We start from the raw sequence: 50975 nt of genomic DNA on the forward strand, positions 1-50975 counted from the left end.
GAGCGGCTGGCGGCGGCCCTGGACGGCGCGCCGGTGCTGCGCCTCGACGACATCGCCAGCCACGACGCGCTGTTCGAATGGACGGGGCGGCTGCTGGGCCAGCTGATCGATCCGCTCTCGCACGGCCGGACCGCGCACTGCGCCCCCTACGACTGGCGGACCCGCCGCTTCGGCCCACCGCACCCGGTCCCGCCCGCGCCCGTGATCCTCGTGGAGGGCGTCGGCGCCGGACGCCGGGCCCTGCGCCCGCACCTGGCCCTGCTGCTGTGGATGGACCTGCCGCGCGAGGAGGCCTGGCGGCGGGGACGGTCCCGGGACGGGGAGGAACAGCGGGAGTTCTGGGACGGGTGGGTTCCGGCGGAGCGCGAGCACTTCGCGGGCGACCCCTCGCGGCCGTTCGCCGACCTCCTGGTGCGCCAGCGAGACAAGGGGTACGAGGTGCTCCCGGGGCCTGCTGCGACGGTTGGACCGGACCAGCCCCTCACGCACGGTGACGGACCGCCCGCAGTGTGCTGAACTTGTGAAGAGCCTTGCGGGACAACTTGCCGGAGTGCTTCAACTCGGCTTGACCGTCGGGCCGTACAGGTCTTACGTTCTCAATGTGCGGCATCGAAGCCGCCCGCAGACGCGAAGCCCCCGGTTGTTCCCCCGTGATCGGGGGCTTCGTTCTGCCCTCTTCCGGTTTTCCGGCCGCCGCGGGACGCCAAGCGCTCACCCTGGGTCACCGTCCCGGTCGCCTCGGCGTCCGCTCCCACCTCGCCGAACGGCCCGTGCGGCACCCTACGGAGGCGCCGCGCACGCAGGTACGATGCCCTCGTCGCGACCTACGGACGGCTGCTTCGCGCTCGGTGCAACTCCGGTCCGTGGCACAGCGGTTCGAGCAGGATGGCCGGCCGGGGGGCGGCTCGTTGGCATACCGACGGGGGCACGGTTCGTGGGGGACGTGATGGACTTCGGCACGCAAGGCCCTCAGGCCCCGGCCGACCTCGCCTGGCTGCGAGGCGTCGACGCCTACACCATGGGCGCGTATCCGCAGGCGGAGGAGGAGTTCCGGGCCGCCGTGCGGATGGACTCCGGGATGGCCGACGGCTGGCTCGGGCTGCACGCGCTGCGCGTCGACACCACGACGGCGCTGCTGCGGATGTTCCGCCACCGGGACCGTTTCGGGGAGCAGCGCACCCGTTACCGCCGCACGCTCAACTCCTGGTACTGGCTCGGCTGGTGGGTGCAGCCGGTGCTGGAGAGCCCCCGTGATCTGCTGCTCGCGCACGCCTCCCACTGGCTGGACGGCCGCCATGTCCCCGAGCTGGACCGGGCGCTCGCCGGCCTGCCGCCCGTCGACACCGATCACCAGGTCCGCTTCCTGCACGCCTGCCGCGCCTATCTGGTCAAGGACTGGGAGCAACTGGTCCGCCACACCGACCCGTTGCTCGACGATCCGATGCTCGGCATCGAGGCGGGGCTGTTCGGCGGCATGGCCCGGGTCCGCCTGGAGATGTACGGCCAGGCCGAACCCCTGCTGTCCGCCGCGCTGATGCGCTGCCGCAGCGAGCAGCCCCAGCGCAAGGAGCTGCGCTACTGGCTGGCCCGGGCGCACGAGGGCACCGGCCGCAGCGCCGCCGCGCTGCCCCTGTACCGGGCCGTGCACCGCGTCGACCCGGCGTTCATGGACACCTCCGCCCGGCTGGCCGCCATCGCCGAGGGCGATGGCTACGACGATGCCACCGGCCTCGCGGCGATCACGCTCACCGGTGCGGGCCAGGACACGGTGGACGGTCCGGACGGGTTCGATCCGCTCTTCGGCCTCGAAGGGCGCGATCTGCGGCTGCCCGATCCCGAGCCGCCGCTCGCTCCCCTGCCGCCGGTGACCGGCCCGCCGGTGCGCGAGCGGACCGGCCCCGTCCCCACGTTGCCCGCCGGGCCCACCGACCCGGCGTTACTGGACGAAGCACTCGCCGAACTGGAGCGCATGGTGGGCCTGGAGCCGGTGAAGCGCCAGGTCAAGGCGCTGTCGGCACAACTGAACATGGCCCGGCTGCGGGCCGGGCAGGGCCTGCCGGTCCAGCCGCCGAAACGCCACTTCGTCTTCTCCGGCCCCTCCGGCACCGGCAAGACGACCGTTGCCCGCATCCTCGGCCGTGTCTTCTACGCCCTCGGGCTGCTAGGCGGCGACCATCTCGTCGAGGCCCAGCGGGCCGACCTGGTCGGCGAGTACCTCGGGCAGACGGCCGTGAAGGCCAACGAACTGATCGACTCGGCCCTCGGGGGCGTCCTCTTCGTGGACGAGGCCTACTCGCTGTCCAACTCGGGCTACGGCAAGGGGGACGCCTACGGCGACGAGGCCCTCCAGGTGCTGCTGAAGCGCGCCGAGGACAACCGCGACCACCTCGTGGTGATCCTGGCCGGCTACCCGGAGGGCATGGACCGGCTGCTCGCCGCGAACCCCGGGCTGTCCTCCCGCTTCACCACCCGCGTGGACTTCCCGTCCTACCGTCCCCTCGAACTCACCGAGATCGGCAAGGTGCTCGCGGCGGAGAACGGCGACAGGTGGGACGAGGAGGCCCTCGACGAACTGCGGTCCATCGCCGGGCACGTGGTCGACCAGGGGTGGATCGACGAACTGGGCAACGGGCGGTTCCTGCGGACGCTGTACGAGAAGAGCTGCGCGTACCGGGATCTGCGGTTGTCGGTGTGCCCCGGGGTGTTGAGCAGGGACGACCTGGCGACGCTGCGGTTGCCGGATCTGATGCAGGCGTATGGAGAGGTGCTGTCGGGACGGGGGCCCGGGAATCCATCGGCGTTGTGAGAAACCGGCGTTGCCGCTGAGGTCGGGTGGGCGCGCAACCCGGCGGAGCGGGGTGTCTCCCCCAGCGGCACGCATGCCCGCAGCTGAGCCTACGTCGCCAGTACCTCCTCCGACGCCCCACTCCTCGGCTCGGTCAGCCTCACCTCGTGCACCTGTCGGTGCGCGGGATCCCGCACCTCACCCACCAGCAGCTCCAGCACGTCCTCCAGGGCGACCAGCCCGAGCACCTTGCCGGACGCGTCGGCCACCTGGGCCAGGTGGGTCGCCGCCCGCCGCATCACCGTCAGGGCGTCGTCGAGCGGCAGCTCGGGCCGCAGGGTCGTCATGGGCCGCCACAGGTGCTGCGGCACCGCCCGGTCCGAGTCCTCAGCGTCGAGGACGTCCTTGACGTGGAGGTACCCCATGAAGGCCCCGGTGTCCGCAGCGACCGGGAACCGGGAGTAGCCCGTGCGGGCGGTGAGCTGGACGATCTGCCCGGGGGTGACCGCCGGGCTGACCGTCACCAGGGACTCCCGCTTCAGCAGGACGTCCGTCACCGGGCGCGAGCCCAGCTCCAGGGCGTCCTCCAGGCTCTCGGCCTCCTCGGGGTCGAGCAGGCCCGCCTGGCCGGCGTCCTCCACCAGCCGGTTGAGCTGCTCGCTGGTGAAGACGGCCTCGACCTCGTCCTTGGGCTCGACGTGGAAGAGCCGCAGGATGCCCTGCGATACGGCGCCGAGGGCGGCGGTGATGGGCTTGCAGAAGCGTGCGAACCACACCAGGCCGGGGCTGAGCCACAGCGCGACCTTCTCGGGAGCCGCCATCGCGAGGTTCTTCGGGACCATCTCGCCGATGACGAGGTGGAAGAAGACCACGGCGGCGAGGGCGATGACGTAGGTCAGCGGATGGATCATGCCGTGCGGCAGGTGGATCCACTCGAAGACCGGCTCCAGCAGGTGCGCGACCGTCGGTTCGGCGACCGCGCCGAGGGTGAGGGAGCAGATCGTGATGCCGAACTGGGCCGCCGCCATCATCTGCGGCAGCCGCTCGAGACCGTAGAGCACCTGCCGGGCGCGGGCGGTGCCGAGCGGCTCGATCTGACTGCGGCGTACGGAGACCAGCGCGAACTCGGCGCCCACGAAGAAGCCGTTGGCGAGCACGAGCAGCGCGGCGAAGAGGAGCTGGAGCACGCTCATCGGACGGCCTCCGCCATGGAGACCACCGGGGCGGTCCGCACCAGCCGGACCCGCTCCGCGCGGTAGTGGCCGACCTGGCGCACCGAGAGCCGCCAGCCGGGCAGCTCCGCCTTGTCACCGACGGCCGGGATACGGCCCAGGAGGTCGGCGATCAGGCCGGCGACCGTCTCGTACGGGCCCTCGGGCACGTCGAGGCCTATGCGCTTCAGGATGTCGACCCGGCAGCTGCCGTCGACGTCCCAGGCGGGCCTGCCGTCCTCCGGCGGCGCGGCGGCCAGCTCGGGCAGGTCGTGGCCGTCGTGCTCGTCGCGGACCTCGCCGACGATCTCCTCGACGATGTCCTCCAGCGTGACGACACCGGCGGTGCCGCCGTACTCGTCGACGACGACCGCGATGGGCTGCTCGCTGCGCAGGCGGGTCATGAGCGGCCGGACAGGCAGCGTCTCGGGGACCAGCAGCGCTGGGCGGGCGATGTGGCCGACGGGGGTGCGCAGGCGGTCCTGCGCGGGCACGGCCAGGGCGTCCTTGAGATGGGCCATGCCGACGACTTCGTCGATCTTCTCCCGGTAGACCGGGAAGCGGGACAGACCGGTGGCGCGGGTCAGGTTGACGACGTCCTCGGCGGTGGCCGAGGACTGCAGGGCACTGACCTTCACGCGCGGGGTCATCACGTGTTGCGCGGTGAGCTCGCCCAGCGACAGGGTCCGCACGAACAGGTCGGCCGTGTCCTGCTCCAGGGCGCCGGCCCGGGCCGAGTGGCGGGCCAGGGAGACGAGTTCGCCGGGGGTGCGGGCGGAGGCCAGCTCCTCGGCGGGCTCGATGCCCAGGGCGCGCACCAGCCGGTTCGCGACGGCGTTGAGGCCGGCGATGACCGGGCGGAACAGCCGGGCGAAGGCGTGCTGCGGGCCCGCGACGAAGCGGGCGACCTGCAGCGGCCTGGACACGGCCCAGTTCTTGGGCAGCAGCTCGCCGATCACCATCTGCACGGCGGAGGCGAGCAGCATGCCGACGACGACCGTGACACCGGAGACGGCTCCCTCGGGGATGCCGATGGAGGTGAACGGTCCGTGCAGCAGCTCGGCGAGCGCCGGTTCGGCGAGCATGCCGACGACGAGCGAGGTGATGGTGATGCCGAGCTGGGTGCCGGAGAGCTGGAAGGAGAGTTCCTTGAGTGATTCGACGACCCGGTGGGCACGCCGGTCGCCCTCGGCGGCGGCCTTCTCGGCGTCGGGCCGTTCGACCGTGACGAGTCCGAATTCGGCCGCTACGAAGAATCCGTTGGCGAGAATCAGCAGGAACGCGGCTGCGAGGAGCAGCAGGGGGGTGGTCATGATGCCGCCGCCTCCACACGGTCGCGTACCTCGGATACGAGGTACGCGCTATGTCGGCAGGGGGCGGCACAGGTACTGCAGGACGATCCGTCCATCGCCGGAGAGGGTCACTCCTCGGTTAGCAGGAGCCCCTGGCGCACCGGGCGGGGCGGCAGGGGCGGAGGCGCGTCCGTTCGCGCCTCCGGAAACAGATTAATCAAGACATGGCCCGATGCGGCAGGGTGACCGCTCGGAGGATCTTGCGGAGTCAGCCCTGACGCTGCTCGGGGTCCGCCGCGGAGCGGGCCTCGACGAGCGCCCGCAGGGCCCGGGCGTCGGCGATCGCACGCTGCTTGGCCAGGCCCGGCTGGATGCCCAGAGCAGGCAGGCTGGTGCCGTCGCTGAGGTTGAGGAACACCCAGGGGTCGCCGGGCCGGAGGGTCACCTGGAGGATCTCCGCCCACTCCAGCCGGCGCTTGTTCGTGAGATTGACGACAGTGACGCCGTCCTCGTCGACGACGACCTTGGGACGCGCCAGGAGCAGCAGCACGGCGTCCAGCAGGAGCGCCGTGAAGACGAAGCTGACACGTTCGCCGGGGCTGAGCTGCTTCAGCAGCATCGCGACCGCCGTGATCACGACGAGGATAGCGACGGCCGCGGTGAGCAGCACCACACGGGTGCTGCCCGGCCGGAACGTGACGGGCAGTTCGGGCAGATCGGACATCGGGTGGCGCCCCTCAGAGACGGCAGGCGTGGATGGCCGTGGTCAGGATGGCCCGGGCGCCGATGTCGTAGAGGTCGTCCATGATCCGCTGGGCTTCCTTGGCCGGGACCATCGCGCGGACGGCGACCCAGCCCTCGTTGTGCAGCGGGGAGACGGTCGGGGACTCCAGGCCGGGCGTGAGGGCGACGGCCTTCTCCAGCTGCTCGACGCGGCAGTCGTAGTCCATCATCACGTACGTCCGGGCGACCAGGACGCCCTGGAGGCGGCGCAGGAACTGCTGCACCTTGGGGTCGTCGGCGTCCGCGCCGGTGCGGCGGATCACGACGGCCTCGGACTGCATGATCGGCTCGCCGGCGACCTCCAGGCCCGCGTTGCGCAGCGAGGTGCCGGTCTCGACGACGTCGGCGATGACCTGGGCGACGCCGAGCTGGATGGCGGTCTCCACGGCGCCGTCGAGGTGGACGACGGCGGCGTCGATGCCGTGCTCGGCGAGGTGCGCGGCGACGATGCCCTCGTAGGAGGTGGCGACCGTCTTGCCCGTCAGGTCCGCAAGGCCGGTGATCGTGCCGGGCTTGGTGGCGTAGTGGAAGGTGGAGCGGGCGAAGCCGAGGGCGAGGATCTCCTCGGCTTCGGCGCCGGAGTCGATGAGCAGGTCCCGGCCGGTGAGGCCGATGTCCAGCTGCCCGGAGGCGACGTAGATCGCGATGTCGCGGGGGCGGAGGTAGAAGAACTCGACCTCGTTCACCGGGTCGACGATCCGCAGTTCCTTGGACTCGCGGCGCTGCTGGTAGCCGGCCTCATGCAGCATCTCCGCCGCAGGGCCGGACAGGGAACCCTTGTTGGGGACGGCGATGCGCAGCATGAGGTCGGCTTCCTTTGCGTGGGGTGGGACGGGAACGGGTGCGGCTCAGAGGTGGGCGTAGACGTCGTCGAGGGAGATGCCGCGGGCGACCATCATCACCTGGACGTGGTACAGCAGCTGCGAGATCTCCTCGGCGGCGGCTTCCTTGCCCTCGTACTCGGCGGCCATCCACACCTCGGCGGCCTCTTCGACGACCTTCTTGCCGATGGCGTGGACGCCCTTGCCGACCAGTTCTGCGGTGCGGGAAGTGGCGGGGTCGCCCTGGGCGGCCTTGTGCTGGAGCTCGGTGAAGAGCTCCTCGAACGTCTTCTTGGACATGGTGACGCTCAGCCTATGCCACATCCGCCTTCCGTCAGCGCCAGGGTTCGGATACTGAGCGGAGGGTGGCCGCGGTCGCGACCGCCGCCGTCACCGCCTCGTGCCCCTTGTCCTCGTTGGACCCCTCGATTCCGGCGCGGTCCAGGGCCTGCTCCTCGGTGTCGCAGGTCAGCACGCCGAAGCCGACGGGGACGCCGGTGTCGACGGAGACCTGGGTGAGGCCCTGGGTCACGCCCTGGCACACGTACTCGAAGTGGGGCGTGCCGCCGCGGATGACGACGCCGAGGGCGACGATCGCGTCGTAGCCGCGGCCCGCGAGGACCTTGGCGACGACCGGCAGCTCCCAGCTGCCGGGGACCCTGAGGAGGGTCGGCTCGTCGATGCCGAGGTCGTGCAGGGCGCGCAGGGCGCCGTCGACCAGGCCGTTCATCACCTTCTCGTGCCACTGTGCCGCGATGACGGCGACCCGGAGGTCTCCCACATCGCGTACGGACAGCTCCGGTGCACCCTTGCCGCTCACGTTGCTCCCTCTGTGCTCTCTTACTGGTTGCCGCAGGCGGGCACGGTGGTCGTGTCCAGCCAGGGCAGGTCGTGGCCCATCCGGTCCCGCTTGGTGCGCAGGTAGCGGAGGTTGTGCTCGCCGGCGCTCACGGGCATCGGCACGCGGGCCTGGACCGCGATGCCGTGCCGGATGAGCGCGTCGGTCTTGTCGGGGTTGTTGGTCAGCAGCCGGACGCCGCGCACTCCGAGGTCGGCGAGGATCTGCGCGCCGGCGGCGTAGTCGCGGGCGTCGGCGGGCAGGCCGAGTTCCAGGTTGGCGTCGAGGGTGTCGCGGCCGCGCTCCTGGAGTTCGTAGGCGCGCAGCTTGGACATCAGGCCGATGCCGCGGCCCTCGTGTCCGCGCAGGTAGACCACCACGCCCCGGCCCTCCTCCTGGATGCGGGCGAGGGAGGCGTCGAGCTGGGGGCCGCAGTCGCAGCGGGCCGAGCCGAAGACGTCGCCGGTGAGGCATTCGGAGTGCACGCGCACGAGGACGTCCTGGCCGTCGCCGATCTCGCCGTGCACCAGGGCGACGTGCTCGACGCCGTCGACGGTGGAGCGGTAGCCGTGGGCGGTGAACGTGCCGTGGGCGGTGGGCAGCAGGGTCCTGGCCTCGCGGCGGACGGTGGGCTCGCTGCCACGGCGGTAGGCGATCAGGTCCTCGATGGAGATGATCGTCAGGCCGTGCTTGCGGGCGAAGGGGATCAGCTCGGGCAGCCGCAACATGGTGCCGTCCTCGCCGGCGATCTCGACGATCGCGCCGGCCGGGCGCAGGCCCGCGAGGCGGGCGAGGTCGACGGCGGCCTCGGTGTGGCCGTTGCGGGTGAGGACCCCGCCGGGCCGGGCGCGCAGCGGGAAGATGTGCCCGGGGCGGACGAAGTCCTCAGGCCCCGAGACGCCGTCGGCGAGCAGGCGGAGGGTGGTGGCGCGGTCGGAGGCGGAGATGCCGGTGCTCACGCCGTGCGCGGCGGAGGCGTCGACGGAGACCGTGAACGCGGTCTTCATCGACTCGGTGTTGTCCTCGACCATCTGCGGGAGGTTCAGCCGGTCCAGTTCATCGCCCTCCATGGGGGCGCAGATCAGACCGCGGCACTCGCTCATCATGAAGGCGACGATCTCGGGGGTGGCCTTCTCGGCGGCGATGACGAGGTCGCCCTCGTTCTCCCGGTCCTCGTCGTCGACGACCACGACGGGGCGGCCGGCCGCGATGTCGGCGATGGCCTGCTCCACGGGGTCGAGCGTGAAGCTCTCGACGTCGTCGGTGCCGTACAGGGTGGTTGCGGCGCTCATGCCGGCGCTCCTTCCAGGGTGGGCTGGGCTGCCGCGCGCGAGCGCAGCCACCAGTCGCGCAGGCCCCACAGGACGAGCGCGCCGTAGATGACGTAGACGAAGCCGGAGAAGGCGTAGCCGTTGGCGAAGTTGAGGGGGACGCCGACCAGGTCGACCAGGAGCCAGGCGAACCAGAACTCGACCATGCCGCGCGCCTGGGCGTACATCGCGACGACGGTGCCGACGAAGATGTAGGCGTCCGGCCAGGGGTCCCAGGACAGCTTCGGGTACGCCGTGAAGAGCATGGCCACCGCGACGGTGCCGGCGGCGGCGGCCGCGGCCATCGCGGCGCGCTCGCGCCAGGTGGCGAACCGTACGGCGATGTGGCCGTCGCCGCCCTGCCCCTTGCCGCGCTGCCACTGCCACCAGCCGTAGACGGCGACGATCACGACGACCGCCTGCTTGCCCGCGCTGCCGGTCAGATGGCCGAAGAAGGCCCCGAAGAGGATGACGCCTGCCAGGAACTGCACGGGCCAGGTCCAGATGGAGCGCCGCCAGCCGAGGGCGAGGGCGGCCAGGCCGAAGAGGTTGCCGACCATGTCCGACCAGAGGATGTGCTGGCCGAAGAGAGTGAAGGCCTCGGAGTTCAGCGAGTTCACCGGCCCGCTCCCTGCGCGCGGTCGCCCATCATCCGCTCGACGTACTTGGCGATGACGTCCACTTCGAGGTTGACCGGGTCGCCGGGCTGCTTGTGGCCGAGCGTGGTCAGGTCGAGGGTGGTGGGGATGAGGCTGACGGTGAAGTGGTCGGAGCCCGCGTCGACGACGGTGAGGCTGATGCCGTCGACGGTGATGGAGCCCTTCTCGACCACGTACCGGGTGAGATCCGCGGGGAGGGAGATCTTCACGATCTCCCAGTGCTCGGAGGGCGTGCGGTCGAGGATCTCGCCGGTGCCGTCCACGTGGCCCTGCACGATGTGCCCGCCGAGGCGTTCGCCGACGGCCATGGGGCGTTCGAGGTTGACGCGGGATCCGGCCTTCAGGGCGCCGAGGCTGGAGCGCTTCAGGGTCTCGGCCATGACGTCGGCCGTGAACTCGTCGCCTTCGTGGTCGACGACCGTGAGGCACACGCCGTTCACGGCGATCGAGTCGCCGTGCTTGGCGCCTTGGGTGACGACCGGTCCGCGCAGTCGGAAGCGACAGGCGTCGTCGAGGGTCTCGACGGCGGTGATCTCGCCCAGCTCTTCGACGATTCCGGTGAACACTTCCCGGGTCCTCCTGCCTCTTCGGGCACGGACTCCGGGGCTGTCGATGACGACAGAATGTACGAGCGGGGACACCGGGGACGACGCCGGACGGAGCCCGTCCCGAGGACGGACTTCTGGGCGGCGCGCACGGATGCTCGCTCGCCGCGCACTGCCTCCCATCCGGACTTTAACCGTCGGTCCAGGAATTTCACCTGGTCAACCGGCCGCTGGAGGCGACCGGGTCGCGGACTGTAACCGCCGGTTCGGACTTTCACCGACCCCGGAGTGCGCTGCTTCTGGTACAGGGCCAGTGTGCCATGCCCCGTGGATGTTCCTAGGGGCGAGGTGTGTGGGCTGCCTCACAGAACGTGTCGCACCCCTTCCCGAGTGCGACCGCTGCCCCAACTCGCTTGCGCCGCCGCCCTCTTGAGACCGGCGTTGGTCCATACCTATTGACGATGTGGTCTAGTCCTTTCTAGGGTCATCGTCAGGGTCGGCTCAACCCCACTGACCGGCCCGGCGGCGGTGACGACGGCCCTTGCCCGCCGTCGGGCCTTCCCATACCGGGGCCCCTGACGCCGGGCGGTGATCGAGCGGCGGCCAGGCCGGACGGAGGAGGGAATCCGCTCCCCGACCTGGCGGCCTACCAGCCCGGGGAGGGCGGGGGCGGGGGCTCTCCGGGTGTAAACAGTTCCTCCTGGGCGCGGTTGCGTGCCGTCAGCAGTGCGCCGCGCAGGACGGCGCCGCCGCCCAGGGTCGTCGCCCGTACCTCCGTGGGCAGGGGCGTCATCCGGGCGATGCGGTCCCGCACCCGGGACGCGAGTTCCTCGCCACCGGCCTGACCGATCTCACCGCCGAGCACCACGCACCCGGGATCCAGGATCGCCACGACAGAGGCGACCCCGACGGCGAGACGATCGGCGAGGGCGTCCAGAAAGCGGGCGGCGGGGGCAGGGGGTGTAGGCGGGGACGTGGGCGTGGGCGTCTCGGCTCCGGGGTTGCTAGGCCCGGCCCCGGGCAGGGGCGGATCCCCCGCGGGCAGCGGCGGCAGCGAGGGCTCGGGCGTGGGCGTGTCCCCTTCCGGCGCCGGTGTGGGGCTCCCGGTTTCGCTCGCACTCGCTGCCGCCTCCGCGCCCTGTGCGGCCCGTTCCTCCCCGGGTGCTCCGGCCGCCGCCGCGCGCACCACGGCGACGGCCGCCCGTACCACCCCCACCGCGGACGTCCCTTCACCCGTCGTCGGCATGCCGCACTCCGCCGCGAGGTCCACGACCGCCGCCGAGGAGGCCAGCGAGTGGAAGCCGCCCTCGCAGTCCGTCGAGGTCGGCAGCGCCGTCGTGCCCGGCACCGGGAGGAAGCCGATCTCGCCGGTGCCGCCGGAGGCACCGCGGCGCAGGGCTCCGTCCAGGACCACGGCCGCTCCCGTCCCGTGGCCGAGCCACAGCAGGACGAAGGTGTCCCGGTCCCGGGCGACCCCGTCGCGCTGCTCGGCCAGCGCCGCGAGGTTGGTCTCGTTCTCGATGCTGACGCGGGCCGCGGGGAGCCGCTCCTGGAGGGTGACGACGAGCCGGCGGTGCCACTCCGGGAGGCCGGTGGAGTCGCGGAGTTCGCCACTGGAGGGGTCGACCAGACCGGGTGCCCCGATCCCCACGGTGTGCAGGCGTTCGGCTCCGGCCTCCTTGGCCACGCGCTCGACCAGTGTGACCGCCTGCTCCAGGGCGGGCCCCGTTCCCGTGTCACCGGCGATGGGCACGGACGCCTCGGCCAGCACCCGCCCCACCAGGTCCGCGACGGCCACGGCGACGCCCTCGGTGCGGACGTCGAGTGCGGCCAGGTGCGCGCGGTCGGCGACGATGCCGTAGAGCTTGGCGTTGGGGCCGCGTCGCTGCTCCCCCGCCTCGCCGACGACCGTGATGAGCCCGGCGGCGCCGAGGCGTTCGACGAGATCGGCGACAGTCGGCCGGGACAGGCCGGTCAGCTGCTTCAACTGCCCTGCCGTCAACGGGCCTTCCTGCTGGAGCAGACGCAGGGCGAGCCGGTCGTTGATGGCCCGGGCGGTGCTCGGGGATGCGGGCATGCCGGGATCCTTCCAGATCGGCGGGACCGTGCACCCCGGCCCGCCGGGAAACCCTCTTATTATCAGGCAGGGTTCCTGATAGTTTACGCCCGCACCGGACACGAGCACGGCAGAGACCTGGAGGGGGACCGCAGAATGGGCAACGTGGTCGACGAACAGCGCGAGGTGAAGCGGTCCCGGTACGCCGTGGCCGCCGTCTTCGCCGTGCACGGCGCCGTGACCGGCTCGTTCGCGACCCGCGTGCCGTGGATCCAGGACCACGCGGGCGTCAGCGCGGGCCAGTTGGGCATCGCGCTCGCCTTCCCCGCGCTCGGCGCGTCCGTGGCGATGCCGCTCGCCGGCAGCATCAGCCACCGCTTCGGCGCCCGCAACGCGCTGCGCGGACTGATCGCCCTGTGGACGCTGTCGCTGGTCCTGCCGTCCCTCGCCCCCAACCTGCTGACGCTCTGCCTGGCCCTGTTCACCTACGGCGCGACGGCCGGGATGGCCGACGTGGCGATGAACGCTCTGGGCGTGGAGGTCGAGAACCGTCTCGGCCGGTCGATCATGTCGGGGCTGCACGGCATGTGGAGCGCGGGCGCCCTGGTCGGCTCGGCGGCCGGCACGCTCGCCGCGCACCTCGGCTCGGACGCCCGGCTGCACCACGTCCTGGCCGCCGCGGTCCTCACCGTCGTCGGCGTGCTCTCCTGCCAGTGGGTGCTGGACCTGCAGCCGGCCGAGGACGAGGAGCCACCGCCGCGCTTCGCCCTGCCGCCCCGCTCGGCGCTGCTCATCGGCGCGATCGGGTTCTGCGCGGTGTTCGCGGAGGGCGCGAGCCTGGACTGGTCGGCGGTGTATCTGCGCGAGCAGCTGGAGACCTCGGCCGGTCTGGCGGCGGCGTGCACGACGGGGTTCACGCTCACCATGGCCGTCGCCCGGCTCGCCGGTGACCGGGTCGTGGACCGCTTCGGTGCCGTGCGGACCGTGCGGGCGAGCGGGGTGTTCGCGGTCCTCGGCGGGCTGCTGATCGTCGTCGGGGACCATCCGGCGGTGGCCATGAGCGGCTTCGCGCTGATGGGGCTGGGTATCGCCGTCGTCGTACCGCTGTGCTTCGCCGCGGCCGGGCGCAGCGGCTCCAACCCGAGCCTGGCCATCGCGGGTGTCGCGACCATCACCTACACCTCTGGCCTGGTCGCCCCGAGCGCGATCGGCATGCTGGCCCAGGCGACCAGCCTGATGGTGTCGTTCTGCCTGGTGACAGCACTGTCGTGCGGCCTGGTGGCGTTCGCGGGGGTGCTGCGCCCCGGCGAGCGGACGAAGATCGGCCGCCCCGACCCGGTGGCCGCCGACCCGCGGCGCTGAACGGGCCCCTGCCCCGGTCATCGGCACGGTGGCCGCACCCCGACAATGGTCCGGACACGCACAGGCACGACGAAAGCGAAACCGCACCATGGATCTCGGCGTCCGCTGGAAACTGCACGGTGACGGGCGGACCCCGGCGCCCGGTGCGGTGGTTCGACCCGACGAGCGGCTCTCCTGGCCGCGCACGGCCGGGCTCGGCGCGCAGCATGTGGTGGCGATGTTCGGTGCGTCCTTCGTGGCGCCGGTCCTGATGGGTCTTGACCCGAACCTCGCGATCATGATGTCGGGCGTCGCGACCGTCGTGTTCCTGCTGGCCACCCGCGGCAGCGTGCCCAGCTATCTGGGCTGCTCGCTGTCGTTCGTCGGCGTGGCGGCGGTGATCCGGGCGCAGGGCGGCAGCAGCGCCACGGTCACCGGCGCGGTGTTCGTCGTCGGTGGCGCGCTGTTCCTGGTGGGGCTGGCCGTACGGCGCTTCGGGGCGCGGATCATCCACGCCACCATGCCGCCGATCGTGACCGGCGCGGTGGTGATGCTGATCGGCTTCAACCTGGCGCCGGTGACGGCCTCGACGTACTGGCCGCAGGACCAGTGGACGGCCCTGCTGGTGATGCTGGTCACCGGTCTGGCGGTGGTCTGTCTGCGGGGCTTCTGGTCCCGGATCGCGATCTTCCTCGGGCTCGTCTTCGGCTACGCCGTCTCCTGGGTGTTCGACCTGGTCTTCGGCAAGATCCACTCCGTGGACGCGAGCGGCAAGCTGACCGACCACTGGCGGCTCGACCTCTCCGGTGTGGGCAAGGCCGACTGGATCGGGCTGCCCACCCTGCACGCCCCGTCCTTCGAGTGGTCGGCGATCCTGGTCGCCCTGCCGGTCGTCATCGCGCTGGTCGCGGAGAACGCCGGGCACGTCAAGGCGGTCGGTGAGATGACCGGCGACTCGCTGGACGACAAGCTGGGCACGGCCATCGCGGCGGACGGCGTCGGCTCGATGCTGTCCACCGCGGTCGGCGGCCCGCCCAACACCACGTACTCCGAGAACATCGGCGTGATGGCCGCGACCCGCGTGTACTCGACGGCCGCCTACTGGGCCGCCGCCTGCTTCGCCCTGTTGTTCGGCGTCTGCCCGAAGTTCGGCGCGGTCGTGGCGGCGATCCCGGGCGGCGTGCTCGGCGGCATCACCGTCATCCTGTACGGCATGATCGGCCTGCTGGGCGCGCAGATCTGGATCAACGCCAAGGTGGATCTGCGCAATCCGCTGAACCTGGTCCCGGCCGCGGCGGGCATCATCATCGGCGTCGGCAACGTCTCCCTGAAGTTCTCGGACACGTTCTCGCTGAGCGGCATCGCGCTCGGCACGGTGGTCGTCATCACCGGCTACCACGCCCTGCGGGCCTTCGCCCCGGCCCACTTGAAGACACAGGCGCCGCTGCTGGACGAGGGCACCTCCTCCTACGACGAACCTGAGCCGGACGACGCCAAGTCGTAGGCGTACGACGGCGTGAACGTCCCCGGCCTGCCCTTGCAGCCGTCCGACTCCCCCGGCAGCTTGACCCACAGGTAGCCGTCGATCCGGTACTCGCCGGTGCTCAGGGTCGGGGTCCGGCCGAGACCGCGGCCCGCCGGGTCGCACCACTCGCCGTCGGCCGGAGCCCCGTTGCCGTTGCGGCTGGTGTCGATGACGGCGCCGAGCCCCGCCGGGCCGCCGAGCGCGTCCAGGACCCGCCGGTCGTAGGCGACCTCGTCGGCGGTGGTGTGGAAGTTGGAGACGTTGCTGAAGATCCCGTCGGAGGACTCGGGCGAGGCGGCACCGGCCTGCCGGAGCCAGGCCGCCTGCCTGGCGGGCGCGTTCCAGCCGGAGTGCCCCGCGTCGTAGTACACCCGGGCCCGGGGGTTGGCGGACTTCAGCACGCGCCCGGCCCGGGCCAGCGACGCGAAGCGGTCCGCCCGGTCACCGGCGGAGAGGCACTCGGTCTGCGCGACCGAGTCCGGCTCCAGGACGACGATGACCTCACCGGAGCCGAGACCGGCCGCGAACCGGTCGATCCAGGCGTCGTAGGCGTCCAGGCCGGGTGCCCCGCCCTGGGAGTGGCCGCCGCAGTCCCGGCCGGGTATCGCGTACGGCACGACGACGGGGACCCGGCCGAGCGCGGCCCCGCCCGAGGTGACGGCGGCGACCCGGGCGGTGACGGTGTCCGGTGCGTACTCGGCGAACCAGACGGCCGCGGGCTGCTCGGCGATACGGGACGCGATGACCGCGTGCCGGGGGTCGCCGGCGTGGGAGCGGACCCAGTCGAGCACCTGGGAGTCGGGGTGGCGGTAGAGCCGTCCGGTCACGGTGGTGGTGCGCTCCCGCTTCGTGTTCGTGCCGGTCCTCGACGGCGCGGGGCTGTACGCCCGGGGTTTTGACGGGGACGGCGAGGGAGGGACGGATTCGGCGGACGGCGACGGCACGGCCGGCAGGGGGGCCAGGCGGGGCGACGCGGACACCTCGGCGGGTGCGGCCTCGTCCGGGACCCGCCGGTCGTCGAACGCGGCGAGGACGCCCGCGGCCGCTCCGGCCGCCACGACGAGCGAGGCCGCCGCGACCATCGCGCCGCGCCGGGCGGCTCGCCGGCGCCCGGCCCTGCGGGCGGCCAGGTGCTGGGCACGCGAGCCTGACACGGTGCTGCTCCCCCCTCCCCCTGCGGCGGGCGGTGTTCCCCCGTTTCGGGGAAGCGCCGGGCCCGTCGGCACTCCCGCCACCCTAGAGCTGCGACTCTGCCCGCATGCCGCGATGCGAACAACTCCCCCCGGCCGTGGACACTCCGGTCGACGCCGTCATCTCCCGCATGCGCGCCCTCGACGTGGCGCTGCACCCGCGGGACGGGGTGGCGGTCTTCAACCGCGTCTACCTCGCGGTGACGGAGGCGGTGGACCGGTGGGTCGACACCGGCCGGTTCGCGGACGCCCACGCGGCGATCACGCTGGACGTACGGTTCGCGCGGCGGTACCTGGCGGCCGTCGAGGCGGTCGCGGACGGGCGGCGTCCGCCCGCCTGCTGGCGGCCACTGTTCCAGTTCCGACGCCATCCCGGGGTACGGCCCTTGCAGTTCGCGCTGGCGGGCATCAACGCGCACATCGGGCACGACCTCGCGCTGGCCGTGGTGGACACCTGCCGTACGCTCGGCTGCGCTCCCATCGAGCTGGAGGACGAGTTCGACATGGTGGGAGACCTCCTCCTGTCGCTGGAGGAGCGCATCCGCGAAGAGCTGATGCCGGGCCCCGACCTGTTGCGGATCGCCGACCCGCTGACCCATCTGCTCGGCTCCTGGAGCCTGGAGCGCGCCCGGGACGCCGCCTGGACGGCGGCCCGGGCACTGTGGGCCCTGCGTGAACTACCCGATGTCGCCGACGAGTTCACCGAACGCCTGGACACCGCGGTGGGCTTCGCGGGGCGCATGCTGCTCACCCCCCTGGCCGAGCCCGGCCGAAGTTGGCAACGCTCGTGATCAATACACCTAGTCCTCGGGCAGTTCGACGGGAGCGATCTCGTCGTAGACGTCGCCGGGGCCCGGGTTGGTCGGGTCGGTCGTGCCGCCGAGGTGGTGCATGACGCCCCAGACCGCGTTGAGGGCGGTCTGAATGGCGCCCTCGGCCCAGCCGGCCGTCCAGGAGATGTCGTCGCCGGCGAGGAAGATGCCGCGCTTGTCCTCGGGCAGCCGGTCCTGCATGAAGTGCGTGAACAGGCGCCGCTGGTAGCGGTAGTGGCCGGGCAGGTTGGCCTTGAACGCGCCCATGAAGTAGGGCTCGTTCTCCCAGGAGACGGTCACCGGGTTGCCGATGATGTGCTTCCTGATGTCGACCTTGGGGTAGATCTCGCCGAGCGACTTCAGCATGACCTCCATCCGCTCGTTCGCGGACAGCGGCAGCCACTTCAGGCTGTCGTCGCACCAGGTGTAGGAGAGGCAGATGACGGCGGGCTTGTCCGGGCCGTCGTCGAGCAGGTAGGTGCCGCGTGTCATGCGGTCGGTGAGCGTCATCGACATGACGTCACGGCCCGTCTCCTCGTCCTTGTCCAGCCAGAAGGGCCGGTCGACCGGGACGAAGAGTTTGGAGGACTCCATGTAGTGGGTGCGCTCGATCGCCGTCCAGTGGTCGATCGGGAAGAGCGAGTCGTCGCAGGCGATCTTCGACAGCAGCATCCAGGACTGGGCGGTGAAGATCGCCGCCTGGAAGGTGCGGATGTCGCCGTGCGCGTCGGTCACCGTGATGCGGTTTCCGGCGGTGCGGTGCAACCGGGTCACGGCCGGGCGGGGTTCGCCGCCCTCGTGCAGGGTCGCGAGCGAGGTCCCGAGCGGCCAGTGGACGATCTTCTGCGGCTCACGCTCCCACAGCCGCAGCGGCAGCTGCTGGGAGCCGCCGACGATGCCGCGGTGGTGGTCGTCGGCCTCGGTGTAGACGACGCGCAGGATCTCCAGGATGGAGTTGGGGAAGTCGGTGTCCCAGCCGCCCGTGCCGAAGCCGACCTGGCCGAAGATCTCGCGGTGCCGGAAGGACCTGAACGCCTCGGAGTCGCAGAGGAAGCCGTAGAAGGTCTGGTTGTCGAGCTTCTCGACGAGCCTCGCCCAGATCTCGCGGATGCGCGGCACGTCCCGCTCGCGCAGGGCGCGGTTCATGTCGGAGAAGTCGGCGCCCTCCTCCAGGCAGCGGTTCCACGCCTCGGCGACGTCCCGGTAGACCTGGGGCAGGTCGTCGACCGTCTCGGCGTAGTGCGACTCGCCCTTGAGGTCGACGACGGTCGACGGGGTCGTCTCGGCGAGGGGGTTGGGGAACGGCCGCGTCTGGAGGCCCACCAGGTCGATGTAGTGCTGGAGGGCCGTGGAGGACGGCGGGAAGCGCATCGCGCCCATCTCGGCGGTGAGGGACTCGTCGCAGCCGTCGAAGCCCACCGTCCGCAGCCGGCCGCCGATCTGGTCGGCCTCGTACACGACCGGCTTCAGGCCCATCTTCATCAGCTCGTACGCGGCGACGATGCCGGACAGGCCGCCGCCGATGACCGCGACCTCCGTGCCGTGCTCGGTCGCGGGTATCTGCCCGAGTCCCGCCGGGTGGGCCAGGAAGTCGTCGTAGGCGTACGGGAAGTCCGGGCCGAACATGGTGATCGACGGCTGCTGCGCGTCAGCGTGCTCGACGGCGTTGGGCACGGTGGACGTCATGGGGTACGGACTCCTTGCGAAAGCTGTATGCGAGGGGGGAGGTTCAGACGAGGGACCGGTAGAGGCCGGGGCGGCGGTCCTTCAGATACGGGTTGTTCTCGCGCGAGGCGGCGAGGAAGACCGGGTCGACGTCGGCGAGCACGAGTTCCTCACCGCGGCCGGCCCTGGTCCGGGCGACTCCGTCCGGACCGGCGAGTGTGGACAGGCCCACGAACTCGAACTCGCCCTCCCGGCCGACCCGGTTGACGTACGCGACGTACATCTGGTTCTCGAAGGCACGCACCGGGATCATCGACTCGGCGACGAACTGGAACGGGTGCATCTGCGCCGTCGGGACGACGAGCAGGTCGGTGCCGGCCAGGGCGTGGGCCCGGACGTTCTCCGGGAACTCCACGTCGTAGCAGATCAGGATGCCGACCCGGACGCCGTCGATCTCGGCCTGGACGACCGGCAGGTCGCCCGCCGTGAAGTGGTCGCGTTCGAAGCAGCCGAAGAGGTGGGTCTTGCGGTGGTTCGCGAGCCGGGTGCCCTCGGCGGAGATCAGCTGGGCGGAATTGAACACCGTGTCGCCGGCCCGCTCGGGGTAGCCGTAGGCAATCGCCAGGCCGTGGTGCGTGGCGATCTCGGCGATCGCGTCGGCGCAGTCGCCGTCGGCGGGCTCGGCGAGCCGGCCGATGTCGTCGCCGATCGCGTACCCCGTCAGGAACAGCTCGGACGTGACGAGCAGCCCCGCCTCCGCGGCGGCGGCCCGGCCCGCGGCCTCGTCGAGGACCTTGAGGTTCTCGACGGTCGAGCCGGGGCGGCCGGAGCTCTGGAGCAGGGCGGTGCGCATGCGTGATCCTCACCGGGCGGAAGGGGGGTCGGAGGGCCCACAGGGTCGTTGGAGGGGCCATGTAGAAGGTACGGGCGGCTGACCAGGGCGGACAAGAAGGAGCCGTTGCGTGCCGGTGAGCGGTTTGTTGCGTCGGTCAGGGGGGCTGCGGCGATTCGTTGCGCACCCCGGGCGCGACGTACCCGGGGCGCACCGCCGCGACAGTGGTGACTACCCAGTTGACCTGCGGAAAGGACCACCATGAACCGCCGTACGAGGACCGACCGTCGTGCTGTGCTGTCCACGACCTCGGCCGCCACGACAGGCTCGAGAAGGTCGCCAAGGGGACGGGTGACTTCAGGGTCGTGCCGTGGCAGCCCGCGCTCTGACCAGCGCCAGGGCCGTCACCAGGTAGGGGATCGCGAGCACCGCGAAGACGGTGCCGTGCGCCATGCCGGTCCCGAGCAGCGCGTACACGCCGAACGCGGCGATGGTCAGCAGCTCGGTGCCCAGGCTCGCCACCGAGGTGAGCGTGGCCCGGTGGGAGTCGTCGATGCGGTGCTGGAGACGGACGTCGGCGAGCACCTCGGCCAGCTGGAACCCGGCGAAGGCGAGGCTCACCAGGACGACACCGGCCAGGGAGCGGGCCAGGGCTCCCGCGGCCAGGGCGAGGGCGGCGCCCGCGAGCAGCACCGCGAGTCCACTGGTGCCGAGGCGTTCGGCCGGTCCGGTCAGCAGGCTGCCGAGGGTGACGCCCGCCCAGATCAGCATGACGAGGTAGGGCACCGTGGCCTCGGCGACGCCGAGGTCGCGGATCAGCAGCGGGGTGTACTCGTCGAGCGCGCCCCACACCGCGGCGACGGCCGGGACCAGCAGCAGGGCGCCGCGTACGGCACGGTTCCCGCGGGCTTCGGCGAGTCCGGTGCGCAGGGTGCTCGCCCAGCTGTGGCCGGTGCGCTCCGGCCGCACCCGGTGCTCGGGGAACCGGGTCGCGGTGACGGCGGTGAGCACACAGACCAGGAGGCTCGCACCGCCGACCGCCTCATAGCCGCCCCGGGCGAGGACGGGCCCCGCGAGGCCGGTGGCGGCCACGGTGCCCAGCAGGCGCGCGGCCCGGGCCCGGCCCATGACCCGCGCGTAGCGGTCGGCGGCACCGAGGTGGTCCAGCTCGTCGTAGACCAGGGCCTCCAGCGCGCCGGAGCCGAGTGCCCCGCCCGCGCCCCACAGCACGAAGCCGACCGCGAAGGCGCCGTACGACGGGACGGCCGTCCACAGCGCGAAGCCGGCGGCGGTCAGCAGCGGGCCGATCCACAGCAGCCTGCGCCGCGAGGTGGCGTCGGCCCAGACGCCGGAGGGCACTTCGAGCACCACCCCGGTGACGGACCACAGGGCGAACAGGGAGGAGATCTGCCAGAGCGACAGGCCGGTGTCGGCGAACAGCAGTGCGTAGACCGGGTAGAGCAGGACGAAGTCGTCGAGGAACGCGTAGCCGTACAGCGTGCGCGTCAGACGGCGGACACCGGTGGCGGGCACGCGGGCGGGTGAGAGTGTCATGGGGCCTTCCCGGAAGGACGGATCGGACGCCGGAGGTACGGCGGCCGAGGCGGTCCTCGGGAGGCACGGCTGGTGGATCAATGTCGCCAGGTCATGACACCCAGGCTAGAGGTGACACGTCGGGCGGGCCACGGAGTTACGTGGGCGAACCCGACGAGAAGCGCCGCAGCAGCGGCGAGAGCACGAGCACGGACTTGGTCCGCTCGACGAACGGCTCGCCGGCGATCCGCTCCAGGACCCGTTCGAAGTGGCGCATGTCGGAGGCGAAGACCTGGGCGATCGCGTCCGCGTCCCCGGTGACGGTGGACGCGGCCACGACCTCCTGGTAGCGCTCCAGGCCCCGCTGGATGGTCTCCGGGGACGTGTTGCCCCGGCAGTAGATCTCGACGAACCCCTCGGTCTCCCAGCCGAGCGCCCCCGGGTCCACCCGTACGGTGAACCCGGTGATGGCTCCGGTGGCCCGCAGCCGGTCCACGCGCCGTTTCACGGCGGGCGCGGACAGGCCGACGAGTTGGCCGATGTCGGCGTAGGAGCGGCGGGCGTCCTCGGCGAGGGCGTGCACGATGCGTTCGTCGAGATCGTTCAGCACAGTGGGTCGATCACTTCTCGGATGGTGCCAGTCGGGAACGGCGGTAGCCGTACCCGAAGTAGAACACGAGACCGGCGGCCATCCAGACACCGAAGACCACCCAGGTCACGGTGGACAGGCTGCCCATCATCCACACGCAGAAGGCGAAGCCCAGCGCGGGCAGGACCGGCGAGAGCGGCACCCGGAAGGTGCGGGGCATGTCCGGCTTGGTGCGGCGCAGCACCACGACGGCCACGTTGACGAGGGCGAAGGCGAACAGGGTGCCGATGCTGGTGGCGTCGGCGAGCTGCCCGAGCGGGATCGCGGCGGCCAGGACTCCGCAGAACAGGGAGACGATCAGGGTGTTGGCGCGGGGGGCGCCGGTCTTCGGGTGGACCTTGGCGAACACCTTCGGCACCAGCCCGTCGCGGGACATGGCGAACAGGATGCGGGTCTGGCCGTACAGCACGGTGAGCACCACGCTGGCGATGGCGATGACGGCGCAGAACGCCAGCAGCGTGCCCCAGAACGTCTGCCCGGTGACCTCGCGCATGATCTGGGCGAGGGCGGCCTCGGAGTCGGTGAAGCCCTTCCAGGGCTTGGCGCCGACGGCGACGGCGGCGACGAGGACGTACAGCGCGGTGACGATGACCAACGACAGCATGATCGCGCGGGGCAGGTCGCGCTGGGCGTTCTTGGCCTCCTCGCCGGCGGTGGAGGCGGCGTCGAAGCCGATGTAGGAGAAGAACAGCGTGGCGCCGGCCGCGCTGACCCCGGCCATGCCGAGCGGCATGAAGTTCTCGTAGTTGCCGGAGCGGAAGCCCTGGACGCCGATGGCGCAGAACATCACGAGCGCGGCGATCTTCACGACGACCATGACGGTGTTGGCGCGGGCGGACTCGCGGGCGCCGCCCAGCAGGAACGCCATCGCGAGCAGGACGACGATCAGCGCCGGCAGGTTGAACACGCCGCCGTCACCGGGCGGGGCGGACAGCGCCGCCGGGATGGTGACGCCGATGGTCCCGTCGAGCAGTTCGTTGAGGTACTCGCCCCAGCCGACCGCGACGGCGGCGACCGACACGCCGTACTCCAGGACCAGGCACCAGCCGCATATCCAGGCGATCAGCTCGCCCATCGTTGCGTACGCATACGAGTAGGAGGAGCCGGCGACGGGGATGGTGCCGGCCAGTTCGGCGTAGGACAGGGCCGAGAACAGGGCGGTGAGGCCGGCGATGACGAAGGAGAGCGTGACGGCCGGGCCCGCCTTGGGGACGGCCTCGCCGAGGACGACGAAGATGCCGGTGCCGAGGGTGGCACCGATGCTGATCATGGTGAGCTGCCACAGCCCGAGGGTGCGGCGCAGCGACCCTCCTTCGCCCTGGCCACCCTCCGCGACCAGGCGTTCCACGGGCTTGCGGCGCATGAGGCGCGCGCCGATGCCGGGGGACGCGGGGGCGGCTGTCTGGCCTGGGTTCTGCGGGGGTGCGCCTTGGTCGAGCACGCGCTGGCTCCTTCTCGCTGCCGGTCAGGGCGGCAGGGACCGCGGGCACCCCGGACAGCCGGGGACCCACCGAGCGGAGTCCCCGCCACGCCACGTACGAGGCGACAGCCTATGAGCTAGGGCGTTGCTGTCGAAATGCAGCAACCTTGCGCGTACCTGCAAGATCATTGCGTTCCCCGGGGTTGGGCGGGTGTTCGTTGCGGGACGGCTGTCGACTGTTGCACCGGTGCGGTGACCGGGCCTTCACGTGGGCCACGCGAAACGGCCCCCGCCTTTCCCGCGGGGCGGGGCGACGGGGGCCGTTCGACGGGGCGTTGGGGCCGTCAGCTCCAGCTGGCGTGCAGGGGCTTGCCCTCCGCGTAGCCGGCGGCGCTCTGAACGCCGACGACGGCCTTCGCGGCGAACTCCTCCAGGGAGCCCGCACCGGCGTAGGTGCAGGAGGAGCGGACGCCCGCGATGATCGAGTCGATCAGGTCCTCGACGCCCGGGCGGGCCGGGTCGAGGAACATGCGGGAGGTGGAGATGCCCTCCTCGAACAGCGCCTTGCGGGCGCGGTCGTACGCCGACTCCTCCGAGGTGCGGTTGCGCACGGCCCGGGCGGACGCCATACCGAAGGACTCCTTGTAGGCGCGGCCCTTGGCGTCGTGCTGGAGGTCGCCCGGGGACTCGTGGGTGCCCGCGAACCAGGAGCCGACCATGACGTTGGACGCGCCGGCGGCGAGAGCCATGGCGACGTCGCGCGGGTGGCGGACTCCTCCGTCGGCCCAGACGTGCTTGCCGTACTTCTTCGCCTCGGCGGCGCATTCCAGGACGGCGGAGAACTGCGGGCGGCCGACGCCGGTCATCATGCGCGTGGTGCACATGGCGCCGGGCCCGACACCGACCTTGACGATGTCCGCGCCGGCCTCGATGAGGTCGCGCACGCCCGCGGCGGCGACCACGTTGCCCGCGACGATGGGCACCTGCGGGTCGAGGTCGCGCACCAGCTTCAGGGCGCTGATCATCGACTCCTGGTGGCCGTGGGCCGTGTCGATCACGAGCGCGTCGACCCCCGCGTCCAGCAGCTCCCGCGCCTTGCCCGCGACGTCGCCGTTGATGCCGACGGCGGCGGCGATACGCAGCCGCCCCCGCGCGTCGGTGGCCGGCTGGTAGAGCGTGGCGCGCAGGGCGCCCTTGCGGGTCAGGATGCCGGCGAGCGTGCCGTCCTGGTGCACGGCGGGGGCGTAGCGGCGGTTGGCGTGGTCGAGGGTGTTGAAGGCCTCGCCCGGGTCCATGTCCGCGTCGATGAGCAGCAGGTCCCGGGACATGACCTCGGCGAGCTGTGTGAAGCGGTCCACGCCGGACAGGTCGGCGTCGGTGACCACGCCGACCGGCTTGTGGTGCTCGTCGACGACGACACCGGCGTCGTGCGCGCGCTTGGGCAGCAGGGCCAGCGCGTCGGCGACCGTCTGGTGCGGGGACAGGATGATCGGGGTGTCCAGCACCAGGTGCCGGCTCTTCACCCAGGAGACGACGTCGGTGACGACGTCGTTCGGGATGTCCTGCGGGATCACCACGAGGCCGCCGCGGCGGGCCACGGTCTCGGCCATGCGGCGGCCTGCGATGGCGGTCATGTTGGCGACGACGAGCGGGATGGTGGTGCCCGTGCCGTCCGGGGAGCTGAGGTCGACGGCCTGCCGGGAGCCCACCGAGGAGCGGCTCGGCACCATGAAGACGTCGTCGTACGTCAGGTCGTACCCGGGCTGGATGTCATTGAGGAAACGCACGTGCTGCACATCCCAGTCGATCAGAGGTGACCCCCGGACCGGCCGGCCAGGGGGAAAGAGCACGTACTTCATTCTCCCATGCCACCCGGGCGATCCGCCCCCAGCAGATCATCCAGGCTGGTCAGGGGGGCTCTCAGAGGTTTCTCCAAGGCCGAGGGTCACGAACAGCCCTGGACCCCGGTCGGTCGCCTCGGCGAAGATCTCCTCGGCGACCTGCCATTCGTCGGGACGCGTCTCGGCGTACCCGCGCCACCCCTGGACGACGACCAGCAGACCTCGCTCCCCGGCCCCCTCGGGCCAGAGGGCGGGGTCGGCCATGGAGTCGGCCAGGGCGTCCCAGTTGCGGCCGAACCAGTCCGGCAGGGCCAGGTCACGGGCGCAGCGGCCCATGAGGCCCGCCTTGTCCGTGACCCCGTCCAGGTCCAGGACGACCACGACCCGGCCCGCCGGATCGCCGGCCGCCCCGCTCGACTCCCCGGCCATCCGTCAGACCCCGTCCGGGTCGGACCGGTTGAGCGCGGACTTCGGCGCCGGGCCGGCCGTCATCAGGTAGTCCGCGGCCGACGTGTCCGTCACCAGGCTGGTGACGAGCCCGGAGCGCAGCACCGCGTCGATCGCCGGTCCCTTGCGCTGCCCGCCCGCGATCGCCACGACCTCGGGGATCCGGCGCAGCTGGTCGGCCTTCACCGTGATGCACCGCTCGCCCAGGTCCCGGCCGACCCGGCGGCCCTCGGCGTCGAAGAGGTGTGCGGACATCTCGGCGGCGACACCGAGCGAGGCGTAGTGCGCGCGCTCCTCGTCGCTGAGCATGTCGTGCACCGTGGAGATGCCCGGCTCCCAGGAGCCGATGGAGACACAGGCGACCGTGACCTTGTCGAAGTGCTCGAAGGCCCGGGCGATGCCCGTCTGGTTGCGCAGCGCCGCGGCCGTGGCCGCGTCGGGCAGCAGCATGGGCGCGTAGATGGGGTGGGCGTCCCCGCCGGCCACCTGGGCGGCGCGGCGCACGGCCTCGACCGAGCCGCGTTCGGCGGTCCCGGCGTCGTACACGCCCGTCAGCTGCACCACCGTGCACGGCGGCAGCCGGTCGAGCGCCGCCGCCATGTGGATGGTGGAGCGGCCCCAGGCCAGGCCCAGCACGTCCCCTTCGTCGACCAGTTCGCCGAGCAGGTCGGCGGCCACCTCTCCCAGGTTCTCGGGGTCGGGCGTCTCCTCGGCCTCGGCCGGAGACTCGACCACGACGGCGTGCCTGAGGCCGTAGCGGGCGCGGAGCGCGTCCGAGCGCTCGGCGTCCAGCTCCGCAGGCACACGGATCTCGATTCGTACGAGGTCCCGTTCGAGGGCGGTCTCCAGGACCCGGGCCACCTTGAAGCGGCTGACGCCGAACTCCTCCGCGATCTGGATCTTGGACTTGCCCTCGAGGTAGAAGCGGCGGGCCATGGCCGCCGCCTGCACCAGCTCAGCGGGTCCCATCCGCATGGCTGACCGGCCCGCCGACATACCCGACACGGCGATCTCCTCACTGCTGTTCACACTCTGGATTCGCCGTTCATCCTTGCAGATGTGGCGCGGATGATCAGCCCTGATGAGAGCCGTTCACTTTGCTGTGGCTCAGTGGCCACAGGCCCAGGAGGCCTTCGCCGTGGCCGCCTCGGCCTGTGTGCGTAGTGCACGTACCGCCTGGGCCGGGTCGTTTGCCCCGTAGACCGCCGATCCGGCCACGAAGACATCGGCTCCGGCCTCCGCGCACCGCTCGATCGTGGAAGCGGAAACTCCGCCGTCGACCTGGAGCCAGAGCTCCAGTCCGTGCTTGCTGATCAACTCGCGGGTGCGGCGAATCTTCGGAAGCATGATGTCGAGGAAGGCCTGTCCCCCGAAGCCCGGTTCGACCGTCATGATCAGCAGCATGTCGAGCTCGGGGAGCAGGTCCTCGTACGGCTCGATGGGAGTCGCGGGCTTCAGCGCCATGGACGCGCGGGCGCCCTTGGCGCGGATCTCCCGGGCGAGCCGGACCGGGGCCGCGGCGGCCTCGACGTGGAAGGTGACGGAACCGGCCCCCGCCTCCACGTACTGGGGCGCCCACCGATCGGGAGCCTCGATCATCAGATGGCAGTCCAGCGGGGTGTCCGTCGCACGGGCCAGCGACTCTACGACCGGCACGCCGAGCGTGAGGTTCGGGACGAAATGGTTGTCCATGACGTCGACGTGGAGCCAGTCGGCTCCGTCCACGGCCTTCGCCTCGTCCGCGAGGCGGGCGAAGTCTGCGGACAGGATGCTGGGGTTGATCTGCGCGGCCATGTCCTAAGACTGCCATGCCCTGTGGGGGTTGTGAGCATCGGTCCCCGGTGGAATCGGCGGTACGTCGACCTCGGGCCGTCGTGGGTCGCTCGCGCAGTTCCCCGCGCCCCTCGTGGGGCGCTTCCGCTGAGGGGGATGACATGAAGCGGGGCGTCGCGCACCTCGTCTGCGGGCGGCGGGCCAAGTGGCTCGTGCTGGTCTTCTGGGTGGTCGTGGTGGTCGTCGCCGCGCCGCTCGCCATGAAGCTCACCGACGCGCAGGACAACGACGCCGCGTCGTGGCTGCCGGGGTCCGCCGAGTCGACGCAGGTGCTGCAGATCTCCGAGGACTTCCGGCCGGAGCAGATCCCGGCGGTGGTGATCTACGCGCGCGAGAGCGGCCTGACGGCGCAGGACCGGGCCGTGATCGCCGAGGACGTGCGGCAACTGAAGCAGCTGAGCGAACACGGCATCATCGGGGAGCAGACGCGGGGGCCGGTGTTCGACCGGCAGGCCGATCCGCGGGCGGCGCAGGTCTTCGTGCCGATCCTGATGGACGAGGAGGGCTGGGAGCGGATCTCTCCCGCCGTGGATTCCATCCGGGACGACGTCGGCACGGGTGGCGACGGGATGACCGTGCACATCACGGGCCCGGGCGGCACCTCCGCGGACTTCGCCGAGTCCTTCGAGGGCATCGACTCGACCCTGCTGCTCGCCGCCATGGCGGTCGTGATCGTCATGCTGCTCATCACCTACCGCAGTCTGACCCTGCTGCTGGTCCCCCTGGTCGCGGTGGTCTGCGCGCTGTTCACCTCCCAGGCGCTGATCTACCTGCTGGCCGAGCACGCGGGCCTGACCGTCAACGGCCAGAGCGCGGGCATCCTCACGGTGCTGGTCTTCGGAGCGGGGACGGACTACGCCCTGCTGCTGGTGGCCCGCTACCGGGAGGAACTGCGCCGGCACGAGGACCGGCACGAGGCGATGGCCCTGGCCCTGCACCGCGCCGGCCCGGCCGTGCTCGCCTCCGGGGCGACGGTCGTGCTGAGCATGCTGGTGCTGCTGGCCGCCGAGATGAACTCCACGAGCGGCCTGGGCCCGGTGGCCGCGATCGGCGTCGCCGTCGCCCTGGTGGCGATGATGAGCCTGTTCCCGGCCCTGCTGGTGATCTTCGGCCGCTGGATCTTCTGGCCGGTCGTCCCGCACTACGGCAGTCCCGACCCGACCGAGCGCGGCGTCTGGGCCCGCACCGGCCACCGGATCGCCCACCGCCCGCGGATGATCTGGGCCGTGACGGCGCTCGCCCTGGCGGTCTGCTCACTGGGCCTGATCCAGCTGCGCGCGGAGGGCATCGGCAACGCGGACGCGTTCACCGGGAAGCCGGACTCGATCACCGGACAGGAGATCTCGGCGCGCTACTTCCCGGCGGGCAGCGGCGACCCCCTGGTCATCGTCAGCAACCAGGCGCAGGCCGTGCAGGTGGGGCGCGCGGTCGCCGGGACACCGGGCGTGGTCCCCCAGTCCCTCGGGCTGCCACCCGGCAGCAGAGAGGCCTTCGAGGGCAAGGTCCTCTTCGAGGCCACCATGACCGCCCCGGCGGACAGCGAGGCCGCCAAACAGACGGTGGAGCGGGTGCGGGACGCCGTGCACGCGGTGCCGGACGCCGACGCCAAGGTCGGCGGCGGCACGGCCGCCCTGCTGGACATGGACGAGGCGACCACGCACGACAACGTACTGATCATCCCGCTGGTGCTGGTCGTCGTCCTGCTGATCCTGTGCGGCCTGCTGCGCGCCCTGATCGCCCCACTGCTGCTGATCGGGACGGTGATCCTGTCGTTCGCGGCGGCGCTCGGCATCAGCGCGCTCGCGTTCCGGTACGTCTTCGACTACGCGGGCGAGGCGACCGACTTCCCGCTGTTCGTCTTCGTGTTCCTGGTCGCCCTGGGCATCGACTACAACATCTTCCTGACCACACGCATCCGCGAGGAGGCGGCCCGCCAGGGCACCAGACCGGGCGTGGTCACGGGCCTGGCGGCCACCGGGGCGGTCATCACCTCCGCCGGCCTGGTCCTGGCCGGCACCTTCGCCGCCCTCGGCACCCTGCCGATGGTCGCCTTCGCCGAGATCGGCTTCACGGTCGCCCTCGGTGTCCTCATCGACACCTTCATCGTCCGCTCGGTCCTGGTGACGTCGCTGTTCCTGGACGTCGGGCCGAAGGTGTGGTGGCCGCACCGGCTGGCCCGCCACGACGGCGGGGAGCCCGGCCGGACGTCCGTGGGAGCGGGGGTCAGCCGGTCCGGCGAATGAGCGCCAGGTACATCGCGTCGGTCCCGTGCAGGTGCGGCCACAGCTGCACGTCGGGCCCGTCGCCCAGATCCGGTACGCCGGTCAGCAGCGGCCGGGCGTCCACGAGTTCCGTGTCCGGGTGCTGCTTGAGCACGTCGGCGACGACGGCCCGGGTCTCGGCCAGGTGCGGCGAGCAGGTCGCGTAGCCCACGATCCCGCCGACCCGCACGGACTCCAGGGCGGTGCGCAGCAGGCCGCGCTGGAGCGGCGCGAAGCCCTCCAGGTCCTGCGGGCGGCGGCGCCAGCGTGCCTCGGGGCGGCGGCGCAGCGCGCCGAGGCCGGTGCACGGCACATCGACCAGCACCCGGTCGAAGCTGCCCGGCCGCCATGCCGGACGCGTCCCGTCCGCGGCGATCACCTGGTACGGCCCCGGGTTGCCGTCCAGCGCCTTCGCGACGAGGCCCGCGCGATGGGTCTGCTTCTCGGAGGCGACGAGCAGGGCCCCGCGCTCCGCGGCGAGCGCACCGAGCAGCGCGGCCTTGCCGCCGGGTCCCGCGCACCCATCCAGCCAGCGCCGGTCGGGGCCGTCCAGAGGCGCGTTGGCGAGGGCGATCGCCACGAGCTGGCTGCCCTCGTCCTGCACGCCCCCGCGTCCGTCCCGTACGGCCGCGATGGCGCCCGGCTCGCCGCCCTCGGTCAGCCGTACGGCATAGGGCGACCAGCGCCCCGGTACGGCGGCGTCCTCGTCGAGCAGCTCCTCCGGGGTGGCCCGCCCGGGCCGTGCCACCAGGGTGACCTCGGGCCGTTCGTTGTCGGCGCGCAGCAACTCCTCGACGCCGTCCCGCCCACCGCCCAGGGAGTCCCACAGCGCGGACACGACCCAGCGCGGGTGCGAGTGCACGACGGCGAGATGGTCCTCGGGGTCCTCGTCGTACGGGGGCGCGACCCGCTCCAGCCAGCCGTCGAGATCGTCCTGCGCGACCTTGCGCAGCACGGCGTTGACGAACTTCGCCCGCCCGTCGCCGAGTACGACCCGCGCGAGCTCGACGGTGGCGGACACGGCCGCGTGGGTAGGGATCCGCGTGCCGAGCAGCTGGTGCGCGCCGAGGCTGAGCACGTCCAGGACCGGCGGGTCGACCTCGCCGAGGGGCCGGTCCACGCACGCGTCCAGAATCGCGTCGTACGTCCCCTGCCGCCGCAGCGTCCCGTACACCAGCTCGGTAGCGAGCGCCGCGTCCCGGGCGTCGAAGTCGTCCTTCTCGCGCGCCTTGCGCAACAGGGGCGGCAGAACGAGGTTGGCGTAGGCGTCCCGCTCGTCCACGGCCCTCAGCGCCTCGAAGGCGAGGATGCGGACGGGGTCCTTCTTGGGCCGGCGGTAGGGCTTGCCTGACGTGCGGGCTCGACGGGGCTGTTCGCTCACGAAAAAGGTGCTCCGGGGGTGAGAAGAGGTGCGCACCCAGCCTACGCCGCCGGGAGCGGGGCACGGGCCGCAGGCCCGCAGGTCCGCAGGCCTCCGAGAGCGGGCCGTGGGCCGCGGGCCGTGGGCGGCGGGCCGTGGGCGGCGGGCCGCACGCACCGTCGCCCCGCCCGGCGTCAGCCGCCGAGTCGCTCGCCCTCGGTGATCCGTACCCCGCGTGCCCAGTCCGCCGCCCGCATCGGCTTCTTGCCCTGGGCCTGGACCCACAGCAGCTCGACGCCGTACGAGCCGGTGCCGACGTGGACGTTGTTCTTCCCGGCGGCGATCTGCCCCGGGGCGAGGTCCGTCCGGTCGGGCACCGGGGCGACCTGGATGAGCTTCAGCCGCTCACCGCGGAACGTGGTCCACGCGCCGGGGGCAGGGGTGCAGCCCCGCACCATCCGGTCGACGCGCAGCGCGGGCGCGCCGAAATCGACGTGCGCGTCCTCGACGTTGACCTTCGGGGCGAGGCTGATCCCGTCGGCCGGCTGCGGTACGGCCTTCAGCGTGCCGTCCTCGATCCCGTCCATGGTCGCCACGAGCAGCCCCGCACCGGCGAACGCCAGCCGCGTCAGCAGGTCCCCACTGGTGTCGGTGGCCCGGATCTCCTCGGTCACCGTCCCGTACACCGGCCCGGAGTCGAGCCCCTCCTCGATCAGGAACGTCGACGCGCCGGTGATCTCGTCACCGGCCATGATGGCGTGCTGCACGGGCGCGGCACCGCGCCAGGCCGGCAGCAGGGAGAAGTGCAGATTGACCCAGCCCTGCGCGGGGACGTCGAGGGCGACGCGGGGCAGCAGCGCGCCGTAGGCGACGACGGGGCAGCAGTCCGGCCCGATCTCCCGCAGCCGCTCCAGGAACTCGGGGTCCTTCGGCTTCGCGGGCCGCAGCACCTCGATCCCGGCCTCCTCCGCACGCTGGGCGACGGGCGACGCGACCAGCCTGCGTCCGCGTCCGGCCGGCGCGTCGGGCCGTGTGACGACGGCGGCCACCTCGTGCCGTCCGGAGGCGAGCAGAGCGTCCAGAGCGGGAACGGCGACCTCGGGTGTACCGGCGAAGACGAGCTTCATGGGGTGGTGGGGGCCTCTCGGGGCGGGGTTCGACGACGGGCAACGCCCAAGTCTATGAGCCGGAGGCACAAAGCCCCCGACGGCGCCGAGTCCCCACCAAAGAGCCGGGCCTCTTGATCGGCCGCTGCAGCCGGTGCGCGGGTGGGAGACACAACCCGAAGGCCGAAGGCCGAGGCGCACACCCGGCGCAAACGGGCGCACGCATATGCCCCCACGCCCCCACACCGTGACCCGCGGAGCGAATCCGCGTTGGTCAAGACAGAGTTGACCACAGCGGGCCGCGATCGCGGCCCATTCCTTTCAACGCCGGTTCGAGAGGCTTGTTCATGGCCGACCACGCAACCCACGACGCCCAGGCTCGGGCCAGCCTGCACTTGCTGGTGCGGGACATCGAGCGGGTCCGCCGGCAGGTGGACGCACTGCGCACCCTCACCGCCCAGCTGGGGAACGTCTACCGCCCGCGCCGCTCCGGCCCCTCCACGGGCTTCGTCGTCTACGGACGCGCCCCCGCCCCGACGGTACGTCTCGCCCAGGAGCTGCGGGACAGCGTCGAGACCCTGGTGACGGCGGCTGTGGACTTCGACCGCTCACTCGGCTTCTCGTGGGACGCGGTGGGATCCGCCCTCGGAGTCACCAAGCAGGCGGTGCACCGCCGTTACGGCGCCCGCCGTGCAACGGCCCAGTCGGCCGTGGCGGAGCCGGAGCGCACGCCGGAGCCGACGCCGGCGGGTGGCCGCGCGGTCAACGTGACCACCGGCCTGCCCACCGTCCCGACGGTCCCCGCGGCCCGCTCCATGCCCACCCAGCCCACGGCCGGCAGCCCCGCACTCCGCGACGAGGTGAGGCCCACTGCCTTCCCGGGCCCGCGCAACGGCTGACACCGCCCACCCCACTCCCCTGCCCTCCCGGAACCCCTCCGGGAGGGCAGCCGCGCATCCGGACGCCCCAACGCCCGACCACCCCGACGAACGCCCGCCACCCCAACGGACACCGGCAACCCCAACGAACACCCGCCACCCAGCGGACACCATCACGCCAACGGACACCGCCACCGCAAGGGACCGCCCGGCCCGGGGCCGGGCGGCCGCCACCCGACGGGCACCCCCAGCTCACCGATCAGCCGATGTCGGCCGGATCGACCCGCACCCACACCCCGGCACCACTCCCGCTCCCCCTGGCCATCCGCGCCGCCTGCGCCGCCTTCAGCGCGGCGGCCAACACGGCCCCCTTGCCCGGCGGCACCCGCAGCAACGCCCGCTCCCACTGCTCCCCGGGCGGCGGCGCCCCCGCCCGCCGGGGTCGCCCGGGGGCGGTGACGGGCAACGGCACCGGCCCCAGCACCTCGGCCTCGGGCGGCAGTTCGGCCGCCCTGAGGAAGTCGGCCACCGCATCCGGCGGGCCCGACACGGCCGCCATCCGCGACACCGGCGGAAACCCCAGCTCGGCCCGCTCCGCCAGTTCCCGCACCGCGTGTCCGACGGGATCCCAGCGGACGAGCGCCTGCACGGGCCGCAGCGTCGGCTCGGCCACGACCACCACCGTGCCGCCGGCCGACTGCGGCCGGACGAGGGATGCTGCCACGGTCCACCGCCGCAACGCGTCCTCCCCGGCCCGCAGATCGGGCCGCCCGAGCATGGCCCACCCGTCGAGCAGCAGCGCCGCCGCGTACCCGCCCTCGGCGACGGGCTCGGCACCCGGCGTGCTCACGACCAGTGCGGGTGCCCCCGGCACCGTGTCGAGGACGTGCTCGCGCCCCGAGGTGCGGACCGGCACGGCGGGGAACGCCCGGCCCAGCTCCTCGGCGGTCCGCCGCGCCCCGACGACCGAGGCACGCAGACGAAAGGATCCGCAGTCGGGGCAGTGCCAGCCGCTTTCCTCGCGCCCGCACCACCCGCAGTTCAGGGCACCGCCGTCGGGCGCTTCCAGCGGCCCGGAGCAGTGCCGGCAGCGCGCGGGCACCCGGCAGTTGGCACAGGCCATGCGCGGCACGTATCCCCGGCGGGGCACCTGCACCAGCACCGGGCCGGTGCGCAGCCCGTCCCTGACGGCCTGCCAGGCGAGGGTGGGCAGCCGGGCGGCTCGGGCGGCCTCGTCCCGGGCGAGATCCTGGTCCCCGACGGTCCGTACCAGCGGAGCGGCCGCCCGCACCTGGTCGCGCCCGGCGACGAGCGGCCGGGCCCAGCCGCTCTCGACGAGCTGCGCGGCCTCCACCGTGCAGCCCCAGCTCCCCAGCAGGAAGCCGCACTTGTCCTGGGCGGCCCGCAGCAGGAGCACCTCGCGGGCATGGGGCTGCGGGGCGTGCTGCTCGCTGTGGCTGTCGTCGCCGTCGTCCCAGAGGGCGAGCAGGCCGAGGTCCTGGACGGGTGCGAACATCGCGGCTCTCGTCCCGATCACGGCCCGGACGGAGCCACGCCGTACCGCGAGCCACTGCGCGTACCGCTTCTCCGGGCCGGCGTCGGCGGTGAGCACCGCGTGCCGCCCCTTGCCCAGCAGCGCGGTCAGCGCGGCGTCGACCCGCGCGACCGCCCGTCCGTCGGGCAGGACGGCGAGCGCCCCGCGCCCGGAGGCCAGCGTCGCGGCGACGGCCCGGGCCAGCTCCTCGCTCCACAGCGGGCCGGGCAGCGCGTTCCACACGGCCCGGGGCGCCCCGCCGGAGGCCAGGGACTCCAGGAACACCGCTCCCCGCTCGTACCGCTGCCAGGAGCCCGCCTCCGGCGCCGGGGGCGGTGGCAGCGGGTCGGGCGAGGACCGCTGCTCGGCCCGTGCGTTGCGCGGCGGTACGGCGAGCTGCAGGACGTCGGCGAGGCTGCCCGCGTACCGGTCGGCGACGGCCCTGGCCAGTCCCAGCAGTTCCGCGCTGAGCACCTGCTCGGGCGACACGACCTGGGCGAGGGCGGCCAGCGGCCCGGAGTAGTCGGACTCGGCGAGCCGCTCGACGAGGAACCCGTCGATCAGGCCGCCGCCCTCGCGCCGCCCCTCCCGCACCCGATGCCGCCCGGCTCCGAAGCGGACCCGGACCCGGACACCCGGCTGGGCGTCCGCGTCGAGCTCCTCGGGCACGGCGTAGTCGAAGTAGCGGTCGAGATGGAGCACGCCCTTGTCGACGAGGACGCGCGCGACGGGCAGTTCCTTGGCGAGCGCGGCCCCCCGCCAGGTCCGCGGCTTGGCCCGGGGTTTCTTCGCCTTACGCACGCTGTCCCGGATGAGCGCGAGCTGCTCGGGCGGGGCACCCTGCGCCCCGCCGTCCGCCTGTTCGTTCTCGCTGCTCACGCTTGCATTCTTACCAAACACCACTGACAAGCGGAGACGCCCGAGTTCCCTCGCGGTGACGGCGCGCACTCGCCTTGGACCACTCGGCCACGCCACCGGGCACCGCCCGGCCGACGGCGGGATTCGAACCCGCGGGGGCTGCTACGAGCCCAGAAGTATCCGCCACCTTCGCACCGGGCGCCCCGGCGCTCCCCACCGTAGGGAGGGCCCGCAGCCGTTCGCGAGCCGTTTTCCCCCAGGGACGGCACAGGCCCGGCCCCCGAAGGGTGCCGGGCCTCACGCGATGCCCTGAGGGACGGGACCTACAGCCCCGCGGCCGTGCGCAGCGCGTCCACGCGGTCCGTGCGCTCCCAGGTGAACTCGGGAAGCTCGCGGCCGAAGTGTCCGTACGCGGCGGTCTGGGCGTAGATCGGCCGGAGCAGGTCGAGGTCGCGGATGATGGCGGCCGGGCGGAGGTCGAAGACCTCGTCGATCGCCTTCTCGATCTTCTCCGTGTCGATCTTGGCGGTGCCGAAGGTCTCGACGAAGAGACCCACCGGCTCGGCCTTGCCGATCGCGTACGCGACCTGGACCTCGCAGCGGGTGGCGAGACCGGCGGCGACCACGTTCTTCGCGACCCAGCGCATCGCGTACGCCGCGGAACGGTCGACCTTGGACGGGTCCTTGCCGGAGAAGGCACCGCCGCCGTGGCGGGCCATGCCGCCGTAGGTGTCGATGATGATCTTGCGGCCGGTCAGACCGGCGTCACCCATCGGGCCGCCGATCTCGAAGCGGCCGGTGGGGTTGACCAGGAGACGGTAGTTCTCCGTGTCGATCTTGATGCCCTCGTCCAGGAGCGCCTTCAGCTCCGGCTCGACGACGAACTCCTTGATGTCCGGAGCCAGCAGCGAGTCCAGGTCGATGTCCGAGGCGTGCTGCGAGGAGACCACGACGGTGTCCAGGCGGACCGCCTTGTCGCCGTCGTACTCGATGGTGACCTGCGTCTTGCCGTCCGGGCGCAGGTAGGGGATCGTGCCGTTCTTGCGCACGTCGGACAGGCGCTTCGACAGGCGGTGGGCCAGGAAGATCGGCAGCGGCATCAGCGTCGGCGTCTCGTCCGTCGCGTAGCCGAACATCAGGCCCTGGTCGCCCGCACCCTGCTTGTCCAGCTCGTCCTCGTCGCCCTCGACACGGGACTCGTACGCCGTGTCCACGCCCTGGGCGATGTCCGGGGACTGCGCGCCGATCGACACCGACACGCCGCAGGAGGCGCCGTCGAAGCCCTTCTTGCTGGAGTCGTAGCCGATCTCGAGGATCTTGTTCCGGACCAGCGTCGCGATGTCCGCGTACGTCTTGGTCGTGACCTCGCCGGCCACGTGCACCAGGCCGGTCGTGATCAGGGTCTCGACGGCGACCCGGGAGGACGGGTCCTCGCGCAGAAGCGCGTCGAGAATGGTGTCGCTGATCTGGTCAGCGATCTTGTCGGGGTGACCCTCGGTCACGGACTCCGAGGTGAAAAGGCGACGGGACACAACGCTCCCTGGGGTTGCAGCGGCTGCTGGCTGATCATTGGCGGACGGCGGGGGCTGCACCCGGCGCCGTCCGTGGAACAGTTTACGGGTCACGCTTCGGCCACGGGCCCCCTGTCTCGCCACTCGGGAGTGCTGTGACCTGCGGCACGGGCATTCTGCCCAATGCCGAGCGACGTTGGCCAGTGGCGCCACGCGCCGATCGACCGGCTTTCGAGGCGGTGCGCGGTGTCTGAGCCATCAGCGCAGACGCTCGGCCACCAGGTCCCACACGGTGTCGGCCAGGGCTTCCTTCGGTCCGTGCGCCACCGGGGTCTCGCTGCCGTCGGCGCCGAGCACCACGGCCTCGTTCTCCTCGGAACCAAAGGTCTTGCGCTCCCCCACCTCGTTCACGACCAGCAGATCGCAGCCCTTGCGCTTGAGCTTGGCGCGGCCGTTGGCGAGGACGTCGTCCGTCTCCGCGGCGAAGCCGACGATCACCTGTCCGGCGCGATGCCGCTCGCCGGATATCTCCGCGAGGATGTCCGGATTTCGCACCAGGGTGACCGGCTCCGGTTCCTGGCCGTCCTTCTTCTTGATCTTGCCGGCCGCGTAGGCCGCCGGGCGGAAGTCCGCCACGGCGGCCGCCATCACCACGGCGTCGGCGTCGGGTGCGGCGCGCAGCACCGCCTCGCGCAGCTCCACGGCGGTGCCGACCGGCACGACGTCGACGCCCGCCGGGGCCGGCAGGGTGCTGTTGGCCGCGATCAGTGTGACGCGGGCGCCGCGGGCGGCGGCTGTGCGGGCGAGGGCGTAGCCCTGCTTGCCCGAGGAGCGGTTGCCGAGGAAGCGGACGGGGTCCAGGGGCTCACGGGTGCCCCCGGCGCTGACGACGACATGCCGGCCCGCGAGGTCGGGCTCGGCGACGCCCCGGGAGAGCACGCGGCGGCAGACCTCGAAGATCTCGCCCGGGTCGGGCAGCCGGCCCTTGCCGGTGTCCACGCCGGTGAGGCGGCCCACGGCGGGTTCGATGACGAGGGCGCCACGGCGGCGCAGCGTCGCCACGTTCTCCTGGGTGGCCGGGTGCTCCCACATCTCCGTGTGCATGGCGGGGGCGAAGACGACCGGGCAGCGGGCGGTGAGCAGGGTGTTGGTCAGGAGGTCGTCGGCGAGGCCGTGGGCCGCCTTGGCGAGCATGTCGGCGGTGGCCGGGGCGACGACGACCAGGTCCGCGTGCTGTCCGATCCGGACGTGCGGGACCTCGTGCACGTCGTCCCACACCTCGGTGGAGACCGGGTGGCCGGAGAGCGCGGACCAGGTCGCGGCACCGACGAAGTGCAGCGCGGAGGCGGTGGGCACCACGCGCACGTCGTGGCCCGACTCCGTCAGCCGCCGCAGCAGCTCACAGGCCTTGTACGCGGCGATGCCCCCGCTGACCCCCAGAACGACCTTCGGCTTGTCCACGTCTCTCCCCGGACCTCGGCAACCGGCACACCGTACGACTCCATGACACACCACAGGCCCGGCAGTCGGCCTGCCGGGCCTGTGGATAAGTCAGCGTCAAGCTGTAAATCCTACTTACTGCGCCGCCTGCTACTGCGCCGGGCCCTCGACGGCCTCGGACGTCAGGAGCCCCGCGTTAATCTCGCGGAGGGCGATCGAGAGCGGCTTCTCGTGGACGTGGGTGTCGACGAGGGGACCGACGTACTCGAGGAGACCCTCGCCGAGCTGCGAGTAGTACGCGTTGATCTGGCGGGCACGCTTGGCCGCGTAGATCACGAGGCTGTACTTCGAGTCCGTGGCCTCGAGGAGCTCGTCGATCGGCGGGTTGATGATGCCCTCGGGCGCGGAGATGGAAGAGGACACGCTCTACCTTCCGATGGATGGGAAAGAATTTGTCGGGGTGATCAGCCGACCGGAACGATCAGCGATGGTCACACGACGTCCATCAAGGCTAGCAGCTCGCGTGCCACGTCCTCGACGGAGGTGTTGACCAGGGTGGTGTCGAACTCCGGCTCGGCCGCCAGCTCGATCTTCGCCGCGTCCAGCCGGCGCTCGATCACCTCGGGCGGTTCGGTGCCCCGCCCGGTGAGCCGGCGCACGAGCTCCTCCCAGGAGGGCGGAGCCAGGAACACCAGCTGGGCCTCGGGCATCGACTCACGGACCAGGCGAGCGCCCTGGAGGTCGATCTCGAGGAGCACGGGCTCACCGTTCTCCAGGCGCTCCGTCACGGCCGCTCGCGGCGTGCCGTAGCGATTGCCGGCGAACTCGGCCCACTCCAGCAGTTCCCCGTTGGCGATCAGCTTGTCCATCTCGTCGTCGGAGACGAAGAAGTAGTGGACTCCGTGCTGCTCGCCGGGCCGGGGCTTGCGTGTCGTCGCCGACACGGAGAGCCAGACCTCGGGGTGTTCCTTGCGCATATGGGCGACGACCGTGCTCTTGCCGACCCCGGAGGGGCCGGAGAGCACGGTCAGTCGCGGACGTACGTCCGGGGGCACGGGGGTCGTCCCCCGGGGTGTTGCAGCCATGCAGCGATTATCCAGCAATCGCGGAGTGCCCGGGACTCGCTCCCCCGGACTGCCCCGTTCAGGAACCGGTGCTGCCGAACTCGCGCTCCAGGGAGGCGATCTGGTTGGAACCGAGGCCCCGCACGCGGCGGCTCTCGGAGATGCCGAGTCGCTCCATGATCTGCTTGGCGCGGACCTTGCCCACGCCCGGCAGCGACTCAAGGAGGGCGGAGACCTTCATCTTGCCGATGACGTCGTTCTCCTGACCCTGCTTGATGACCTCGTGAAGGGAGGCGCCGGAGTGCTTGAGTCGATTCTTGACCTCGGCCCGCTCCCGGCGAGCCGCGGCGGCCTTTTCGAGCGCGGCTGCGCGCTGTTCAGGGGTAAGGGGCGGAAGAGCCACGCCTACGTCACCTCGGATGTCGAACTGTCGGATACGGACCGGTGAGGAACCTAGTCGCCCCACACCTGGGGAGCCACGAGCAACACACGCTTGCCCGTTCTCTCGTCGGAGACTAGCGGGCAAGTCCGCCAGAGTCAGCGAGAACAGCGGAAAAGTCCTGGTCAGCCTTCATCTGAACGGACATTTAGGACATACTGCCCTGGATTTGAGGATGTATTCAGGCTCAAGCGACCCCCGGACCACTCATCGGAGGTCTCGCGGTAAGGTCTGGACCGCCTCAGGAGGAGGTCACGGCGTGCCGGATCTCCTCCGCGAAGCGCTCGGCGGCGTCACGCAGAGCGACCGCGTCGGGACCGTGGCGTAGCACTCCCCTGCTGACGTTCGGCACGACGTTGCGCACCGCCGCCCCGAAGACGCCGGGAAGATCGGCCGGCGTGGCGCCCTGGGCACCGATGCCGGGCGCGAGGAGCGGCCCGTTGATGTCCAGGTCGTAGGTCGACAGATCACCGAGGGTGGCGCCGACGACCGCGCCGAAGGACCCCAGGGGCTGCTCCCCCGCGTTCTCGGCGGCCAGGTGCGCGAGCATCGTCGCTCCGACGTCGAGGCCGCCGGGCCGCACGGCGTGCTGGACCTCGCCGCCCTCCGGGTTGGAGGTGAGCGCCAGCACGAACAGGCCCGCGCCGCTCTCCCGCGCCAGCGCGACGGCCGGGCTGAGGGATCCGTAGCCGAGGTACGGCGAGACCGTCAGGGCGTCGGAGAACAGCGGCGCGTCCTTGTGCAGGAAGGACTCGGCGTACGCGGCCATGGTGGAGCCGATGTCGCCGCGCTTGGCGTCCATCACGACCAGCGCGCCCGCCGCCCGGGCCTCGGCGACCGACTTCTCCAGCACGGCGACGCCGCGCGAGCCGAACCGCTCGAAGAACGCGCTCTGCGGCTTGAGCACGGCGACCCGGTCGGCCAGCGCCTCGACGACCGTGCGGCTGAACCGCTCCAGGCCCGCCACGTCGTCGTTCAGACCCCACTCGGCGAGCAGGGAGGCGTGCGGGTCGATGCCCACGCACAGCGGGCCGCGCTCGTCCATGGCGCGGCGCAGGCGCGCGCCGAAGGGTTCGAGAACCGTCATGCCGTCTTCCTCACGTCGGCGCCCACCGCGTCGGCGAGCGTGGCGTAGGGGCTGGTGGCCAGGCGTGCGGCGAGCCCCTTGTGGATGGAGCGGCCCCAGAAGGGCCCCTCGTAGATGAAGGCGCTGTAGCCCTGGACCAGCGTGGCACCGGCCAGGATGCGCTGCCAGGCGTCCTCGGCGTTCTCGATGCCGCCGACGCCCACCAGGGTGATCCGGTCGCCCACGCGCGCGTAGAGGCGGCGCAGCACCTCCAGGGAGCGTTCCTTCAGGGGCGCCCCGGACAGCCCGCCGGTCTCCTTGACCAGGGTGGGGTCGGACTTCAGGCCGAGGCCCTCGCGCGCGATGGTGGTGTTCGTGGCGATGATCCCGTCCAGGCCGAGCTCCACGGCGAGGTCGGCGACGGCGTCGACGTCCTCGTCGGCGAGGTCCGGCGCGATCTTGACCAGAAGCGGGACACGGCGGGCGGACACCGTGCGGTCGGCGGCCTCGCGCACGGCGCTCAGCAGGGGACGCAGGGCCTGGGTGGCCTGGAGGTTGCGAAGGCCCGGTGTGTTCGGCGAGGAGACGTTGACGACCAGGTAGTCGGCGTACGGCGCGAGCCGCTCCGCGGACTTCACGTAGTCCGCGACGGCCTCCTCCTCGGGGACGACCTTGGTCTTGCCGATGTTCACGCCGACGACCGGCTTGAAGACGGGTGTGCGGGAGGCCAGGCGGGCGGCGACCCGGAGCGAGCCGTCGTTGTTGAAGCCCATGCGGTTGATGAGCGCGCGGTCCTCGACCAGGCGGAACAGCCGCTGCTTGGGGTTGCCGGGCTGCGGTTCGCCGGTCACGGTGCCGATCTCGACGTGGTCGAAGCCGAGCATGGCCATGCCGTCGATGCCGACGGCGTTCTTGTCGAAGCCCGCGGCGAGCCCGAAGGGGCCGTGCATGCGCAGCCCCAGGGCCTCGGTGCGCAGCTCCTTGTGGCGGGGCGCGAGGGCGGCCGCGAGGAAGGTACGCAGCACGGGCACGCGGGCGGCCAGGCGGATCCAGCGGAAGGCCAGGTGGTGGGCCTGCTCCGGGTCCAGCCGCTTGAAGAAGAGACGGAAGAAGTACTTGTACATGGTGTCCTCACGAAGACAGGGCGTCCTCACGAAGAGGGGGACACCGTTTCCGGTGTCCCCCTCGGGGCTGCTAGTCGCGGGCCGCGGTCAGGTGTTCCGCGTGTTCCTGGAGCGATCGGACGCTCACCTCGCCGCGGTTGAGGGCGTCGATGCCCTGGACCGCCGCCGCGAGTGCCTGGACCGTCGTCAGGCAGGGCACGGAGCGCGCCACGGCCGCCGTACGGATGTCGTAGCCGTCGAGGCGGCCACCGGTGCCGTACGGGGTGTTGACGATGAGGTCGACGTCGCCGTCGTGGATGAGCTGGACGATGGTCTTCTCGCCGTTCGGGCCGGTGCCCTCGGACTGCTTGCGCACGACGGTAGCGTTGATGCCGTTGCGCTTGAGGACCTCCGCGGTGCCGGACGTGGCGAGCAGCTCGAAGCCGTGCGCGACCAGCTCGCGGGCCGGGAAGATCATCGAGCGCTTGTCGCGGTTGGCGACCGAGATGAACGCGCGCCCCTTGGTGGGCAGCGGCCCGTAGGCGCCGGCCTGCGACTTGGCGTACGCCGTGCCGAAGACGGAGTCGATGCCCATGACCTCGCCGGTGGAGCGCATCTCCGGGCCGAGGACCGTGTCGACGCCGCGGCCGTGGATGTCGCGGAAGCGCGACCACGGCATGACGGCCTCCTTGACGGAGATCGGCGCGTCCAGCGGCAGCTCGCCGCCGTCGCCGGTCGCCGGGAGCAGGCCCTCGGCGCGCAGCTCGGCGATGGTCGCGCCGAGCGAGATGCGGGCGGCGGCCTTGGCCAGCGGCACCGCCGTCGCCTTCGAGGTGAAGGGGACGGTGCGGGACGCGCGCGGGTTGGCCTCCAGGACGTAGAGGATGTCGCCGGCGAGCGCGAACTGGATGTTGATCAGGCCGCGGACCCCGACGCCCTTGGCGATGCCCTCCGTGGAGGCGCGCAGGCGCTTGATGTCGAAGCCGCCGAGCGTGATCGGGGGCAGGGCGCACGCCGAGTCGCCGGAGTGGATGCCGGCCTCCTCGATGTGCTCCATGACGCCGCCGAGGTAGAGCTCCTCGCCGTCGTAGAGGGCGTCGACGTCGATCTCGATCGCGTCGTCGAGGAACCGGTCGACCAGGACCGGCCGCGAGGGGCTGATCTCGGTCGACTCGGCGATGTACGCCTCCAGGCGGGTCTCGTCGTAGACGATCTCCATGCCGCGCCCGCCGAGGACGTACGAGGGGCGCACCAGGACCGGGTAGCCGATCTCGTCGGCGATGGTCTTGGCCTCGGTGAAGGTGGTGGCGGTGCCGTGCTTGGGGGCCGGGAGGCCCGCCTCGGCGAGCACACGGCCGAAGGCGCCCCGGTCCTCGGCGGCGTGGATGGCCTCCGGGGAGGTGCCGACGATCGGCACGCCGTTGTCCTTCAGCGCCTGCGACAGCCCCAGCGGGGTCTGGCCGCCGAGCTGGACGACGACGCCCGCGACCGGTCCGGCCTGCTGCTCGGCGTGCACGATCTCCAGCACGTCTTCCAGCGTCAGCGGCTCGAAGTACAGGCGGTCGGAGGTGTCGTAGTCCGTGGAGACGGTCTCCGGGTTGCAGTTGACCATCACGGTCTCGTAGCCCGCGTCGCTGAGCGCGAAGGAGGCGTGGACGCAGGAGTAGTCGAACTCGATGCCCTGGCCGATGCGGTTCGGGCCGGAGCCCAGGATGATGACGGCCGGCTTCTCGCGGGAGGCGACCTCCGTCTCCTCGTCGTAGGAGGAGTAGAAGTACGGCGTCTTCGCGGCGAACTCGGCGGCGCAGGTGTCGACCGTCTTGTAGACCGGGCGGATGCCGAGCGCGTGCCGGACCTCGCGGACGACGTCCTCGCGCAGGCCGCGGATCTCGCCGATCTGCGTGTCGGAGAAGCCGTGCCGCTTGGCCTCGCCGAGCAGGTAGGCGGTCAGCTCGGGGGCCTCGGCCAGCTCGTCGGCGATCTCCTTGATCAGGAAGAGCTGGTCGACGAACCAGGGGTCGATCTTCGTGTAGTCGAAGATCTCCTCGGGCGTGGCGCCCGCGCGGATGGCCTGCATGACGGTGTTGATACGGCCGTCGGTGGGGCGGACCGCGTCGCGCAGCAGCTGGTCCTTGTCGCCGGGCTCGCCGACGAAGGTGAACTGGCTGCCCTTCTTCTCCAGCGAGCGCAGCGCCTTCTGGAAGGCCTCGGTGAAGTTGCGCCCGATGGCCATGGCCTCGCCGACCGACTTCATGGTGGTGGTGAGGGTGGCGTCGGCGCTGGGGAACTTCTCGAAGGCGAAGCGGGGGGCCTTCACGACCACGTAGTCGAGCGTCGGCTCGAAGGAGGCCGGGGTCTCCTGGGTGATGTCGTTCGGGATCTCGTCCAGCGTGTAGCCGACGGCCAGCTTGGCGGCGATCTTGGCGATCGGGAAGCCGGTCGCCTTGGAGGCGAGCGCCGAGGAGCGGGAGACGCGCGGGTTCATCTCGATGACGATGACGCGGCCGTCCTCGGGGTTGACCGCGAACTGGATGTTGCAGCCGCCGGTGTCGACGCCGACCTCGCGGATCACGGCGATGCCGATGTCGCGCAGGATCTGGTACTCGCGGTCGGTGAGCGTCATGGCGGGCGCCACGGTGATCGAGTCACCGGTGTGCACGCCCATGGGGTCGAAGTTCTCGATGGAGCAGACGACCACGACGTTGTCGTGCTTGTCGCGCATCAGCTCCAGCTCGTACTCCTTCCAGCCGAGGATGGACTCCTCCAGGAGCACCTCGGTGGTCGGGGAGAGGGTGAGGCCCTGGCCCGCGATGCGGCGCAGCTCCTCCTCGTCGTGGGCGAAGCCGGAGCCGGCGCCGCCCATGGTGAAGGAGGGGCGGACGACGACGGGGTAGCCGCCGAGCGTGTCGACGCCGGCGAGCACGTCGTCCATGGAGTGGCAGATGACCGAGCGGGCGGACTCGCCGTGCCCGATCTTGGCGCGGACGGCCTCGACGACCTCCTTGAAGAGGTCGCGGTCCTCGCCCTTGTTGATGGCCTCGACATTGGCGCCGATCAGCTCGACGCCGTACTTGTCGAGTGTCCCGGCCTCGTGCAGCGAGATCGCGGTGTTGAGGGCCGTCTGGCCGCCCAGGGTGGGCAGCAGCGCGTCGGGGCGCTCCTTGGCGATGATCTTCTCGACGAACTCGGGGGTGATCGGCTCGACGTAGGTGGCGTCGGCGATCTCCGGGTCGGTCATGATCGTCGCCGGGTTGGAGTTCACCAGGACGACCCTGAGGCCCTCGGCGCGCAGGATGCGGCACGCCTGGGTGCCGGAGTAGTCGAACTCGGCGGCCTGGCCGATGACGATCGGGCCGGAGCCGATGACCAGGACGGACTGGATATCGGTGCGCTTAGGCACGCTGGCCCTCCATCAGGGAGACGAAGCGGTCGAACAGGTAGGCGGCGTCGTGCGGTCCCGCTGCCGCTTCGGGGTGGTACTGGACGCTGAAGGCGGGGCGGTCGAGCAGCTGGAGCCCCTCCACCACGTTGTCGTTCAGGCAGACGTGCGACACCTCGGCGCGGCCGAACGGGGTCTCGGAGACCTTCTCGAGCGGGGCGTCGACGGCGAAGCCGTGGTTGTGCGCGGTGACCTCGACCTTGCCGGTCGTGCGGTCCTGCACCGGCTGGTTGATGCCGCGGTGGCCGTACTTCAGCTTGAAGGTGCCGAAGCCGAGCGCGCGGCCGAGGATCTGGTTGCCGAAGCAGATGCCGAACAGCGGCGTGCCGCGCTCCAGGACGCCCCGCATCAGGGAGACGGGGTGGTCGGCGGTGGCCGGGTCGCCCGGGCCGTTGGAGAAGAACACGCCGTCCGGCTCGACCGCGTAGATGTCCTCGACGGTCGCGTCGGCCGGGAGCACGTGCACCTCGATGCCGCGCTCGGCCATGCGGTGCGGGGTCATGCCCTTGATGCCGAGGTCGACGGCGGCGACGGTGTACTTCTTCTCGCCGATGGCCGGGACGACGTACGGCACATCGGTGGCGACCTCGGCCGAGAGGTTCGCGCCCTTCATCTGCGGGGCTTCCTGCACGCGCGCGAGGAGCGCGGAGTCGTCCCGGACGGCGTCCCCGCTGAAGATGCCGACGCGCATGGCGCCGCGCTCGCGCAGGTGGCGGGTGAGGGCGCGGGTGTCGATGCCGCTGATGCCGACGACGCCCTGGGCGTCCAGCTCTTCGTCCAGCGTGCGCCGGGAGCGCCAGTTGGACGGCACGCGCGCGGGGTCGCGCACGACATAGCCGGAGACCCAGATCTTCCTGGACTCCATGTCCTCGTCGTTCACGCCCGTGTTCCCGACGTGCGGGGCGGTCATCACCACGACCTGGCGGTGGTAGGAGGGGTCGGTGAGGGTCTCCTGGTAGCCGGTCATGCCGGTGGAGAACACCGCTTCGCCGAAGGTCTCCCCCACGGCCCCGTAGGCACGGCCGCGGAAGATCCGGCCGTCCTCCAGGACGAGTACGGCGGGAGTCCTGGCGGCTCCCCTTGTGGAGGTGGTCATCGTTCGACGCCTTCCCTGGAGTTCGATTCGATCATGGAGTTGAGGGTTTCGACCCACTCGTTGTGCTCGGCCGCGTGGTCGGAGCGGAACCCGGAGTCGATCAGCCGGTCGCCGTGCTCCCAGGTGACGATCAGCAGGCCGCCCTCGGTGAGGACCTTGCCGGCGATGCCCTTGTCGAGCCGGGCCTCGCGCAGCTGTGCGGCGGGCACGAAGAAGTCGCTCGCCCCGGGGCGTACGACGTCGAGTCCGGCGTCCGTGAGGGTGAGCTCGGCGCGACTGCGGGTGCCCAGGCCCCGGGCGACAATGCGGTCGAGCCACTGACCGGCGGTGGTGGAGCCGTGGTAGCGGCCGCTCATGGAGAGCTTCTCGGGGCCCGGGTCGGCCGGGGCGGCGGGCAGCTCGGGCAGGTCGCCCTGGAGGGTGCCGCGCCACTTCCAGCCCTCGCGCATCAGCCAGTAGACGAGCGCGACGAACAGGCCGAGGCCGAGGACCCAGCCGATGCGGGCGGCCCAGTCGGTCACTTGCGCCGATTCCTTCTCGGCGGCCAGCAGGAGTACAGGTGTCACGTGAGCTTCCCGTCGACGAGCGTGGCCTTGCCCCGCAGCCACGTGTGCGTCACACGGCCCGGCAGCTCACGCCCCTCGTAGGGGGTGTTACGGCTGCGCGAGGCGAAGCCCGCGGGTTCCACCGGCCCACGGTATGCCGTGTCGACCAGGGTGAGGTTGGCGGGCTCACCTGCCGAGACGGGACGTCCGTGGCCCGTGGCCTGTCCGATCCGCGCGGGCTTGACGGACATCCGGTCGGCGACGCCGGCCCAGTCCAGCAGACCCGTGTCGACCATGGTCTCCTGCACCACCGACAGCGCGGTCTCCAGGCCGACCATGCCCATGGCGGCCGCGGCCCACTCGCAGTCCTTGTCCTCGTGCGGGTGCGGGGCGTGGTCGGTGGCGACGATGTCGATCGTGCCGTCGGCGAGCGCCTCGCGCAGGGCCATCACGTCGCGCTCGGTGCGCAGCGGCGGGTTGACCTTGTAGACGGGGTTGTAGGTGCGCACCAGCTCGTCCGTGAGGAGGAGGTGGTGCGGGGTGACCTCGGCGGTGACGGCGATGCCGCGGGACTTGGCCCAGCGGACGATCTCGACGGACCCGGCGGTCGACAGGTGGCAGATGTGGACGCGGGAGCCGACGTGGTCGGCGAGCAGGACATCCCGGGCGATGATCGATTCTTCGGCCACCGCGGGCCAGCCCCCGAGGCCCAGCTCGGCGGAGACGACGCCCTCGTTCATCTCGGCGCCCTCGGTCAGCCGCGGCTCCTGCGCGTGCTGGGCGACGACCCCGCCGAAGGCCTTCACGTACTCCAGGGCCCGGCGCATGATCACGGCGTCGTGGACGCACTTGCCGTCGTCGGAGAAGACGGTGACGCCGGCGGCGGACTCGTGCATGGCGCCCAGCTCGGCGAGCTTCTTGCCCTCCAGGCCGACGGTGACGGCGCCGATCGGCTGGACGTCGCAGTAGCCGTGCTCCTTGCCGAGCCGCCAGACCTGCTCGACGACACCGGCGGTGTCGGCGACCGGGAAGGTGTTGGCCATGGCGAACACGGTGGTGTAGCCGCCGGAGGCCGCGGCCCGGGTGCCGGTGAGGACGGTCTCGGAGTCCTCGCGGCCGGGCTCACGCAGATGGGTGTGCAGGTCGACCAGGCCCGGCAGCAGCACCTTGCCGTCGGCCTCGACGACCTCGGCGCCCTCGGCGGACAGGCCGCTGCCGACCTCCGCGATCGTCCCGCCGTCGATCAGCACGTCCTGCGGCTCGCCGCCGAGCACCTTCGCACCACGGATCAGGATCTTGCTCATCAGTCTTACTTCTCCTCGGTGCGGGGGTGGGTGACGGCGGGTTCGTTCCCACCGAGCAGTAGGTACAGGACGGCCATCCGGATGGACACTCCGTTTGCGACCTGCTCGACGACGGTGCAGCGGTCGGAGTCGGCGACCTCGGCGGTGATCTCCATGCCGCGGACCATCGGGCCGGGGTGCATCACGATGGCGTGCCCGGGCATCCGCGCCATGCGCTCGCCGTCGAGGCCGTAGCGCCGGGAGTACTCGCGCTCGGTCGGGAAGAACGCGGCGTTCATGCGCTCGCGCTGGACGCGCAGCATCATCACGGCGTCGGACTTGGGCAGCGTGCTGTCGAGGTCGTAGGAGACCTCGCAGGGCCAGGTCTCGACGCCGACGGGCAGCAGGGTGGGCGGGGCGACGAGGGTGACCTCGGCGCCGAGGGTGTGCAGCAGGTCGACGTTGGAGCGGGCGACGCGGCTGTGCAGGACGTCGCCGACGAGCGTGATGCGCTTGCCCTCCAGGTCCTGGCCGAGTCCGGCGTCCGGTCCGATCAGGCGGCGGCGCATGGTGAAGGCGTCGAGCAGGGCCTGGGTGGGGTGCTGGTGGGTGCCGTCGCCGGCGTTGACGACGGCCGCGTCGATCCAGCCGGAGTTGGCGAGGCGGTACGGGGCTCCGGAGGCGCCGTGCCGGATGACCACGGCGTCGACGCCCATGGCCTCCAGCGTCTGGGCGGTGTCCTTCAGGGACTCGCCCTTGGAGACGCTGGAGCCCTTGGCGGTGAAGTTGATGACGTCCGCGGACAGCCGCTTCTCGGCGGCCTCGAAGGAGATCCGGGTCCGGGTGGAGTCCTCGAAGAAGAGGTTGACGATCGTGCGGCCGCGCAGGGTCGGCAGCTTCTTGATCGGCCGGTCGGCGACCCGGGCCATCTCCTCGGCGGTGTCGAGGATCAGGACGGCGTCGTCGCGGGTGAGGTCGGCGGCCGAGATGAGATGACGCTGCATCTGTCAGGCTCCGTAAGGCAGTTCATTCGGGAGAATTGGGGCAGACGGGCGCGCGAGGGCGCAACGAGCGGGCGTACTAAGGCGGCGTACGCCGGGAGCGCTACTGAGCGGCCGGCTTGGCACCGAGCAGCACGGTGTCGCGACCGTCCTCCTCGGCGAGCTGGACCTTGACCGTCTCCCGCAACGACGTGGGGAGGTTCTTGCCGACGTAGTCGGCGCGGATGGGCAGTTCGCGGTGTCCGCGGTCGACGAGGACGGCGAGCTGCACCGCGCGCGGGCGCCCGATGTCGTTCAGGGCGTCGAGGGCGGCGCGGATGGTGCGTCCGGAGAACAGCACGTCGTCGACGAGGACGACGAGCTTGCCGTCGAGGCCGTCACCGGGGATCTCGGTGCGGGCCAGCGCACGCGGCGGGTGCATGCGCAGGTCGTCGCGGTACATGGTGATGTCGAGCGAGCCGCACGGAACCTTGCGCTCGGTGATCTGCTCGAGCTTGTCCGCGATCCGCCGGGCGAGGAAGACACCCCGGGTCGGAATGCCGAGGAGCACCACGTCGTCGGCGCCCTTGGCGCGCTCGACGATCTCGTGGGCGATGCGGGTCAGCACCCGCGCGATGTCGGGCCCTTCGAGAACGGGCCGGGCATCGGACTGTGAGTCGTGCGTGTCCATACGAAACGGACCTCCTTCTCCGCCTCACGGGACGGACCTTAAAGGACGTCGGGATTGCGCCATACACGGTAGCAGGTCTCCGCGATCGCCCGTATGGCCCCCCTGGATCACCCACTCGGCCCAATGGGACGCCGATACCACGGAAGAGTCGGTGCGGACCATTCGGCTTGACGCGGCAGAGTAACGCTGCGTAACCTCACAGTGAGTTACCAGCCGCGCGGCCTGGCACCCACGCCAGACGCGTCGACACAGTGCCGGGGAGCTATATGTCCAGCGAATACGCCAAACAGCTCGGGGCCAAGCTCCGGGCGATCCGCACCCAGCAGGGCCTTTCCCTCCACGGTGTCGAGGAGAAGTCCCAGGGCCGCTGGAAGGCGGTCGTGGTCGGTTCGTACGAGCGCGGCGACCGTGCCGTGACCGTGCAGCGCCTCGCCGAGCTGGCGGACTTCTACGGCGTTCCGGTGCAGGAGCTGCTTCCGGGCACGACCCCGGGCGGCGCCGCCGAGCCGCCGCCGAAGCTGGTCCTGGACCTGGAGCGGCTGGCCACGGTGCCGGCCGAGAAGGCGGGCCCCCTCCAGCGCTACGCGGCCACGATCCAGTCGCAGCGCGGTGACTACAACGGCAAGGTGCTGTCGATCCGCCAGGACGACCTGCGCACACTCGCCGTCATCTACGACCAGTCGCCGTCCGTCCTCACGGAGCAGCTGATCAGCTGGGGTGTCCTGGACGCGGACGCGCGCCGCGCGGTGGCGTCCCACGAGGAGGCCTGACCCGCTCCGCGGGCCCAGCAGAAACGTGCCGCCCGGGGGGGGGGGCCCCGCCGGGGGGCGGCCCCCCCCCCCCCGGGGGGGGGGGGGGGCGGCCCCCCCCCCCCCCACCCCCGGGGGGGCCGCCCCCCGGCGCCCCCCCGGGGGGGCCGCGGGCCGCCCCCCC

General features: G+C 71.8%; 44 protein-coding genes, 1 pseudogene and 1 riboswitch (1 of these 46 only partly in view). Of the genes and pseudogenes, 9 read left to right on the forward strand and 36 right to left on the reverse strand.

Annotated elements, in window-relative coordinates:
- Window positions 1–516, forward strand: the 3' portion of a protein-coding gene (locus tag ACFZDE_RS37055; RefSeq protein WP_391211706.1) for a uridine kinase. The gene continues 141 nt to the left of window position 1, outside the view; the window shows 516 of its 657 coding nt (coding positions 142–657); the start codon falls outside the window, past its left edge; the stop codon is at window positions 514–516.
- A 430-nt stretch (window positions 517–946) separates the two neighbouring features.
- Window positions 947–2806, forward strand: a complete 1860-nt coding sequence (locus tag ACFZDE_RS37060) for an AAA family ATPase (RefSeq protein ID WP_391212035.1) — start codon at window positions 947–949, stop codon at window positions 2804–2806.
- Window positions 2807–2895: 89 nt separating this feature from the next.
- Here the strand turns inward: ACFZDE_RS37060 and ACFZDE_RS37065 are convergent, their stop codons facing one another.
- The 10 genes from ACFZDE_RS37065 to ACFZDE_RS37110 all read right to left on the reverse strand — a co-directional run bounded on the left by ACFZDE_RS37065 (window position 2896) and on the right by ACFZDE_RS37110 (window position 12321).
- A complete protein-coding gene (locus ACFZDE_RS37065) occupies window positions 2896–3978 on the reverse strand; it encodes a CNNM domain-containing protein (RefSeq protein ID WP_391211714.1) in 1083 nt (360 codons plus the stop codon).
- Complete coding sequence (locus tag ACFZDE_RS37070; protein WP_391211721.1) at window positions 3975–5309, reverse strand: CNNM domain-containing protein; 1335 nt, start codon at window positions 5307–5309, stop codon at window positions 3975–3977. The genes ACFZDE_RS37065 and ACFZDE_RS37070 overlap by 4 nt, the downstream gene beginning before the upstream one ends.
- Before the next feature lie 247 nt (window positions 5310–5556).
- Window positions 5557–6012: a PH domain-containing protein gene (locus ACFZDE_RS37075; protein WP_391211729.1), complete on the reverse strand. Its 456-nt coding sequence runs from the start codon at window positions 6010–6012 to the stop codon at window positions 5557–5559.
- Window positions 6013–6025: 13 nt separating this feature from the next.
- Window positions 6026–6874, reverse strand: a complete 849-nt coding sequence (gene hisG / locus ACFZDE_RS37080) for an ATP phosphoribosyltransferase (RefSeq protein ID WP_391211741.1) — start codon at window positions 6872–6874, stop codon at window positions 6026–6028.
- 45 nt (window positions 6875–6919) lie between these two features.
- On the reverse strand, window positions 6920–7192 hold the full coding sequence (locus tag ACFZDE_RS37085) for a phosphoribosyl-ATP diphosphatase (RefSeq protein ID WP_019983911.1): 273 nt from the start codon (window positions 7190–7192) through the stop codon (window positions 6920–6922).
- Between the two features lie 34 nt (window positions 7193–7226).
- A complete protein-coding gene (ribH, locus tag ACFZDE_RS37090; RefSeq protein WP_356658150.1) occupies window positions 7227–7712 on the reverse strand; it encodes a 6,7-dimethyl-8-ribityllumazine synthase in 486 nt (161 codons plus the stop codon).
- Between the two features lie 20 nt (window positions 7713–7732).
- Entirely contained in the window at window positions 7733–9022 is a 1290-nt protein-coding gene (locus tag ACFZDE_RS37095; RefSeq protein WP_391211757.1) for a bifunctional 3,4-dihydroxy-2-butanone-4-phosphate synthase/GTP cyclohydrolase II, read from the reverse strand.
- The gene (locus ACFZDE_RS37100) at window positions 9019–9660 is read right to left on the reverse strand and encodes a nicotinamide mononucleotide transporter (RefSeq protein WP_391004945.1); all 642 of its coding nucleotides are present in this window, start codon (window positions 9658–9660) and stop codon (window positions 9019–9021) included. Before ACFZDE_RS37100 ends, ACFZDE_RS37095 begins: the two co-directional genes overlap by 4 nt.
- Window positions 9657–10265 (reverse strand): riboflavin synthase, encoded by a 609-nt coding sequence (locus ACFZDE_RS37105; RefSeq protein WP_391004943.1) that lies wholly within the window; start codon window positions 10263–10265, stop codon window positions 9657–9659. The genes ACFZDE_RS37100 and ACFZDE_RS37105 overlap by 4 nt, the downstream gene beginning before the upstream one ends.
- 144 nt (window positions 10266–10409) lie before the next feature.
- A riboswitch (FMN riboswitch) is annotated at window positions 10410–10540 on the reverse strand.
- A 350-nt stretch (window positions 10541–10890) separates the two neighbouring features.
- Window positions 10891–12321 carry an ROK family protein gene (locus tag ACFZDE_RS37110; protein ID WP_391211774.1) on the reverse strand — a complete coding sequence of 477 codons (1431 nt, stop codon included), beginning with the start codon at window positions 12319–12321 and terminating at the stop codon, window positions 10891–10893.
- A 135-nt stretch (window positions 12322–12456) separates the two neighbouring features.
- On the opposite strand from ACFZDE_RS37110, the gene ACFZDE_RS37115 reads away from it, so the two are divergent.
- Together ACFZDE_RS37115 and ACFZDE_RS37120 are read left to right on the forward strand one after the other, a co-directional pair.
- Window positions 12457–13662: an MFS transporter gene (locus tag ACFZDE_RS37115; RefSeq protein ID WP_391004939.1), complete on the forward strand. Its 1206-nt coding sequence runs from the start codon at window positions 12457–12459 to the stop codon at window positions 13660–13662.
- 88 nt (window positions 13663–13750) lie between these two features.
- A complete protein-coding gene (locus ACFZDE_RS37120) occupies window positions 13751–15145 on the forward strand; it encodes a solute carrier family 23 protein (protein ID WP_391004937.1) in 1395 nt (464 codons plus the stop codon).
- Here ACFZDE_RS37120 and ACFZDE_RS37125 read toward each other — a convergent pair.
- Entirely contained in the window at window positions 15109–16248 is a 1140-nt protein-coding gene (locus ACFZDE_RS37125; RefSeq protein WP_391212043.1) for a glycoside hydrolase family 6 protein, read from the reverse strand. The genes ACFZDE_RS37120 and ACFZDE_RS37125 overlap by 37 nt on opposite strands.
- A gap of 176 nt (window positions 16249–16424) precedes the next feature.
- On the opposite strand from ACFZDE_RS37125, the gene ACFZDE_RS37130 reads away from it, so the two are divergent.
- Window positions 16425–17147: a DUF5995 family protein gene (locus ACFZDE_RS37130; protein WP_391211790.1), complete on the forward strand. Its 723-nt coding sequence runs from the start codon at window positions 16425–16427 to the stop codon at window positions 17145–17147.
- A 9-nt stretch (window positions 17148–17156) separates the two neighbouring features.
- Here ACFZDE_RS37130 and ACFZDE_RS37135 read toward each other — a convergent pair whose 3' ends face one another.
- Together ACFZDE_RS37135 and ACFZDE_RS37140 are read right to left on the reverse strand one after the other, a co-directional pair.
- Window positions 17157–18854, reverse strand: coding sequence for an FAD-dependent oxidoreductase (locus ACFZDE_RS37135; protein WP_391211799.1), 1698 nt, complete (start codon window positions 18852–18854; stop codon window positions 17157–17159).
- A 43-nt stretch (window positions 18855–18897) separates the two neighbouring features.
- A complete protein-coding gene (locus tag ACFZDE_RS37140) occupies window positions 18898–19686 on the reverse strand; it encodes a nitrilase-related carbon-nitrogen hydrolase (RefSeq protein WP_391211808.1) in 789 nt (262 codons plus the stop codon).
- Window positions 19687–19964: 278 nt separating this feature from the next.
- Here ACFZDE_RS37140 and ACFZDE_RS37145 point away from each other — a divergent pair.
- Window positions 19965–20054: pseudogene (locus ACFZDE_RS37145) on the forward strand (Repetin); the annotation flags it as partial.
- On the opposite strand, the gene ACFZDE_RS37150 reads toward ACFZDE_RS37145, so the two are convergent.
- From ACFZDE_RS37150 to rpe, 7 genes are all read right to left on the reverse strand, one after another.
- The gene (locus tag ACFZDE_RS37150; protein WP_391211819.1) at window positions 20023–21219 is read right to left on the reverse strand and encodes an MFS transporter; all 1197 of its coding nucleotides are present in this window, start codon (window positions 21217–21219) and stop codon (window positions 20023–20025) included. The pseudogene ACFZDE_RS37145 and the gene ACFZDE_RS37150 sit on opposite strands and share 32 nt — an antisense overlap.
- 136 nt (window positions 21220–21355) lie before the next feature.
- Window positions 21356–21808 (reverse strand): Lrp/AsnC family transcriptional regulator, encoded by a 453-nt coding sequence (locus ACFZDE_RS37155; protein WP_053668336.1) that lies wholly within the window; start codon window positions 21806–21808, stop codon window positions 21356–21358.
- A 10-nt stretch (window positions 21809–21818) separates the two neighbouring features.
- Window positions 21819–23288: an amino acid permease gene (locus ACFZDE_RS37160; RefSeq protein WP_388456196.1), complete on the reverse strand. Its 1470-nt coding sequence runs from the start codon at window positions 23286–23288 to the stop codon at window positions 21819–21821.
- Between the two features lie 323 nt (window positions 23289–23611).
- Window positions 23612–25054 carry a GuaB1 family IMP dehydrogenase-related protein gene (locus ACFZDE_RS37165; RefSeq protein ID WP_391211843.1) on the reverse strand — a complete coding sequence of 481 codons (1443 nt, stop codon included), beginning with the start codon at window positions 25052–25054 and terminating at the stop codon, window positions 23612–23614.
- A 108-nt stretch (window positions 25055–25162) separates the two neighbouring features.
- Window positions 25163–25537: a barstar family protein gene (locus tag ACFZDE_RS37170; RefSeq protein ID WP_391211856.1), complete on the reverse strand. Its 375-nt coding sequence runs from the start codon at window positions 25535–25537 to the stop codon at window positions 25163–25165.
- 3 nt (window positions 25538–25540) lie between these two features.
- On the reverse strand, window positions 25541–26584 hold the full coding sequence (locus tag ACFZDE_RS37175; protein ID WP_184843610.1) for a sugar-binding transcriptional regulator: 1044 nt from the start codon (window positions 26582–26584) through the stop codon (window positions 25541–25543).
- A gap of 78 nt (window positions 26585–26662) precedes the next feature.
- Entirely contained in the window at window positions 26663–27349 is a 687-nt protein-coding gene (rpe, locus tag ACFZDE_RS37180) for a ribulose-phosphate 3-epimerase (RefSeq protein ID WP_391004921.1), read from the reverse strand.
- A gap of 140 nt (window positions 27350–27489) precedes the next feature.
- On the opposite strand from rpe, the gene ACFZDE_RS37185 reads away from it, so the two are divergent.
- Window positions 27490–29631, forward strand: coding sequence for an MMPL family transporter (locus ACFZDE_RS37185; RefSeq protein ID WP_391211878.1), 2142 nt, complete (start codon window positions 27490–27492; stop codon window positions 29629–29631).
- Here ACFZDE_RS37185 and ACFZDE_RS37190 read toward each other — a convergent pair.
- Window positions 29612–31030, reverse strand: a complete 1419-nt coding sequence (locus ACFZDE_RS37190) for a transcription antitermination factor NusB (protein ID WP_391211889.1) — start codon at window positions 31028–31030, stop codon at window positions 29612–29614. The two genes, ACFZDE_RS37185 and ACFZDE_RS37190, sit on opposite strands and share 20 nt — an antisense overlap.
- Before the next feature lie 173 nt (window positions 31031–31203).
- The gene (gene fmt / locus ACFZDE_RS37195; RefSeq protein WP_391004915.1) at window positions 31204–32136 is read right to left on the reverse strand and encodes a methionyl-tRNA formyltransferase; all 933 of its coding nucleotides are present in this window, start codon (window positions 32134–32136) and stop codon (window positions 31204–31206) included.
- A gap of 326 nt (window positions 32137–32462) precedes the next feature.
- Between fmt and ACFZDE_RS37200 the strand changes: the two genes are divergently transcribed.
- Complete coding sequence (locus ACFZDE_RS37200; RefSeq protein WP_391004913.1) at window positions 32463–33014, forward strand: hypothetical protein; 552 nt, start codon at window positions 32463–32465, stop codon at window positions 33012–33014.
- A gap of 238 nt (window positions 33015–33252) precedes the next feature.
- On the opposite strand, the gene ACFZDE_RS37205 is transcribed toward ACFZDE_RS37200, so the two are convergent.
- The 14 genes from ACFZDE_RS37205 to pyrR all read right to left on the reverse strand — a co-directional run bounded on the left by ACFZDE_RS37205 (window position 33253) and on the right by pyrR (window position 50042).
- Entirely contained in the window at window positions 33253–35406 is a 2154-nt protein-coding gene (locus tag ACFZDE_RS37205; RefSeq protein WP_391211911.1) for a primosomal protein N', read from the reverse strand.
- A gap of 302 nt (window positions 35407–35708) precedes the next feature.
- The gene (gene metK, locus ACFZDE_RS37210) at window positions 35709–36917 is read right to left on the reverse strand and encodes a methionine adenosyltransferase (protein ID WP_391211917.1); all 1209 of its coding nucleotides are present in this window, start codon (window positions 36915–36917) and stop codon (window positions 35709–35711) included.
- Window positions 36918–37154: 237 nt separating this feature from the next.
- On the reverse strand, window positions 37155–38357 hold the full coding sequence (coaBC, locus tag ACFZDE_RS37215) for a bifunctional phosphopantothenoylcysteine decarboxylase/phosphopantothenate--cysteine ligase CoaBC (protein WP_391211926.1): 1203 nt from the start codon (window positions 38355–38357) through the stop codon (window positions 37155–37157).
- A 129-nt stretch (window positions 38358–38486) separates the two neighbouring features.
- A complete protein-coding gene (gene rpoZ / locus ACFZDE_RS37220) occupies window positions 38487–38759 on the reverse strand; it encodes a DNA-directed RNA polymerase subunit omega (protein WP_003988945.1) in 273 nt (90 codons plus the stop codon).
- A 68-nt stretch (window positions 38760–38827) separates the two neighbouring features.
- The gene (gene gmk, locus ACFZDE_RS37225; protein ID WP_391004905.1) at window positions 38828–39421 is read right to left on the reverse strand and encodes a guanylate kinase; all 594 of its coding nucleotides are present in this window, start codon (window positions 39419–39421) and stop codon (window positions 38828–38830) included.
- Window positions 39422–39479: 58 nt separating this feature from the next.
- Window positions 39480–39803, reverse strand: a complete 324-nt coding sequence (locus ACFZDE_RS37230) for an integration host factor (protein WP_003977346.1) — start codon at window positions 39801–39803, stop codon at window positions 39480–39482.
- A 277-nt stretch (window positions 39804–40080) separates the two neighbouring features.
- Window positions 40081–40926 (reverse strand): orotidine-5'-phosphate decarboxylase, encoded by an 846-nt coding sequence (gene pyrF / locus ACFZDE_RS37235; protein WP_391211946.1) that lies wholly within the window; start codon window positions 40924–40926, stop codon window positions 40081–40083.
- Window positions 40923–42029, reverse strand: a complete 1107-nt coding sequence (locus tag ACFZDE_RS37240) for a quinone-dependent dihydroorotate dehydrogenase (RefSeq protein WP_391004901.1) — start codon at window positions 42027–42029, stop codon at window positions 40923–40925. Before ACFZDE_RS37240 ends, pyrF begins: the two co-directional genes overlap by 4 nt.
- A 70-nt stretch (window positions 42030–42099) precedes the next feature.
- Entirely contained in the window at window positions 42100–45408 is a 3309-nt protein-coding gene (gene carB / locus ACFZDE_RS37245) for a carbamoyl-phosphate synthase large subunit (protein WP_391004899.1), read from the reverse strand.
- Window positions 45401–46543, reverse strand: a complete 1143-nt coding sequence (carA, locus tag ACFZDE_RS37250; protein ID WP_391211981.1) for a glutamine-hydrolyzing carbamoyl-phosphate synthase small subunit — start codon at window positions 46541–46543, stop codon at window positions 45401–45403. The genes carB and carA overlap by 8 nt, the downstream gene beginning before the upstream one ends.
- Window positions 46540–47109 carry a hypothetical protein gene (locus ACFZDE_RS37255; protein WP_391211988.1) on the reverse strand — a complete coding sequence of 190 codons (570 nt, stop codon included), beginning with the start codon at window positions 47107–47109 and terminating at the stop codon, window positions 46540–46542. The genes carA and ACFZDE_RS37255 overlap by 4 nt, the downstream gene beginning before the upstream one ends.
- Entirely contained in the window at window positions 47106–48392 is a 1287-nt protein-coding gene (locus tag ACFZDE_RS37260) for a dihydroorotase (protein ID WP_391211994.1), read from the reverse strand. Before ACFZDE_RS37260 ends, ACFZDE_RS37255 begins: the two co-directional genes overlap by 4 nt.
- A 5-nt stretch (window positions 48393–48397) precedes the next feature.
- Complete coding sequence (locus ACFZDE_RS37265; protein ID WP_391004891.1) at window positions 48398–49375, reverse strand: aspartate carbamoyltransferase catalytic subunit; 978 nt, start codon at window positions 49373–49375, stop codon at window positions 48398–48400.
- 100 nt (window positions 49376–49475) lie between these two features.
- Window positions 49476–50042, reverse strand: a complete 567-nt coding sequence (gene pyrR / locus ACFZDE_RS37270) for a bifunctional pyr operon transcriptional regulator/uracil phosphoribosyltransferase PyrR (RefSeq protein WP_391004889.1) — start codon at window positions 50040–50042, stop codon at window positions 49476–49478.
- Between the two features lie 266 nt (window positions 50043–50308).
- Between pyrR and bldD the strand changes: the two genes are divergently transcribed.
- Complete coding sequence (bldD, locus tag ACFZDE_RS37275; RefSeq protein WP_018570201.1) at window positions 50309–50812, forward strand: transcriptional regulator BldD; 504 nt, start codon at window positions 50309–50311, stop codon at window positions 50810–50812.
- The last annotated feature ends 163 nt before the right edge of the window (window positions 50813–50975 follow it).

The sequence above is a fragment of the Streptomyces sp. NPDC007929 genome (assembly GCF_042959065.1).
Classification (GTDB): Bacteria; Actinomycetota; Actinomycetes; order Streptomycetales; family Streptomycetaceae; genus Streptomyces.

What these genes read in the sequence shown, in the direction of transcription:
- ACFZDE_RS37060 (WP_391212035.1), top strand. Translation starts at nt 947, where the DNA reads ATGGACTTCGGCACGCAAGGCCCTCAGGCCCCGGCCGACCTCGCCTGG.
- ACFZDE_RS37065 (WP_391211714.1), bottom strand. Translation starts at nt 3,978, where the DNA reads ATGAGCGTGCTCCAGCTCCTCTTCGCCGCGCTGCTCGTGCTCGCCAAC.
- ACFZDE_RS37070 (WP_391211721.1), bottom strand. Translation starts at nt 5,309, where the DNA reads ATGACCACCCCCCTGCTGCTCCTCGCAGCCGCGTTCCTGCTGATTCTC.
- ACFZDE_RS37075 (WP_391211729.1), bottom strand. Translation starts at nt 6,012, where the DNA reads ATGTCCGATCTGCCCGAACTGCCCGTCACGTTCCGGCCGGGCAGCACC.
- hisG (WP_391211741.1), bottom strand. Translation starts at nt 6,874, where the DNA reads ATGCTGCGCATCGCCGTCCCCAACAAGGGTTCCCTGTCCGGCCCTGCG.
- ACFZDE_RS37085 (WP_019983911.1), bottom strand. Translation starts at nt 7,192, where the DNA reads ATGTCCAAGAAGACGTTCGAGGAGCTCTTCACCGAGCTCCAGCACAAG.
- ACFZDE_RS37095 (WP_391211757.1), bottom strand. Translation starts at nt 9,022, where the DNA reads ATGAGCGCCGCAACCACCCTGTACGGCACCGACGACGTCGAGAGCTTC.
- ACFZDE_RS37110 (WP_391211774.1), bottom strand. Translation starts at nt 12,321, where the DNA reads ATGCCCGCATCCCCGAGCACCGCCCGGGCCATCAACGACCGGCTCGCC.
- ACFZDE_RS37115 (WP_391004939.1), top strand. Translation starts at nt 12,457, where the DNA reads ATGGGCAACGTGGTCGACGAACAGCGCGAGGTGAAGCGGTCCCGGTAC.
- ACFZDE_RS37120 (WP_391004937.1), top strand. Translation starts at nt 13,751, where the DNA reads ATGGATCTCGGCGTCCGCTGGAAACTGCACGGTGACGGGCGGACCCCG.
- ACFZDE_RS37125 (WP_391212043.1), bottom strand. Translation starts at nt 16,248, where the DNA reads ATGGTCGCGGCGGCCTCGCTCGTCGTGGCGGCCGGAGCGGCCGCGGGC.
- ACFZDE_RS37130 (WP_391211790.1), top strand. Translation starts at nt 16,425, where the DNA reads ATGCCGCGATGCGAACAACTCCCCCCGGCCGTGGACACTCCGGTCGAC.
- ACFZDE_RS37135 (WP_391211799.1), bottom strand. Translation starts at nt 18,854, where the DNA reads ATGACGTCCACCGTGCCCAACGCCGTCGAGCACGCTGACGCGCAGCAG.
- ACFZDE_RS37140 (WP_391211808.1), bottom strand. Translation starts at nt 19,686, where the DNA reads ATGCGCACCGCCCTGCTCCAGAGCTCCGGCCGCCCCGGCTCGACCGTC.
- ACFZDE_RS37150 (WP_391211819.1), bottom strand. Translation starts at nt 21,219, where the DNA reads ATGACACTCTCACCCGCCCGCGTGCCCGCCACCGGTGTCCGCCGTCTG.
- ACFZDE_RS37170 (WP_391211856.1), bottom strand. Translation starts at nt 25,537, where the DNA reads ATGGCCGGGGAGTCGAGCGGGGCGGCCGGCGATCCGGCGGGCCGGGTC.
- rpe (WP_391004921.1), bottom strand. Translation starts at nt 27,349, where the DNA reads ATGGCCGCGCAGATCAACCCCAGCATCCTGTCCGCAGACTTCGCCCGC.
- ACFZDE_RS37185 (WP_391211878.1), top strand. Translation starts at nt 27,490, where the DNA reads ATGAAGCGGGGCGTCGCGCACCTCGTCTGCGGGCGGCGGGCCAAGTGG.
- fmt (WP_391004915.1), bottom strand. Translation starts at nt 32,136, where the DNA reads ATGAAGCTCGTCTTCGCCGGTACACCCGAGGTCGCCGTTCCCGCTCTG.
- ACFZDE_RS37200 (WP_391004913.1), top strand. Translation starts at nt 32,463, where the DNA reads ATGGCCGACCACGCAACCCACGACGCCCAGGCTCGGGCCAGCCTGCAC.
- gmk (WP_391004905.1), bottom strand. Translation starts at nt 39,421, where the DNA reads ATGGCTGCAACACCCCGGGGGACGACCCCCGTGCCCCCGGACGTACGT.
- pyrF (WP_391211946.1), bottom strand. Translation starts at nt 40,926, where the DNA reads ATGACGGTTCTCGAACCCTTCGGCGCGCGCCTGCGCCGCGCCATGGAC.
- ACFZDE_RS37240 (WP_391004901.1), bottom strand. Translation starts at nt 42,029, where the DNA reads ATGTACAAGTACTTCTTCCGTCTCTTCTTCAAGCGGCTGGACCCGGAG.
- carA (WP_391211981.1), bottom strand. Translation starts at nt 46,543, where the DNA reads ATGACCACCTCCACAAGGGGAGCCGCCAGGACTCCCGCCGTACTCGTC.
- ACFZDE_RS37260 (WP_391211994.1), bottom strand. Translation starts at nt 48,392, where the DNA reads ATGAGCAAGATCCTGATCCGTGGTGCGAAGGTGCTCGGCGGCGAGCCG.
- ACFZDE_RS37265 (WP_391004891.1), bottom strand. Translation starts at nt 49,375, where the DNA reads ATGCAGCGTCATCTCATCTCGGCCGCCGACCTCACCCGCGACGACGCC.
- pyrR (WP_391004889.1), bottom strand. Translation starts at nt 50,042, where the DNA reads ATGGACACGCACGACTCACAGTCCGATGCCCGGCCCGTTCTCGAAGGG.
- bldD (WP_018570201.1), top strand. Translation starts at nt 50,309, where the DNA reads ATGTCCAGCGAATACGCCAAACAGCTCGGGGCCAAGCTCCGGGCGATC.